This is a genomic window from Marinomonas sp. UCMA 3892 (genome assembly GCF_012726345.1).
Classification (GTDB): Bacteria; Pseudomonadota; Gammaproteobacteria; order Pseudomonadales; family Marinomonadaceae; genus Marinomonas.
On the sequence record NZ_PTXN01000001.1, the window covers coordinates 339,671 to 397,341 of the forward strand.

Below are 57,671 nucleotides of genomic sequence, written 5' to 3' on the forward strand. Positions count from 1 at the left end.
TGTGACTCATTTGCTCTATTGTGGCAAAGGGGTCATGAGTCGCATGCATGCCTCTTATCTACTTGGTAAAGGGCATGAAAACGTAGGTATTTATTTACCTTAATTAAGTACTAATGAACGGTAGCATTTTTGTAGTATATGAATGTTATCGTTTTATATGAATGTGCATTGTTACTTTATTGAAATATTTTTGTGGACTTTTTTTGTCACTTTAATGGGATATTTATCAATATAAGAGTACAATTGCGCCAATTTTACCCCGCACCAAGATCCGAGACGCTTGAAGAGCATACCTGCCCGTATCAAGCGGCGGTATATCTTTTTGCTCACGCTAAATGCAGAGAACTATAAATGTCTAATGATATCAATAAGTTACGTAACGTAGCTATTATTGCCCACGTTGACCATGGCAAAACTACCTTGGTTGACCAGCTATTAAGCCAATCTGGCACACTAGATCGTAAAGATCAAGGTTCTGAACGAATCATGGACTCAAACGATCAAGAAAAAGAGCGTGGCATCACGATTTTGGCGAAAAATACGTCAATTATGTGGCACGACTACCGTATTAATATCGTAGATACACCTGGACATGCCGATTTCGGTGGTGAGGTTGAACGTGTATTGTCTATGGTTGACTCTGTACTTTTGTTGGTTGATGCAGTAGATGGCCCAATGCCACAAACGCGTTTCGTAACATCAAAAGCATTTGAACGTGGCCTACGTCCTATTGTTGTTATCAACAAAATTGACCGTCCAGGCGCTCGTCCTGATTGGGTTATGGATCAAGTTTTTGATTTGTTTGATAGCCTTGGTGCAACTGAAGACCAATTGGATTTCCCTGTTATCTATGCTTCTGCAATCAATGGTATTTCTGGTGATGATCCAGAAAACATGGCAGAAGACATGACACCGCTTTATCAAATGATTGTTGATAGCGTACCTGTGCCAGATGTTGATCCTGAAGGGACTTTCCAAATGCAGGTTTCTGCATTGGATTACGACAGCTATGTTGGTGTTATCGGTGTAGGCCGTATCACACGTGGTAGCTTGTCTCCAAACCAGCAAGTAGTTGTAAAATCTGCAGACGGTAAAGAACGTAAAGGCAAAGTCTTGAATGTTAAGGGTTACCACGGTCTAGCGCGTGTTGACACTGATAAAGCTTCTGCGGGTGATATCGTTTGTATTACTGGTATCGATGGCCTAAGTATCTCTGATACTTTGTGTGATCCTACTTGTGTTGAAGCTTTGCCTGCATTGTCTGTAGATGAGCCAACAGTAAGCATGACCTTCATGGTTAACGACTCTCCGTTTGCTGGTAAAGAAGGTAAATACATTACCACTCGTAATATCTCAGATCGTCTTGATCGTGAGCTTATCCACAACGTAGCGTTGCGTGTTCGCCAAGGCGAAACACCTGATAAATTCATCGTATCTGGTCGTGGTGAGCTTCACCTTTCTGTATTGATCGAAACTATGCGTCGTGAAGGCTTTGAGATGGGTGTTTCTCGTCCTGAAGTGGTTCAGAAAGAAGTTGATGGAAAAATTCAAGAGCCATTCGAATTAGTAGTTATCGACGTTGAAGAGCAGCATCAAGGTTCTATCATGGAAGAGCTTGGCTTGCGTAAAGCTGAGTTAACTAACATGGAGCCAGATGGTAAAGGTCGTGTTCGTCTTGAATTCATGACGCCTTCTCGTGGTTTGATCGGTTTCCGTGGTTTGTTCCTAACACTAACTTCTGGTTCTGGTATCATGACCAGTGTATTTGACCATTATGGTCCAGTAAAAGAAGGTGATGTTGGTAGCCGCCAGAACGGTGTATTGATTAGCATGGTTACTGGTAAAACAGCTGCGTTCGCTTTGTTTAACCTACAAAGCCGTGGTCGTTTGTTCTTGGGTCACGCTGTTGAAGTCTACGAAGGTCAAGTTATCGGTCTTCATTCACGTGATAATGACCTAACTGTTAACCCAGTTAAAGGTAAGCAGTTAACCAACATGCGTGCTTCGGGTACAGATGAGGCTTTGACGTTGACCCCACCTATTCGTCATACACTTGAGCAAGCGCTTGAGTTTATCGAAGACGATGAATTGGTAGAAGTAACACCAGAAAGCATCCGTATTCGTAAAAAATTATTAACTGAAAACGAGCGTAAGCGCGCTGGTCGTAAGTAATAGTAGCTATTCTATAAAGAGCAGCAGCAAATGAGTTCATGCAAATGAATTCGTGAGCGACAGAAGCGCCTTCGGGCGCTTTTGTTTTTTCTGGACTTTGTTAAAGTCATTTGTCTTATTTATCTGAGCAAGCATTGGCAAATATAGGGAGAAAGCGATGAAAGTCTTGATACAGCGAGCCTTAAACGCATGCGTTGTTGTTGATGGTGAAACCATTGGTGCGATTGACCACGGGCAGTTAGTCTTGGTCGGCATAGAAAAAGGCGACACAGAAGTGGATACACAGCGCTTGGCCGATAAGCTGTTGAAATACCGTATGTTTGGTGATGAAGATGGCAAGATGAACTTAAATGTTCAGCAGGTTGCTGGTGGTATTTTGCTTGTCTCTCAATTTACCTTAGCGGCTGAAACCAAGAAAGGTCTGCGTCCAGGGTTTTCAACAGCAGCCATTCCCGAAGAAGGAGAGCGTTTATTTAATGACTTTGTGAATAAAGTGCGTGCTCAATACAGTAAGGTTGAAACAGGGCGTTTTGGTGCTGATATGAAAGTTTCTTTTACCAATGATGGCCCTGTTACCTTTATGCTAGATTAAGTTTTTATGCTGGATTTAATGATTTAGTGCACCTGATAGCTCCTTCAGCTCGGGTGTATTATGGACTTCTTCGGCGATCAATTGAGCAACCGCTTTCGCTCCTTTTTCTTGAAAATGAGTGACATCTGGTTTGTCTAATCGACCTGAACGGTCTTTGTAATAAGGGTATTTTTGTGGATCGACGGCCAGCCAATAATCTTTCCACTTATCTTTCTCTAGTGTATTAGCAAGTTCTATGGTGCGTGCTTCTATATCTAATAAAACCGTATTGTTGGCTTGGGCTGTGTCTTTAATTGTTTGGCTATAGTTGCCAGTAAAGGTAAATGCCTTTGTGCTGTTCTGCTTGGTGAAATGAGTAGAAACAACACGAAATTCATTTTTTCCTTTTAGTGTTTTCATTCGAGTCACAGGCGTTAATAAAACCGGTGTGATTTGATGTGACTTGGCATAGTCAATAAAAAACTCCAGTGAGCGCTGGAATGAAAGACTTTCCTGCCCAGTTGGGGCTTGTATTTGACCATCCGCATTATTTGGGTAGGTACAGGTGTTAGCGACATCGTGAGGGCCTCGTCCAGCGCTGCTGGCGTCACATTTCTCGTCATTGTGACCAAATTGAATGAGTAAATAATCTCCAGAACGCATCATACTGCTAAGGTAGCGAAACCAGCCTTGATTATAATATGAGCGAGAGCTACGACCGGATTGTGCACCATTAATAACCTGTACTTTTTGAGGGTCGAAATTCTCTTGGATGGTTTGCCCCCAGCCCATTCGAGGGGCAACGACTTGTGGGTAATTTGACGCTGTCGAGTCGCCAATAATAAATATTCTATGTGGGGCTGTATCGACTTGTTGCTGTTTTTTCTCTATAGCACTAAGGTCAAACGCTGCTACTTTGCCTTGTAAATCAGGGACAAGTAGAGGCTGAAAAAAACGATCCATTAGAGTGCTATCAGCAACTTCACCAACCTTGGTTTGATAATTTCTATTGCTCCATAACCACTGTGCTAGCTGAGCAAATGCGGGTTGCCATTGTGGTTGATATTGCACGGGGTCGAAATGTTTTGGTAATCCTAAATCATTTAAGCTGTTATCAAATCCTTGATGAAAACGTGCCACAGATAAAGCATATTCTATTGCCGAAAAGGCGAGTGGTAGTTTTGGTGAGGACACAACTTGTTGAGGACCTAAGTAACCCGATGCCGTTGCGGTATCCGATAAAATTAGGTCACTAAACGGATTAATATTGATATTAATGTTTTGCTCGAGTTGTGGCTTGGTCGGAGCATAGAGGGCAGCCATGCATATTCCGCGTAATGTGTTATTGCTTAAACAATCAGTGTTCTGTTCAGCTGCGGAGACGACGAAAGGTGGGATGAAGCCTTTTATTTTAAGTTGATAAGCTCCATGTCTATCTGTAGTGGTTGATGCTTTTCTACCGTATTGGTCGCTCAAAGTTATTTGGGCGGGAAATTTCATTAGATGGGCGCTTACAATGCCTTTGATAGTCGTGTTTTGGGCGGCCAGAAAAATCGGCTGCCAGCCATCAAGCATGTTTTCGATAGTAAATTTAGTGACTTCGTTATCGCTTAATTGAGGGCGATAACCCTCTTTTGAGGCGCCAGATCCGTAGCTCTTGTATTCACTGAAACGTGCACCATTTTCTGGTGTAAACCAAATAGATTCTCCATTTATATCTTTACCGTGCATTTTATCCCAGCCATAGATGTGATCATCCATTTGCGTATTGATAAAAGTGGTTGAACCTATGGCAAAGGGATCGGCATAACGGCCATCTTGAAAAGTAGTAGTTGGGTGCCAAGGGCGGCCAAGAGCATAACTAGCTGCTGGAATGCGGTTGTCTTCTTTTATTAAGCGGCTATTGATGAATACTAAACCAAAGGCTTGTTTATCATTGGTGCTTGGGGCTGTTAAATAGCCTAAAGGGAGTTCTTGGTTTGGACGGTAACGAGCGACAATGTCGCTGTTATCAAAAATAACTAAGCCGTTTCCGAAAATAAAATCAACAGTGCCGCTGATACGGGAGTTATTGAAGTAGCTTCGACCGCCTTTGCTGTAAAAGGTATCTTGGAAACCTTCTAGAGATACGTCATAGAATGCTGAACGGTCGCTTTTTTTACCAAGTAATAAAGCGACGGCTTGAGTTTGCTTGATTTTATTCGGATCGTCTTTTGCTTTGCTGTCATTAGTCAGATAGTCAAAGTCGTTACGAATGGTAAGAGACTGAGCACTGAAGTCTTTACCGTTGATTTCAACCACTCGACTGCCTGAAGTGCCAATGTTCTTGCCATTATCACCTTTCATGCCTGCAGCAATAGCTTTGGCAATGATAGTTTTATCTCGTCCCGCACCAATAAGGTGCACATTATCGCGGTCAATTGTGATTTGTTCGTTATAGAGGCCTGGTTTGATATATACGCTGTAAGTACTTTTATCTTCTGGTGCATTTTGGAGGGCATCTTTAATGCTGCTGTACTCTCCAGCTTTGGGGTTGGATGATACGACAGCTTGGTACAAACCGACTGCATGAGATTGAAATGACAGTAGCGCGCCAACAGCGGTAACTAAGCCTATCGCAACAGAGTGTTTCATTGTTTTCCCTCACATTTTTATTCTTGTCTTGATTGAGTGGTGTAATGTTTTAATAACTTTTTATAAAAGCTCAATTTTTGTTCAAGGTAAGAATATAACTGAGTAAATATAAATGAAACAGTGTTTTATAAAATTATTTTTGTTTTACAAAAAACTTTCTTTATATCAACAAAAAGACGCTTAAGAAATCAATCTTAAGCGTCTTTTATATAGTGCGTGAACGAGGGGAGGTTGTTATTGGCTTGCTTTGGACCTTTCACTCTCTTCTTTTTCTTCACTCCCATCAACCACAACTTTTACTGTGCGGCCAGCAATAAGTCCAAGCTCGAATAGCATCCACATTGGGATGGCAAGTAGGGTCTGCGAGAAGATATCGGGTGGCGTGATGAGCATGCCAACAACAAAACAACCTAGAAAAATATAAGGGCGTTTTTTGGATAGCGTCGCAACTGTGGTGACACCCGCTTTAATAAGTAAGTAGGTGGCAACAGGGATTTCAAAGGTTACGCCGAAAGCAAAGAATAGTTTTAAGACGAAGTTTAGGTAGTTATTAATGTCTGTCATAACGGTCACTTCGCCAGGTCCTACTGTCGTGAAAAAGCCAAAGATAAGTGGCAAGACAACGTAGTAAGCAAACAGAACGCCAGCATAAAAAAGAAAAATACTGGAAACCAATAGTGGAATCGCAATTTGTTTCTCGTTTTTATACAGAGCCGGCGCAATAAATGACCAAGCTTGAAAAAGAGTATAGGGAACCGATATGAGTACCGCGACAGCAAAGGTTAGCTTGAGTGGTGCTAGGAAGGGTGATGCTACTTCTGTTGCAATTAACGAGCTGCCAGGCGGGAGTAATAGTCGTAGTGGTTCAGAGACAATCAGATATAAATCGTTGGCAAAAGAATACAAGCCAATAAAGAGGATAAGTATCGCCAGAACACACTTTAATAAACGATTTCTTAGCTCGATAAGATGAGCGACAAGAGGTGCTTGATTGGAAGAATCTGTACTCATAATGCGTCACATGTCCGCGCGTAGTTTAATAATGATTAGGTTCGAGAAGCAGTCGTTTCGGGCGTTTTTTCGACTTTGTCTGCTAGTTGTGCCTGGGTTGAGTCTAGTTTATCCGTGGTTGCAGATTCAGCGGCCACAATAGGTAGCGCTTCTTTTTCAACTGCTACGGCATCTACTTCTGCAACTTTAGGCTGCTCAGAAGACTCTATCGTCTCAGGCGCATCCTTTTTAGTGTCGTATCCTTCAGGGTAGGGCGTAATGGTATTTTGAATCGCCTGACCTTCTTTTAGAAGGCGCTGATTGGTTTCGTTAATTTTCTGTTGCAGCTCTTCATGATCCAGTTGAGCATTAATTTCTCTTTGCACTGAATTAATGCTGCGGCGAATTTTACGAATCCATAGCCCTGCCGTTTTTGCAGCATGAGGCAAACGTTCAGGGCCAAGAATTAAAAGACCAACTACGAAAACAACAAGGAGTTCAGAAAAGCCAATGTCGAACACAGATTAGGCGCTCTTGTCATCTTTTTTAACGTCAGCATCAATTACTTTATGCTGGGCGGTTTTTCCGTCTTCGGCTTCCGTGTCTTTGTCGACGGCTTCTTTAAAGCCTTTAACAGCCCCGCCTAGGTCAGAGCCAAGGTTTTTAAGCTTTTTGGTGCCAAAAATAAGTACTAAAATGGCTAAAACAATTAGTAATTGCCAAATACTGATTCCACCTAACATAAATTACTCCTACTGCTTATTTGGTACGACTGGCTTTTTCGTCTAAGCCAGACAAGTTAAATCTGCGTGCTAGTTCATCAAGTATAGCATCTGGGCCAATATCTAAATGAGATAACATGACAAGTGTGTGAAACCATAGGTCTGCAGTTTCATAAATCAAATCGGATTTATCACCTGAGATTACCGCGTCTTTCGCTGCAATAATAGTTTCAATGCTTTCTTCGCCTACTTTCTCAAGGATCTTATTTAATCCCTTTGCGTGTAGACTAGCAACATAAGAAGAGTCTGCTGCTGCGGTTTTACGTTGTTCTAGTGTGGCCGCTAATTCAGCCAATACATCGGATTTCATTATAGTCTCTCAAATGTTACGGTTTTAAGACAAGTAGGTAGATTCCTACTAAAACCAGTCCAAAACTGGTTAAATCGGCGTCTTTTATATGTGTTAAAGATACAGGATCAGTAATAATCCAAGCCGCCCCTAAGCTTAGTAGGCCAAGTAATCGAAAAGGCGTATTTTGTCGGCCTTTTTTTAATTCTTTACCTAATTGATCAATCGCTTCGGTCTGCGCCTGCATGCGTTCTTCCTGGTGCGACATTTGTGATAATGCAGTAAAAATCAAATTAGGAATTTGTGGTAATTGACCAGCCCACTGCGGAGCTTGTTTGCGGACTTCTTCCATCACGCGTTTTGGCCCCATTTGTTCTCGCATCCAGCGTTCAAGGAATGGCTTAGCCGTCACCCATAAGTCCAAGTCCGGATAAAGCTGGCGGCCCAAACCTTCAATATTGAGTAGAGTTTTTTCCAATAAAACTAGCTGTGGCTGCACTTCCATATTAAAGCGACGTGCGGTTTGGAATAAACCAATCAGTACTTGTCCAAAAGAAATGTCTTTCAGCGGTTTCGCAAACATAGGTTCACACACACTGCGAATAGCAGACTCAAAGGCATGTACCGGTGTGCCTTTAGGAACCCAGCCACTTTCCACATGAAGTTCTGCCACTAAGCGATAATCACGCTGGAAAAAAGCCAATAGATTGCGTGCTAAGTAGCTTTTATCCGCGTCATCTAGGCTGCCCATAATAGCGCAGTCAATAGCGATATATTTGGGTTTCTGTGGATTAGTGACATCTACAAAGATATTGCCTGGATGCATGTCGGCATGGAAAAAACTGTGCGAGAAAACTTGGGTGAAAAAGATTTCCACACCGCGTTCTGCTAAGCACTTCATGTCGACATTAGCTTTATTGAGTGCTGCAATGTCGGCTACAGGAATGCCAGAGATACGTTCCATGACCATGACATTACGATGGCTATAATCCCAGTAGACCTGTGGCACATACAGTAATTCGGAATGGGTAAAATTGCGCTGTAATAAGCCTGTGTTGGCTGCTTCTTTGGCAAGATCCAGTTCATCAAGAATAGTGTATTCATAATCTGTTACCACTTCGACAGGTCTTAATCGACGACCGTCGGCGCTTAAATTGGCAACAAGATGCGCTAAGGTATAAAGCAGGTTTATGTCTTTGCTTATGGTCTTTTCAATATGTGGGCGAATGACCTTAACAACCACGTCTTCGCCAGAATGCAATTTAGCAGTATGAACTTGCGCAATAGAAGCAGAGGCCAAAGGCGTTGCCGAAAACTCAGCGAACAGTTCAGAAACCGGTGCTTTTAAATCTCTTTCAATAATAGCTTGAGCAATATGACCGGGAAAAGCTGGCACTTTGTCTTGCAGCTTTGCTAGTTCGTCGGCGATATCATCGTCTAGTAAATCTCGGCGTGTTGATAATATTTGTCCGAATTTAACAAAAATAGGACCAAGAGATTCTAATGCTAAGCGAAGACGTTCGCCTTTATTTTGGCTGGCACGTTGACGACCAATGGCGCAAATAGGGCCAAGCGTGTAGCGTATATACCAAGGCAAAAGAGCGAAAGGAATAAACACATCAAGACGAAAGCGCATTACTGTATAGAGTATGCGCAGTAAACGAAAAGTACTGATCAACATGGCTAGAATTTAAATCCTTTATGAAGCGCAACGATGCCGCCTGTTAAATTTTGGTAGCTAGTACGTTCAAATCCTACTTCGTCCATCATACCTTTTAGCGTTTCTTGGTCTGGGTGCATGCGAATGGATTCCGCAAGATAGCGGTAGCTGTCAGCATCATTCGCAATTAATTTGCCCATGGCTGGCAGTAGACGGAAAGAATATTGGTCATAGACTTGTGATAAAAGCTCGGATTCTGGTTTAGAAAATTCCAGCACTAATAAACGGCCGCCTGGCTTCAGAACACGGTACATAGAAGCAAGCGCTTTGGATTTATCTGTTACGTTGCGCAAGCCAAAGGCAATAGTGATACAGTCGAAAGTATCGTCAGGAAAGGGAAGAGCTTCGGCATTGGCTTGAACAAACTTCACGTTACCAACAATACCTTGATTGGCCAGTTTGTCACGACCAACTTTCAGCATGGAGTCATTAATGTCCGCTAGAATAACTTGACCTTCGCTACCAACAAGGCGGGAAAATTTAACCGTCAAATCGCCAGTACCACCTGCAATATCTAATACGCAGTTGCCAGCACGAACGCCTGATTGGCTAATAGTGTGTCGCTTCCATAGACGATGAATACCACCGGACATCAAATCATTCATAATGTCGTATTTGGCGGCTACGGAATGAAAAACTTGTGCGACGGCTTTTACTTTTTCATCAGTTGGGATTTCTTTGAAGCCAAAGTCGGTGGTTTTTTTCTGATCGTCTTGCATAAACTACTTCATCCTAGTGGCGGCATCGCTCGCCCTTTTCTTAATTTGATAGCCTTATTGAAAAGCTTTATTTAATCGCTTTATCGATGTTTGAAAGTGTTGCGTTCAATGTAAGTGGTTATTGTAACCGCGACAGCAAAGCTCTGGTACTGCTTTACCTAAACTATTTATTTGCCATAACTCTATTTCGCCCTGCTTCTTTAGCCATATAGAGTTGTTTGTCTGCTCTAGCGAATAAAGATTCTGGGTTTTCTTGTGCTTGAAGTTCTGCGATACCAATAGATATGGAAATCGATACTGGCTCACCTTGCATATTGAATGGCGTTTTGGCCACGGCAAGTCGAATAGCTTCAGCACGTTCGACAGCTTGTTCCAGAGTCGTTTCTGGAAACGCGATAACAAATTCTTCGCCACCGTAACGAAACATAAGGTCTTCTTTTAATAGAGCACTACGTATTTGCTTTGGTACGAGGCGTAATACTTTATCACCAGCAAGGTGCCCCCAAGTATCATTTACTTTTTTAAAGTGGTCGATATCGCAGACCGATAAGCAAATCGATTTTTGAGTTTTTTGCATGATTTTGCACAAGGGCAAAATTGCGTCTTGGTAAGCGGTTCGGTTTGGTAGATCTGTCAATGAATCTGTCATTGCTTGAGCGAGTTTTTCTTGTAGCAGCGAGCGTAGCGATACGGTATCTTTTTCCATTCGTGTTACTTTATTTTTAAGCAAGGTGATGGATTGGTTAGCGTATTTTTCCTGCTCTACCATTTGCGTCTTGTATTCGGTCATGGTGCTTGAAATAGTCAACAGCCTATCGTTAATGAGTGCTTTTAGGCTATCTAAATCGTTGGCGCTCTGAACTGCTTGAGATGTGTCTGTGACTTGTTTTTGTAGCTTGTTGTTAAAACCTTCGCGACTCACAGATAGTGACTTCTGTGAGTGATAGCTGCTGGAGATGGATTCGTTGATACTGGCAAGTTGCTTATTTAACTGATTAAGATAGTTAGTCAGACTTTCTTGTGTTCTGCCGATGGCAATCATGATTAAGTTGATAACTTCATCAAGCAGTCCAGGAAGTTGTTGGAGATTGTCGTTGCCTAAAAGTGCTTTTTTTAAGTCGACAATGTCTTCGTCGTAATGGCTCGGTAATGATAAGTTATTCATGAGCCCAGCAAGTGTGTGGCTAATTTGAATCATGATTTCTTGATCATTTTTTTGTGACTTCGTTTCTAGATCTCGATTGAAAAAACGTCTAAAAAGTGAGCTTTTAGGTTGACCAGACTCTATTTGAGTCAATGTTTTCTCAGCCAACGCCAAAAAGCCTTTTAAGAGGTGAGGCCATTTAGATGGAGTTTGCCAGTGTAGGCGTATTTGGGCTTCAAGTTCTTTTTTCTCGTTCTGAGGAACTCTTTTACTGTCCTGTTTTTCAAGCAGATCGATAAGTTCTTGTAACGTACTTCTAACCTGTTTAGCTCGGCTGCTTTGAGCTTCATCACTTTTGATTAGCAGTGGTTCTGCATTATTAAGTACATCTTGTATTTCTTGGGCATTTGCCCCTTTGGTTATAACTTGGCGAATTTGGCGAACGACGGAATCAAGTTCTGGGTCATTCCCTTCAGCTAGCATACTGGTTCTGGAAACTGCTTTACGTAACGCTTCTATCAGTTTGTCACTCGATGATTCCGTCATATCGCCTCATTATTATTTTTGACGTTCTTTTTCGATAAGAAAATCAACAACCTTGTAGATATTTTCATTGCCATTTGCAGTTTCAGCGCTTACCAAGTATTTACCGTTTACGATTATTCCTGGTACACCGCGAGCGCCGTAGGCACGTATTTTTGCATCGGCTTGGCTAAGGCGGCTATTCACAGCAAAAGAATTAAATTGCTTATGAAATTCATCTTCACTAACACCATAGTTTGAAAAGAAAGCGGCAAGTGCGTCTTCAGAGTTTAGATTACGGTGTTCAACATGAATAGCATTAAAAAGATCTGCACGAATTTTATCTTCTATACCAAGTAGATCGGCGACATAGAAGGCTTTTGCATGCGCTAACCAACCACGACCGAATACTGCTGGTAAGAATTTGAAATCAACATCGCTAGGTAGGTTTTTTTTCCAAGCTTGAGTGATAGGTTCTAGTTTGTAGCAATGTGGACAGCCGTACCAAAAAATCTCAGTAACTTCGATTTTACTGGGGTCACTAGTACGAACTGGCGTTTTTATAGTTGTATAACCATTACCGTCACTGTATTCAGCGGCAGCAGCAGTTAGTGGGATAAGTAGGGAAAGTATCAGCGCTGAAAACAGCTTTATCATGGATTACTCCTAATCGTATTTTATAGTCATGTTAATTTACAAAAGCATTCTTACATCATGCACAGAATTACAACAGAATACGATTCCATCAAAGGCTTAAGGTTCTAATTTTCCAGTAAGTTTACATAAAACTTACACCTATGACGCCTATTGTCTGGCTGTTATTTGTCGTGTTTTGTAAATCCTTGTCTCAATTGTGTTCATTTACCTAGATTAAGGTGGCTTATCGAGTTTAACATGGCATATTTTTGCGTTTGCTGGCATTATATACAGCAATTGAAACAAACCTGAATGCAAATCTGAATCTATTGACGAATATCAACTTATGACCCCTTTTGACTCCACTTTTCAATCCGCGCACTTTATTAAGAGTGCTGAGAAACTTTCTCAATGTCCTTTAGACCAAGGTGTTGAGGTTGCATTTGCAGGTCGCTCAAATGCTGGTAAATCTACAGCGCTAAATACTCTTACGAATCAAAAGAAATTGGCGCGTACCTCAAAAACGCCAGGTCGAACTCAGTTGATTAACTGTTTTGGATTGAATGTTGATGATCGTCGTCTAATTGACCTTCCAGGTTACGGATTCGCTAAAGTGCCTATTGCCATGAAAAAAGTCTGGCAAGCACACATGCAAGATTACCTGATGAATCGTCGCTCTTTAGCTGGTGTTGTTTTGGTAATGGACATCCGCCATCCATTAAAAGAGTTTGATGAAATGATGTTGGATTGGGCAAAATCTAACCGCATGAAAGTTCATGTGTTGTTAACCAAGTCTGACAAGCTAAAACGTGGACCTGCAAAATCCACCATGTTGGCTGTGCAGAAGGTTATCAAAACACTTGGCGTTGATGGGTCAGTACAGACTTTTTCTTCTTTGAGCGGTGACGGTGTTGATGATTTACGCACTAAACTGGCTGAATGGTTGGTGCTTGATAACCTTGAAGTTATACCAGTTTCGCCAAACGCATAATAGTTTTTATGATTGGCATTTTTGTAGCCCATCTTTTTTGCGAAGGAAGTTGTCGTTAAACGACTTCCAACCATCTTGTAGGCCGGCCTTTAGGCTGTCAAAAAGCATCTGGCCTTTACCAAAGCCCCTTGACGCGCTAAAGCACGACCTACACAAGCCCTGATCACGACCTACAAAAAACAATCACCTGTAGGTCGGCCTTCAGGCTGTCAAAAAGCATTCGACCTTTACAAAAGCCCCTTGACGCGCTAAAGCACGACCTACAAAAAATCACGACCTACACAAGCCCTGAATCACGACCTACAAAAAACCAAATTACCTGTAGGTCGGCCTTCAGGCCGTCAAAAAGCATCCTACCTTTACAAAAGTTTCTTGACGCGCTAAAGCACGACCTACAAAAAATCACGACCTACACAAACCATGAATCACGACTACAAAAAACCAATCACCTGTAGGTCGGGTATTTATACCAGCGCTAAACTCATTGCGGTGTCAAATAAGCCGCGAGGAAGGTATCAAAGTCCACTTCATCAGCTGCTTCAATGGCTTCTTGATCACGTAACGAGCGTTCTGCTTTTTCCATAAACTCGCGGGTCAGTTCTTCGGATAACGGACGAGACATCCATTCTGTTTGCTGTTCTTTCGATAGCGCCAACATGGCATTTTGATAACCTTGTTGTGCTTTACTGCGTTCAAGTAGCTGTGCAGAAGGCAATAGGGCCTCGTTGCTAAGTTTTTCTCTTTGAATCTCTACCGCTTGTTGATAGGCAGGATTGCCTGTTTTAGAGGATAAAAATTCAGCGACTTCTGTCAGTGCATTCAGCATGTCTTCGGCCTTGGTGCGCAGTTTAGTTGGGCCTTGTCCAAAATCAAAGTCCATATCAAGATCGCGACCATGGGAGGCAATTTCTTGCTGCATCTTACGTAGTTGGCTGCATTCTGCACTGCCCAAATGCTCATCACCGCGTAACATGCAGTAAAGCAGGAAGACATCAATGAAATACAAGGTCGAAGACTGCATGCCAATAGAAGAACTTGGATCGAGATCCATAATACGCACTTCAATGTATTCAACGCCTCTTGCATGCAGTGCTGCACTTGGGTGTTCGCCAGGTTGGGTAACGCGTTTAGGGCGAATATCACTGTAATATTCGTTTTCAATCTGCAATAAATTGCTGTTAAGCTGGCGATATTGGCCGTCTACTTTTACACCAATATCCTGATAGCGCTGATAGGGTGTTTGGAGCGCTTTTTTGATCGTACTAATGTAGGTTTCAACTTCGTTATAACAAACATACAAATCCGCTTGGGCCTTGTTTTGATAACCCAAATCGCTCATGCGAAGGGAGGTCGCTTTAGGGCCAAACCAAGTGTTTTTCTCAAGCGCAGTCAGACTATCAGGTTTTTTAGGTAAAAAGCTTTCATCGATAGCGGGTGATGCACCAAACAATAAAGACAACATCCAAGAGCCGCGACGGAAGTTACGGATCAAAGCAAAATAGCTATCGGATTGAAATGCTTGTTTTTCAGCTACAGAAAGATTGGATTTGCCTTTATAGTTTTCTAAAAAAGCCCAAAAGTCTTTATCAAAAGAGAAGTTGTAATGCATGCCAGCAATACATTGCATGATACGACCATAGCGATTCGACAAGCCTTCCCGGTAAACACGTTTAAGCTTGCCAGTGTTTGATTCACCGTAATACGCAATTGGAACATCTTCGTTGCCCGCTAAATAGCAAGGCATACTGGCCGGCCATAAGCATTCATCTTGTTTGTACAGTTCGTGGTTGACCAAATTATGAATGTCTTCTAGCTCTTGGATAACACCCTCAACACTTGGGTGAACACCTGTAATAAACTCCATCAAAGATTCAGAATAATCCGTCGTAATAGAGCTGTGAGTCAGTGCCGAGCCCAATGCTTTAGGGTGAGGCTTATGCGAAATATGGCCTTGTGTACGATCAACTCGTAGAGCTTCTCGTTCCACGCCACGATGAAAGGTTAATGCAGAAGTCGTCTCAGCTTGTTGGCAATGGGCTGCCAACGCTTGCAAAGCATCGGTTAAGGTGGTCAAGAAGTCTTCCTTCTATTGAATAAGGCAAAATTGAATTTCAGGGATTGTACTCGGCAGAGCTTATTCGCAGCAAGCAACAGATACCCTATGCACAAAAAATGCTGACTTCTAGAACATATATATAAGAAATTTGTCGCGCAAGGGCACGACAAAAAACACGGCCTACAAAAATCCAATCACCTGTAAGTCGGCCTTCAGGACGTCAATAGTCTAATGACACCAAACCAAAACCCTTGACGCGCTAAAGCACGACCTAAACAAACCCTGAATCACGGCCTACAAAAATCCAATCACCTGTAGATCGGCCTTCAGGCCGTCAAAAGTCTAATGACACCAAACCAAAAAACTTGACGCGCTAAAGCACGACCTACAAAAATCAAATCACTTGTAGATCGGCCTTTAGGCCGTCAATTTTTCCTAGAGGAATGGATTAAAGGCGCATCTCGATGCCAGCATCAGTCATGCGTTGCTTGGCTTCTTGGATGCTGTATTCGCCAAAGTGGAAAATGCTGGCTGCCAATACGGCATCCGCCTTGCCTTCAATGACACCATCGACCAGATGATCCAAATTACCAACACCACCAGAAGCAATAACAGGGACATGAACCGCTTCACTGATTGCTCGGGTGACGCCAAGATCAAAACCGTTTTTAGTACCATCACGGTCCATACTGGTTAGCAGGATTTCTCCTGCGCCGTATTCCACCATTTTCTTGGCCCATTCAACGGCGTCTAGTCCGGTTGGTTTGCGACCGCCATGGGTGAAAATTTCCCATTTGTCTGGTTCACCTTCCGCACTGACTTTTTTGGCATCAATGGCAACAACGATACATTGGGAACCAAAGCGTTGAGCGGCTTCACGAACAAATTCAGGGTTAAACACAGCTGCGGTGTTAATGCCGACTTTGTCTGCGCCCGCGTTCAACATGCGACGAATGTCTTCGCAGGTGCGAATGCCTCCGCCAACGGTTAGAGGAATAAACACTTGGCTGGCAATGGCTTCAACCATATGAACGGTAGTTTCGCGATCATCTGAGCTGGCGGTGATGTCTAGAAAAGTAATCTCATCAGCGCCTTGCTCGTTGTAACGTTTTGCCACTTCAACTGGATCCCCAGCGTCACGAATATCGACAAACTGAACGCCTTTTACAACGCGGCCGTTGTCCACATCAAGGCAAGGAATAATACGTTTTGCTAAGCCCATAAATGGCGCTCCTAAAATCTAAAGTACTGCTATCTATACAAACTTAAGGTTGCTGTTATGGCTTGCCATCCCAGTTAAGGAAGTTTTTATAAAGCTGAAGGCCATCTTTATGACTTTTTTCTGGGTGGAACTGCACGGCAAAAACATTATCGCGGGCAAGAGCAACACAGAACTCCAAACCATAGTCACAAGTACCAGCCACTTCGCTTTTGTTTTCTGGCACAACATAAAAACTGTGTACGAAATAAAAGCGCGCGTTGTCGGGAATATTCGCCCAAAGCGGATGGTTAATAGTATGTTTAACCTGATTCCAGCCCATGTGCGGCACTTTAAGTTTACTGCCATCATGATCTGTGTGCTTCTCACCAAAGAATAGGGCATTGCCTTGAAAGTGATTTAAGCAGTCTACGCCACCGTTCTCTTCACTGTGAGACATTAAAGATTGAATGCCGACACAAATCGCAAGAAAGGGTTTTTCAGCCATAGCTTTACGGATGCTAGGCACCAATCCCGCATTGTGCATTTCGCCGATACAGTCGCGAATAGCACCAACGCCAGGTAGCAATACGCGATCAGCTGCATCAATTACCGCAGGGTCGCTGGTAACAAGGATGGAAGTATTTTCATCAGCAACGTGTTCAAGGGCTTTGGCAACCGAGTGAAGGTTGCCCATGCCGTAATCGATCACCGCGACGGTGGATTTTTTCATGTCACTCATACAAAGAGAATCCTACAAAGAACCTTTGGTAGAAGGCATTTGTCCTGCCATGCGTTCGTCTGCTTCTAACGCCATGCGCAAGGCACGACCAAAAGCTTTAAAAATAGTTTCGGCTTGGTGGTGAGTATTCTTGCCACGTAGGTTATCCAAATGCAGAGTAACTTTGGCGTGGTTGATAAAGCCGTGGAAGAACTCAGAAAATAAATCCACATCAAAGCCGCCAACCGATGCGCGAGCAAACGGAACGTGCATTTCCAAACCAGGACGACCAGAAAAGTCGATCACTACACGAGACAAAGCCTCATCTAGTGGAACATAGGCGTGGCCGTAACGTTTGATGCCTTTTTTATCGCCAACGGCAATATCAAAGGCTTGCCCTAAGGTGATGCCCAAATCTTCAACTGTGTGGTGAGCGTCAATGTGAAGGTCGCCAACTGCGTGAATGTCCAAGTCAATCAGACCATGACGTGCTACTTGCTCAAGCATATGGTCAAGGAAAGGAACACCTGTGACGCAATTGAATTTACCGGTACCGTCTAAGTTAATCGACACCTTGATCTGAGTTTCAAGCGTATTACGCTCGACACTGGCAATGCGATCGGCCATTGATTGTTTTCTCCACAGTGGTGGTGACGAAGAGTCGTCACGTTTTTATATAAGAGCAGACATAAGTTCCCCATTATAGAACGTGGGCTCTTTAGCTTCTATGCTTTGTCTAGGTGTTTTTTGATGAGTTGTCTCTATTGCGTCGATAAACTCCTAATTCGAATGCTATGATATGACGATATTTTAGAATAGTAACCCCACCCTAGCTCTCCTCTTAAAAAAGGGGAAGTGAACTTTTGCTCCTTTCCTTGTTTAAGGGGGAGGTTCGGAGGGGGCAATTTATTAAGGAGTTTGTCATGGTTTGGATAAAGCGACTTTCACTATTTCTGGCTGGACTAGTAGCCATTCTTGCCATCTTATTGGCCTACATTATGCTGTTTGTAAATCCAAATGATTTCAAAGACGAGCTAAAAAGCGTTGCTTTGGAAAAAGCTAACGTTAACTTGCGCCTCGATGGGGACATCAGTTGGTCGTTTTTTCCTTGGTTGGGATTGGGCTTAGAAGATATTGGTGTTTCTATAGGCTCGGATCCTGAAATTTTACAATTTGATCGTGCCGAATTTGGCTTGGCGATTTTGCCTTTGCTAAAGCAAAAAATTCAGGTTGATAAAGTCAATTTGGTGAACCTAAAAGCCAGTTTGAATAAAAATGCTCAAGGCCAAGGTAATTGGCAACTAGACTTACCGGACAGTACGCCTGCAGCAAGCTCTTCTATTCCAGCTACCACAGCGAGTACTGCTTCCAGTACTTCTGCGAATGACACTGTCGAAAAACTCAAGCTGCCTGATATTCAGCTAGATGAGCTGCGTATTGAAAACGCGCAGGTTCAATACCGTGATGAACAAACTAAACAACTGATAAACGCGACTTTAAACGTGCAACTAAATGATGTGCAATGGGACAAGGCGTGGCCAATGGTGATGGACATCGCGGTGACTCAAAGTGATTTGCAAGGTAAATCGCCTGTCAAAGCGAAAGCGACATTGAATGCCAACCTTGCGGTATTTCCTGAGCGCGAAGCTTTATCGTTAGATTCTTTGGTGCTATCTGCCGATATAGAAAGTGAGTTGTTACCCACCAGTCCAATCAGTGCCAAGCTTAGTGCGGCAAATGTGGATGTGGATTTGCCTCAAGAAAATGTTTTGGCAGAAGGTTTAGCGTTAAGTGTGTTAGGTGTAAATGTTGATGCGAAAATTCAAGCGTATCAAGTATTGAGCGAACCTCAGTTTTCAGCTGTGTTAACAGTAGGGGAGTTTAATCCGCGCTATTTAATGACGCGTTTAAATTTACCTCTGCCTGAAATGTCTGATGACACCGCTATGACCAAAGCGCGAGCTAATGTCACATTAGAAGGCAGTTTAGATTCTATTACCGCGCAGCCAATTTCTATTACGATGGATGACACCAATATTGAAGCTAACGCCGTGGTGGATTTATCGCCTTTGCGTTGGGATGTCAGTGTTGCCGGGAAAAATCTAGATTTAGATCGCTATTTGCCAACGCCAGTAGAAAAAGGCAAAGACGGAAAAGTTGAAGCAATAACCGATGTAGATATTGCAGCTAAAACAGAATCAGGTGACCTGATACCAATAGATTTGATTCGTTCTTTAAATGGCCATGTTGGCGTGGTATTCGAAAACCTTACTGCCAAAAAACTAAAAATTGATAAAATTGAACTGGATTCCACTCAGTCTAATGGTCTGGTAAAAATCTCTCCACTACGAGCTTATCTATATAAAGGTAGTGTGTCTTCAAAAGCCAGTTTGGATGTAAGGGGTATCACCCCAGTGTTTAATATTTCACCGGCTATTGATGGTGTGCAAATTCAGCCTTTGCTTGTCGATTTTATGGACATGAATAAAATTGCCGGAGCCACTTACCTAAATGGTGAACTAAAAGCGAAAGGTAACAGTGTGGATGATCTTATGTCGTCGCTACAGGGTGACTTGTTAATAGACATTAAAAAGGGCGCACTGGTTGGCACAAACTTAACAAAAACAGTATGCGAAGGCATTGCAGCTGTCCGTAAAGAAAAAATTGACGAGCAACAGTTTGGCCCTGATACCCCATTTGAAACCATGCGATTTCCTGCTCATATTGTTAATGGCAGAGTATCGACTCCAGGTTTAAAAATAAGCTCTGCGGGTATTCAAGTGACGGGTGATGGTGTGGTGTCATTGCCAAATTCGTCTTTAGATTATCAAGCCAATGTGGGAATTGCGGGTAGCGAATTAGATAAAGCCTGTCACGTCAATGAGAAAGTGACTAAGTTAGCATTCCCTATAGTCTGTAAGGGGCAATTTAGTGATGATCCTGCTGGTTTATGTCGTCCTGATATAAAAGGCTTCGGGAAGTTATTTGCTGATTTAGCAGAAGATGAACTGAAACTTAAAGTGGATGCTGAAAAAGCGCGTCTAAAGGTTAAAGCTGAAGCTGAAAAAGCACGTTTGAAAGCTGAGCTGGAAGAAAAACGCAAAGCAGAAGAAGAAAGGCTTAAAGATAAACTGAAAGATAAATTAAAGAGTTTGTTCTAATAACTGACGGACTTAAGCACTGTTTAAAAATGTAACGTGAGAAATAAATGCAACCAGTTGAAAATTTTGCGCCTCGTGTTCTAGCGTGGTTTGATGAGCACGGGCGTAAAAGCTTGCCTTGGCAAGAGAATAAAACACCTTATCGTGTATGGATTTCTGAAATCATGTTGCAGCAAACGCAAGTGACAACCGTCATTCCCTATTACCTCAAATTTATGACATCTTTCCCAACTGTTGAGGCGTTAGCTGAGGCCGAGCAAGACGACGTATTAGCGCATTGGAGTGGGTTAGGTTATTACGCTCGGGCGCGCAATATGCACAAAGCGGCAAAAATGCTGGTGGATGAGTTCGACAGTGAGTTCCCACAGACAGTTGAAGGTGTTTGTGAATTACCGGGCATTGGTCGTTCTACTGCAGCGGCGATTTTATCTATTTCTCGCGGTGTTCAGGCGGCGATTTTAGATGGCAATGTAAAGCGCGTTTTGGCGCGCTTCCATGCAGTGCCAACTTGGCCCGGCGATAAAAAAACCGAAAATGCTATGTGGGAGTTAGCTGAGTGTTATATGCCGAACGAGCGTTGTGGCGATTACACGCAAGCTATGATGGATTTAGGCGCGACACTTTGTACTCGCTCTAAACCGCAATGTTTGCTTTGTCCGCTGCAGGATGACTGCCAAGCTCGTCTTACTCAAGATCCGACGCAATTCCCCATTCGTAAGCCGAAAAAATCGGCTAAGCCTGAGAAGAGTATTCAGTTGCTGGTGTTGATGAATCAACAAGGGCAATGGTTATTAGAGAAGCGTCCTTCTACTGGGATTTGGGGTGGACTATGGAGTTTGCCAGAACTTGCTTTCGATGAATCTGTGGTACTGCATATTGAGCAGCGATTTGCTACGCAAGTCGAAGCTGTAACACCTCTGTCACCTTTTAGACATACTTTTAGTCATTATCATTTGGATATTTCGCCAAGCCAAATTCAAATTGCCGACACAAAGTTGGTAATGGAAGGTGAGAAATACCAATGGTTCAGTCAACAAGATGCTATGGCGCAAGGGTTGCCTGCGCCAGTGAGAAGTATTTTGGAACAATTGAATAATTAGCTCGAGATCATTCATATGATGGTAGATAAAAACCTCTCATATTTTAAACGCGTAGTAGAGGTATTTGTCTCTTTCTTGTTGTTAGGTTTTACTAGTTTTGGCGGGCCTGCTGCTCACCTTGGTTACTTCAACCAAACCTTTATTAAACACAAACAATGGGCGAGTGAAACCCAGTATGCTCAATGGGTAGCGCTTAGTCAGATCGTACCGGGACCAGGCTCTAGTCAAGTTGGTTTTGCTCTGGGTTACCATCGAGCAGGTTTACTCGGTGCGGTCGCAGCCTTTGTAGCGTTCACCTTGCCGTCTTTTGTTGTCATGGTATTGCTCGCACAATTTGGTAATCACTGGCAAGGTAATATCTTTTTTGATGCTTCAGTTCATGCTTTAAAGCTTTTAGCGGTTGTCGTGGTCGCAGATGCTTGTATCAGCATGTGGCGGTCTTTTTGCCAGAGTAAAATGATGGCTGGGCTGGCGTTATTCAGTGCGGCGTTTATTATCTTGTCGCCTTCTGGATTTGCTAGTTTGACGGTTCTGCTTATTGCTGTGTTTTTTGGTATGTTAGCAAGGCCTTCTATTGTTCCAACTACTTCTGAGCCTTTGCCTAAAGTGCATTTTGCATGGTGTTTTTTTGTCATTGCTGTTGTGGGCTTTATTGTTAGTTTTTTTCTAGATGGCGGATTGAGCGGTTTGTTCGCAAACTTTTATCGAGCGGGAGCTTTGGTGTTTGGTGGCGGGCATGTGGTACTGCCAATGTTGTCGGCGTTTGTACTTACTCCAGAATCTTTTGTAGACCCTACGCTAGCTGTGATTGGAGAATCGAATTTGCTTTTAGGTTACGCCGCAGCCCAAGCGGTTCCGGGTCCTATGTTTACCATGGCGAGTTATTTAGGTGCCTCGGTGACTCCAAAAGGTGACAATATTTGGTTGTGGGCTGGTGTAACTACCTTAGCTGTATTTCTGTCTGGTCTATTGTTGATGCTAAGTGCGCAGGCTGCGTGGCAACGTTTGTCTCATTACGTTCTGTTTCGTTCAGCTGTGGCGAGCTTGAACGCAGCAGTGGTTGGGATTTTGTTAGCTGCCTTATATTATCCGATTGGTACATCGAGTTTGCTTAGCTGGATGGATTGCGTCATTGTGGTGTTGGGCTTTGTATGGTTAATCTATAAACGACCTTCCATTTTTATGTTGATTTTGGCGTTTATTGCGATTGGGTTAGCTCGGAGTTTTTGACCTCCTTCCAACCCTCATAGTCTCATCTTTGGCTGGGGGAGGAGCTAAGGCATTTTGTTCCGTCCCCTTATCTTTAAGGAGGATGGGGTTGAATTTTGTGGTACGAGCGCCATTATTCCCCCTATACATTGATAATGGCGAGAGATCCTTATGGCGAATACGGTTTTTTGTAAAAAGTTTCAGAAAGAGATGGAGGCGTTAGATCGCGCACCATTGCCCGGAGCGAAAGGCCAAGAGATTCTACAAAACGTTTCTAAGCAAGCTTGGCAAGAATGGCAACATCTACAGACGATGTTAATTAATGAAAAACAATTGAATTTGATGCAGTCTGAATCACGTAAATATGTGATGGAACAGATGGACAAGTTTTTTAATAATGAAGCAACGGATAAGCTGGCAGGATATGTGGATCCGGATGATATTAAAGAGCTCTAAATTCTAAGTAAGAGAAGAGTATTTAAAAATGCCCCTTGGTTAAGTATTTAACAAGGGGCATTTTTGTTGGCTCGATTCATTCCGCAATAAACGAGTATGAATTCGCTTATTGGGTGACAAAACTAGCGAATAAAATATCTTTTACCGGTTCTAATCCAGTCTCTTCTTTTAAAGCGCCATTTACTGCAATGGCGGCTTCTTCGCGTGTTTTTTCACGGGCGATTGCCCCAGTAACTTGCTCTGTGGTGCGAGAGCTAAGAAACATCACTAATGCGTCTCTGACTAAAGGCATGTTAGCTTCAATCAAGTCTTTTTTTGACTCGTCAGTACGAATACTAATACTGGTTTTTATATATTTGAGTCGGGCATCGTCGCCAAGATGATTGACGACAAAAGTGGGTTTCAGCTCTATATAAGCGGCAGCTGGAGCTGCATCGTCTGCGGCATAACTTGTGATACCTGTAAGGCCACATAGTAAGATTAGAGTAAATAGACGTAATTTACGGCATAAGGATATCATCAATGACATGTTAGGTTCTCGTATTCATTCCAATAGACAGTATACTAACTGCCATTAAAGCTTGCTGTCAGTAGTAATTTCGCACTTTACTGTTTTACTGTTGTCGTAAGTGACATTATTCAATTAAAAATGTCCGTTTAGGAATCTTTATCTATGTTCACGTTCTTAACTGCTCGTCGTTTTCATGGTTTAGTTGCATTCGCAGCTTTTGCGCTTTTAGCTGTAGCTTTTTATATGGAATATCAAATGGGGTTAGAGCCCTGTCCTTTATGTATGTTGCAGCGTATTGTGTTTTTCTGTGTCGGTGTGGTGTCCTTGATCTCTGCTTTAACTGCGAATGAAAAAGCGCGGAAAATATTTTCTTGGTTGGTGGTTGTTTTATCTTTTGCCGGCGCTGCTTTAGCAATCCGTCATTTATATTTGCAAAGCTTACCAATGGACGAATTGCCTGCTTGTTTGCCGGGATTAAGTTATATGTTCGAGGTCTTTCCATGGCAAGAAATTATGCAAGCTATGGTGATGGGAACTGGTGAATGTGGTGATGTGGTTTGGACATTTTTAGGCATTAGTATTCCTGGTTGGACATTGGTTGCTTTTATTGGCATGGCGATCATTAATATCGTTATCGCATTGCGAGCTAACAAAAAAATATCTGTATAAACGAGACATTTGTGCCTGTTTAAACAAAATTTTACAGGCACAGTAATTATATAAAGTTCTCTAAAAAGGTTACAAATCCCTCAAGTTATCGTCTTGCAGGGGGTAACATATCGGAATATGCTTGAGACAAAGATTAATAATAATTAACGCCTAATGGAGTCTGCATATGTTAGAAGGTTGTAAAACAGCCCAAGAGCGATGGGGCGGAGTGCACGTCATTATCGATCGTTGGTTAGAGCAGCGTCGACAACTGCTTGAAATGGGGATTTATTTGCGTGAGCGCGGTGAACTTACGCCGATGGATACACCTAAGATTCAATTGTTTTGTGAGCAGCTGGTGGATTATGTTTCTGCGGGCCACTTTACAGTCTATGAACAGTTAGCCTTAGAGGCGAAAGAGTTTCATGATGATGGTGCGGTTATTTTATTGCGCGAATTATTGCCTCTTATTGATAGCACAACGGAAGTAGCTATTGAATTTAACGACAAATATGACACTAAAGAGCATTGTAACGCTCAGCTTGAGGCCTTGCCTTTTTCCTTGCAGGCTTTGGCTATTGTAATGGCAGAACGATTCCAGTATGAAGATCAGTTGATTAAGGAATTACATGAAGCGCACAGTGAAAAAAGCGTTTGAGCTTGGTTTAATTGCTTTCTGTTCTGCAGCTTTATTATCTTGCTCAGCAGAAGCACCAGTTCGAACTGCTCAATATGCTGTGCAGGGTTTGTTTTCTGCCGTTCTGAGTGATGACGGCACCACTGCTTTAGTTGGTTCTATTCAGCATGGTGGTAGTTTTTGGGTGAATGCCGTCAATGAACGTCGTTTTAACTGGAATCATGCTAAAGGTGAGTATTCATCATTGCTTGGTGTCGATATTGACCCAAGCGGACAGTTTGCAGCAACTGGCGGCGCTCGCTCGTTAGTTCTATGGAATACCACAACAGGTAAATCTGATGCCTTCTGGGCGACTCCAGGTGACATTCAATCTCTAAAGCTTACCCAGAACGGTGATTATGCTCTAGTTGGTCTAAATGACCAGACTGCTCGTTTTTTTGATATTAAGCGTGGCGGTATTAAGCAAACGTTACGAACAGGTTCAACCGTTCGTGCTGTCGATGTGACGCCAGATGGAATGCTGGGTGTTACAGGTGATGATTCTTCTAATGTCATCTTGTGGGATATGCAAACGGGTGAAAAGAAATATCAATGGCCCCTAAGTAATGACATTGCTAGTGTAGCTTTATCCGCTGATGGTAAATATGCGTTTGGTGCAGCTCAACTAGGAAATGCAAAAATTTGGTCTACTAGAACAGGCAAAGAGCTTACCAATATCGACACCGGAGCTCTTAAGTACCGCAACGTCACCATTAGTCAGGCGGTTTTTTCAAAAGATGACAGATCCATTCTTATTGGTGAAGTGAATAGTCGAGTATCTTTGGTTCAAGTCAGTACTGGTGTCGTTCAAAAGGAGTGGGAGATTTTTACTCCCAAGAGTAGACCGAGTGGCGCTAGTGTTTTAGCTCTGGCGTTTGGTTCAGGTAATCGTTATTACGCTATTGGTAGTAATGGTTATTTAAACGTATTGGAATAATCAATTTATGTCTTATCACGACGTTGAGTCGCATTCATCTCTTTCAAAGCAAGAGCATGTACTGAAAGGGCCGGCCAAACAAGGCTATGTAAAAGAAGCATCAGCAAGGTTGCCTTTGAAATGGGGCGCAGTTTTTGCAGCTCAAGCTTTTATATCCGTTGCTGCAGGTGCATTTGGTGCACATGCTTTGACCAGTATACTTGAGCTGAAAGCACTAGGCTGGTGGCACACTGCAAGCCAATACCTTATGTATCATGCTTTAGCTGGATTGGTCGTAGTTACCTTATCTACTTATTTATCTTCTACTAAAAACATACTACTGCTTCTTTGTATTGGTAATATTTTATTTGCCGGTAGTCTATATGTCATGGCTTTAACAGGTTACACATTGTTAGGAGTCGTGACGCCTCTCGGTGGTTTATGCTACCTCATTGCTTGGGGGCTTTTAGTGCTGAATTTTTGGCGTTCAAGTCATCAAAAAACCTAGGCAATACGACTTTAGGTTTTAATAAACGAACCGACAAAAGCAGGACATCAAAGGTTTTTTCCGGTAGGATAGCGCCCCGCTAGTCTTACCTAAAAGACATGATTGATTAATGATTGACCTAAATCGAACGAATTAGGTTGGTGTAGGCTCATCAAAATAGAACACACTTAAGCGATATTTAACCATGCAAGAGCAAGAAACAAATACTCAAGAACCTATCAAGAAACGTACCATTCGTAGCTTTGTTGTACGTGGTGGTCGCATGACTGAAGGTCAACAAAAGAACTACGATGCGAACTGGGCCGTGTACGGTTTAGATCTTGCTGATGGGCGAATTGATTACGCAACCGTATTTGGTCGTGAATCAGATGTGGTGCTTGAAGTAGGTTTTGGTATGGGAGCCTCGCTTGTCGAGATGGCAAAAAATGCCCCAGAGAAAGATTTTATCGGTATTGAAGTTCATCCACCGGGTGTTGCTAAACTGATGATGTTGGCAAAAGAGGAAGACATTACCAATTTACGTGTTTATTGTGATGATGCGATTGAAGTTATGGCGAACTGTTTACCACAGAAAACAGCCAGTGCATTCCAGTTGTTTTTTCCAGACCCTTGGCACAAAAAGAAACACAATAAGCGTCGTATCGTTCAGCCTTTGTTTGCTCAGCAAGTGGCGAATGTATTAAAAGAAGGTGGACACTTTCACATGGCAACAGATTGGCAGCCTTATGCCGAGCATATGATGGAAGTAATGGAAGTCCAAGAGGGCTATCAGAATGCGGCTGGTAAAGGCTTGTATCACCCTCGCCCTGAATGGCGTCCATTGACTAAATTTGAGCAGCGTGGCGAGCGTTTAGGTCACGGTGTTTGGGATTTGATTTATACCAAACAAACTAGCTAAGCGCTCTTATTTTTAGACCAAAAATAGATTTAGCCAATAAAAAAGCGACTCAATGAGTCGCTTTTTTATTGTTCAAATAAAGCTAGAATCAAAAATTATTTGATTTCTACACTTTCACGGCTGTTGCCAGCATCAAAGTATTCTTGGAATACTTTTGGTGTGCGGCCACGGCCAGTCCATTCGTGAGTCTCACCAGCTACTGTTAAGCGGTATTTAGGTTCAACAGTTTTGCCTTTTGTCGCGCCAGCTTTTGGAGTAGTTAGTAATGCTACTTCTTCCATTGTTAAGCCGCTTTTAGCGATTAGGTTTGCAATTTCTTCAGCGCGAGCAGATTTTAGTGCTTGCTCTGCGTCACGAGCTGCTTCTTCTTCTTTTGCTTTTTCAAGCGCATTGTTGAAGCCTGCGATTAGGTTTTCAAGTTGAGCAACGCTTAGCTCTTTTGCTGCTGCACGTGCTTTTGCTTTATTGCCTGCTAATTCTAGTAATAAACTCATTGGTGTCCCCTATTTATCTGTTAAGAACTGGTTGTCTCTGAATAACTAGTTGGTCCTGCACTGAAAAAATAGATCCGTCTTTTATGCTCAGTGGTATGTGTTAAAATTAATAAATTTGAAAATTCCATAAGATTGGAAAAAATAAAACGCTTTCTTAGGTTGATAGTGAATCTAAACCAGATGAAAAAAGTGTTTTATCTTATGCTACAAATTCAATAATAATTCATACCGTAAAAAAACATTGAATTGATATCAGTACATTGTGATGTAATTTTATACTATTTCAAGTTTGTGTGTGGATTTTAATAAAAAACAACCTAACATGCTAATAAAATAACGTGTTTAATCTGTTAGAAAAGTGTAAACAATAGGGTAATAAATGAATTCCATATCAGATAACCTAAGCCTAGAGTTTTCTATATTAAAAAAATACAGCGATAATATTATTCAATTATTTGAAGAAGGTGCAACCGTTCCATTCATTGCTCGTTATAGGAAAGAAAATACCGGCGGCATGAGTGATCAGGATTTGCGCTCTTTTTACGATAGATGGCAGTATTTAGTTGAATTAAAAAAGCGTAAAGAAAGCATTCTTGCGTTATTAGCTGACGATTCAAATGTTTCCGATGCCATAAGAAAAAAAATACAAAATGCCATCTCTAAAAATGAATTGGAGGATTTGTATTCGCCATTTAAGAAAACCCGTAAGACAAAAGCAGATGAGGCAAGGGAGCAAGGGCTTCAGTCTTTAGCGGAATTAGTATGGTCAGGCGAGCGTTCTGACACCTTGTCTGCAATTGATGCCTGGTGTAAGCAAAATAATATTGTAATGTCGGCAGAGTCTGCTTTAGAGGGTGTAACTGAAATATTGAATGAAGCTATTGCCAATGACAGTGATGTTCTAAAAAAAGGTCGTGCAGTATTGCTCAAAGATGGCCTTTTAACCAGTAGGGTGCTGCGAGGTAAAAAGGAGCAAGGCGAGAAGTTCCGTGATTACTTTGATTACCAAGAAGCGATAAATAAAGTGCCTCCTCATCGTTTACTTGCTCTCTTTCGAGGAAAAAAAGAGTCGATATTAAAACTGAGTGTTTCTTTGAAGAATGAAGAAAATTATCCTGACGTATTAATCTTTCCTCATCTTAATCAACTGCTTGATACAAATTTGCCTGAATCTTATCGAGTAACGTCTTTGCAGCGTAAGTATTTAAATCTTGCTTGGGAAAATAAACTTCTGCCTAAATTAGAAACCGATGTTCTTTCTCAATTGAAAGATCGAGCTGAAGAAGGTGCTATTCAGGTTTTTGCAGATAATTTACAAGATTTATTAATGGCTGCACCTGCAGGAGCGCATCGAGTATTAGGTGTTGATCCTGGTTTTCGCAATGGTGTTAAATTGGCGGTTATCGACGAGCAAGGTTCTTTACTTGATCATGGTGTTATTTACCCTCATGGACCTCAGAATCGTACGCAAGAAGCCAGCACAATGCTTTCTCAGTTGATCCGCAAACATAATATTGGTTGGGTGGCGATTGGTAACGGCACTGCTTCACGAGAGACTGAAGTACTAGTTAAAGCGCTTATTAGCGAATCGAATCTAGATTGTCGCGCTGTGGTGGTTAGTGAGGCTGGAGCTTCTGTCTATTCTGCTTCACCAATAGCAATACAAGAATTTCCTGATTTAGATGTCACAATACGAGGAGCGGTATCTATTGCTCGTCGTTTTCAAGATCCGCTAGCTGAATTGGTGAAAATTGATCCTCAGGCTATTGGGGTTGGTCAATATCAGCATGACGTCAAAGTCGCCCTATTGTCCAAGTCGCTTGCAAATGTAGTAGAGGATTGCGTTAACCGCGTTGGTGTAGATATTAACCTCGCTTCGGTTTCTTTGCTGTCCTACGTTTCAGGTTTAACCAATCGCTTAGCGCAAAATATCGTAGACTATCGTCAGCAGAAAGGCCGCATCGAATCGAGAAGCGAGCTGTTAAAGATAAAAGGCATCGGAGATAAATGCTTCGAGCAATGTGCTGGCTTTTTAAGAATACTAAATGGCAAAGAAGCATTAGATCAGTCTGGTGTGCATCCTGAGTCCTACCCATTAGTTCAAAAAATGGCCGCGCAATTAAAGCTAAAAGCAAATGACTTGCTTAATAATAGTAGTGCTTTACAGCAGCTAAAGCAGTTCGCCCCAAGCTTTGCCCAAGCAGGCGATTTTACTTATACGGATATTCTTAACGAGCTTGCTAAGCCAGGTCGAGATCCACGTCCAGAGTTTCGTTATGCGTCTTTTGATCATAGTGTTCAAAAGCTTGAAGATGTGCAAGAAGGCATGACGTTAGAAGGCGTTGTGACTAATGTGGCGGCATTTGGTGCTTTTGTAGATTTGGGTGTGCATCAAGACGGATTGATCCATATCTCGCAATTGGCAGATCGATTTGTTAAAGACCCAAGGGATTTAGTGCGAGTGGGGCAAGTGGTCAATGTTACAGTGTTAGAAGTTGACGTACAGCGTAAGCGCATTGCCCTGAAAGCTAATGGGCTTTGATGCAATTCAATTGTTTGTTAGGGGATCCCGACAAGGCTGTTGATATTTATGTTAGTCAGATAATTTCCACAAAAAAACCGATTAGAAGACTCTAATCGGTTTTTTTTGGAGTAACCAATAACATTAACTTAAAAGGGATTAAAAATTAATGTTAAACAGCTACTGCAATTTGTGATTTGGCTTGGTTGAAAGCTTCTTCACCTGGTGCGCCCATCGCTTGACCGCCAGCGATGAAAGTCTCTTTTATATTTAGACCAATGAAACCTAGGAATGTTTGGATATGTGGCACTTGGTGATCAACTGGAGCGCCAGCTAGGAAGCTACCACTTGCAGCAAAGATGTAAGCATCTTTGTTTACAAGGCCAACAGGTCCAGTTTCAGTGTATTTAAACGTACGGCCAGCACGAGCAATATAGTCAAAGTAAGACTTCAGCGTAGAAGGAATGCCGAAGTTGTACATAGGAGCTGAAACGATCACTACGTCAGCAGCTTCTAGTTCAGTAATCAGTTCATCACCAATCGCAACAATAGCTTGTTGTTCAGCAGAACGGTTTTCTTCTGGAGTAAACAGTGCGCCTAATGTTTCGCCTGTGAAGTGAGGTAGTGGGTTCGCAGTTACATCGCGAGCAACGACTTTACCTTCTGGGTTTTTTGCCAACCATTTTTCAACAAACTCGTTTGCTAGTTGACGTGATTTAGAGTTTTCGCCAGAAGCGCTAGAGTCGATACGTAGTAAAGTAGCCATTGTAATAATTTCTCCTCGGTAATCTTAAGTGAGCCAAGATGGCTCGTCACTTGATAATGACGGATATTTTATAACCTAGTTATTCGATTAAAAAGCGACATTTTTTGGAGATATTGATCGAAAAATACGATACATTAATTATCCATGTATTTTATATAAGAGAATTATCTTGAAAGCCCCGAGAGTAACGTTAGAGCAATGGCGCGTTTTGCAATCTGTTGTGGACAAAGGTGGTTTTGCCCAAGCCGCAGAAGCACTCCATAAAAGCCAATCTTCAGTTAGCTACACAGTCGCAAAGCTTCAAGAGCAGCTAGGCTATCCGTTGCTGATTATCGAAGGGCGAAAAGCCAAACTTACTGAGCGCGGTGAAGTCTTGTTACGTCGTTCACGGCATTTATTAAAAGAGGCAGTAGATCTAGAAGAGTTAGCTCACACACTTGGCCAAGGCTGGGAGCCTGAATTAGAATTAGTGGTCGATCAGGCCTTTCCAACGCCCGCTTTACTGCGTGCCTTGCAAGCTTTTGAGCCACAAAGCCAAGGAACGCAAGTGCAATTAAAAGAAGCCGTATTAAGCGGAGGAGAAGAAGCACTACGAAAAGGCAGTCCAGACTTAGTGCTTAGCGCTATTGTTCCAAAAGGTTATTTGGCCGATCCCATTGTCGAAGTGGAAATGATCGCGGTAGCGGCTACGAGTCACCCTTTGCATCAAGAAGCAGACCCTATTAATAACGAGCGCTTGAGTCGAGAATTACAAATTGTTATTCGTGATTCAGCATCCGAGACCTCTATCGATGCGGGTTGGTTGGGCACAGACAGACGATGGACGGTATCGAGTGTGCAATCCGCTTTAGAAATTGTGACTAGCGGTATAGGCTTCGCGTGGCTACCAAAGGCAGATTTAGAATACGCCTTGCAAAGCGGAAAACTTAAAAAATTGAAATTGATTTCTGGTAGTGAACGAAGTTTCCACATGTTTGCCATCTTTGGAAAAGGTGAACGAACAGGCCCAGCTACGAGGCTTCTAGTAGAACTCCTTCAAGCGGAGTGCAATGCTTGTCCAAGACGCTCCGCCATTCCGCCATTACCTTAGACCAAGCATCAACTTGATGCTTGGGTTTGATCTTGAATGATGTTCAAAAGTGAAGGCAGAAATGAACGTTCCACTTTATTCGTTTCGCTCCAAAGCTTTGCAACGGCAATGGCTTTGGGGCAATGAAAAAGTAATTTATGTACGCTTATTTTAACCACCAGTTTTGGTGGCTTATTATTTTCAACAAATAAATCTAGTGTTTCGTTGTCTGTGTGTAGGCTAGCAGTGCCTTTTATACGCACAACTTCTCCGATACCAGGAATCATAAAAAGTAGACCAACTTTTGGTCTTTCTACGATGTTTCTCAAACTATCTAAGCGATTGTTACCAGCCGTGTCTGCGAATGCTACGGTCTTTGAATTCAGCACTTTAACAAACCCCACATCACCGCCACGAGGTGAAACATCTGCGAATCCATTCTTATCCGATGTTGACATGATAATAAAAGGACAGTTCTCTATGAAGGTGATTGAGTGTTGTTCTAGTTCATCAATCTCTTTTTTTAATGCTAAAGGATGCGCCTCGTTATAAAGCTCATCAAGTTGCTTCGGTTCGCTGATTTGACTCATGCTAATCCTTTACTTTGGTGATGTGTAAACCATTTGATAATGGTTTTTATTAATATTAAGGCGATATTTTATACTGGTAATGCCGTAATGTAACGCATCAACATCATATTGATTATTTCCTGACAATCTTTGTTTTTGCTTTGCCTAGAAGCGTTTAAAATCATCGATTTATGATTTTTTATAAAAATTGTCATTTTTTTTGTGACAATTTGGGTTGTGACGGTTTAGGCAAAAAGGTCTAATAGCTTTTATCAGTAATATTCATTATTTATTTAAAGACGCCAATTCAAGGATGCTCATGACTCAGGACATCGTAATTCTTGCTGCCGGAAAGGGCAGCCGAATGAAATCAGCCTTTTCCAAGGTATTGCACAAAGTTGGCGGTATCGCCATGGTAAAACGAGTACTAACCACAGCAAGTACATTACCTGAATCAAAATTACATCTCGTTGTTGGCCACCAAGGTGAACAAGTCGAAGCAAATTGTCAGGACTTTTCAGCCAATATTGTTTGGCAAAATGATCCGCAAGGAACTGGTGATGCATTGCGTCGCGTTGCGCCTTTTCTTCAGGCTGATGGTGCGACATTAACTCTTTATGGTGATGTTCCGCTGATTCGTGCCAGTACATTAGAAAAAATGACTGCTCTGTCTAATTCCAATACCTTAGTTTTATTGACGATTTCTCTTGATAATCCAACTGGATACGGTCGGATTGTTCGCAACGAACAAGGCAAAGTGACAGCGATTGTTGAGCAAAAAGACGCTGCTGAAGACCAGCTTGCTATTAAAGAAGTGAACACCGGCATTTTGCTAGCGCCGAATAATCATCTACAAGGCTGGCTTGCAGCCTTAACGAATAATAACGCCCAAGGCGAATATTATTTGACCGATGTGATTGCTATGGCGGCACGTGATGGTGTGGATATTGTCACAGTGAACCCAGAAAACGAGGCCGAAGTGGCAGGCGTCAATGATCGAGTTCAGCTTGCCGCATTAGAGCGTGAGTTACAAAACCAGCAAGCCGTTAGCCTTATGCAAAATGGCGCGACCTTGCTTGACCCATCTCGCATTGATATTCGTGGAGAATTGACTACCGGTCATGATGTCATTATCGACGTGAACTGTATTTTTGAAGGTAAAGTAGTGTTGGGTACTGGTGTTGAAGTTGGGCCAAATTGCCATCTTAAAAACTGCACCATTGGTGACAATACTATTATTAAAAGCAACACGCTAATTGAAGAAAGCCAAGTTGGCGAAAATTGCGACATCGGTCCTTTTGCTCGATTACGTCCGGGCACACAGCTTGCTAATAAAGCCAAGATTGGCAACTTTGTTGAAACCAAGAAAGCCATTATTGGTGAAGGCAGCAAGGTTAATCATTTAAGCTACATTGGCGATACAGAAATGGGTGCAAACGTGAACGTTGGCGCAGGCACCATTACCTGCAACTACGATGGTGTAAATAAACATCTGACACAAGTGGCCGATAACGTCTTTATCGGTTCAAACACATCGTTAGTCGCACCAGTGCAAGTGGCAGAAGGTGCAATGATCGCTGCGGGTTCGACCATCACTAAACAAGTGGGCGTGAATCAATTGGCTTTCGCCAGAGCGCGACAAACCAACAAAGACAATTGGCCTCGTCCAATCAAAAAGTAACGCTTTAGCTTTTAATCTATTAAACAGAATTTTACATATTAAGCAGGAGAAGCGGCGAGTCATTAACTCGCTGTTTATCTCATCATATTTATTATTGTGCTGAGCTGAGCCTCGGCACAAACACGAAAAGGATTCTCTCATGTGTGGAATAGTTGGCGCCATTGCGCGTCGTAACGTATCAAAAATTTTAATTGAAGGTCTTAGCCGTCTTGAATACCGTGGTTATGATTCTTCCGGTATTGCGATTAACAACGAAGAAGGTGTGTTTTCACACCGTGCCGTTGGCAAAGTTCAGGCATTAAAAGACAAATTCGAAGCAGAGCCACTAGATGGCAAAATGGGCATTGCTCACACACGTTGGGCCACTCATGGCAAGCCAACGGAAGCTAATGCACATCCACACTTTTCAGGTAATGATCTTGCTCTGGTTCATAATGGCATCATTGAAAATCACGAACCATTACGTCGCGAATTAAAAGCCAAAGGTTATGAATTCAAATCCGAAACAGATACCGAAGTTATCGTTCACCTTATTCATGATGCGTTAAAAACACAGCCAGATTTGCTGAAAGCTGTGCAAACGACGTTAACGAAATTACATGGCGCTTTTGCTATCGGAGTGGTGCAAAAAGACGATAACGATCGCTTTATTGCCGCACGTAAAGGCAGCCCGCTTGTAGTTGGGGTTGGTATTGAAGAAAACTTTGTCGCGTCAGATCAACTTGCATTATTGCATGTTACTGACCAGTTCATCTTTTTAGAAGAAGGCGACGTGGTTGAAGTAAGTCGTGATAACGTGTCTATCTATGATGCAAAAGGCGAGTTGCAAGACCGTCCAATTAGCGTGTTTAACCACAACATCGACGCGACAGACAAAGGTGAATTTCGTCATTACATGATGAAAGAAATCTACGAGCAACCTAAAGTGATCAGTGCTTGTCTAGAAGGTCGTATTAGTGAAACCAAGGTTCTTACTAGCTGCTTTGGTGCAGATTCTGCTTTCTTAAAAGAAGTGGAAAATGTACATATCGTTGCTTGTGGTACCAGTTATCATGCAGGCATGGTGGCAAAATACTGGATTGAAGATTTAGCTGGTTTGCCATGCAGTGTTGAAGTGGCAAGCGAATATCGATATCGCAAAGTGGCTGTGCCGAAGAAAACCTTGTTTTTGACCTTGTCACAGTCTGGCGAAACAGCGGATACACTAGCTGCGTTGCGTATGGCAAAAGAGCTGGGTTATTTAACGACTCTAGCTATCTGTAACGTCCCATCTAGTACGCTGGTACGTGAGTCAGCGCTTACTCTTCTTACCAATGCTGGCCCAGAAATCGGCGTAGCATCCACTAAAGCTTTTACCACTCAGCTGACTGCACTATTGATTACCAGTGTTGCTATTGCTGTAGAAAATGGTCTGTCAGCAGAAAGAGAAAAAGAGCTTGTTCAAGCTATGCGTTCATTACCTGCTTACGTGAATGCTGCTCTTTTAGAAGATGCTCACATTAAGACTGTTGCGGATCGTTTTGCTAATAAAACCAATGCGCTATTTTTGGGACGTGGCACCATGTTCCCAATCGCGCTAGAAGGCTCATTGAAACTAAAAGAAATTTCTTACATTCATGCGGAAGCCTACCCAGCAGGTGAGCTAAAACACGGTCCATTGGCTTTGGTTGATGAGAATATGCCAATCATTGCACTGGTTCCACATAACGACATGTTGGATAAGCTTAAGTCTAATCTACAAGAAGTGGCGGCTCGCGGTGGCGAATTGTATGTTTTTGCCGACAAGGACACAGACCTGCATAACGAAGAAAATATCATCTTCACCGAAGTACCAAAAGTAGACAGCATTCTAGAGCCAATTGTTCATACAATTCCGCTGCAGTTATTGTCTTACCACGTTGCAGTCGTAAAAGGCACCGACGTAGATCAGCCTCGTAACCTAGCTAAATCGGTTACTGTGGAATAATTGATGATCTGAAATAAAAAAAACCTGTTGTTATTCAATAGTTAAGTATTCACAATCAATGTTAAGTATACTAAAACAAAATTAAGTACCTTAATACAGAGTATTGTATCCTATCTATTCCCCTTGTATAGTTGTTTATAAACTATACAAGGGGGCTCTAATGGTTGCTGCGTACAATCGCTTTTCAGCGGAGAAAATATCTCAAAAAATTAAAAAAGGCTGTGGTAATGGTGAGCTTCAATACTATAAGCCTTGGTTGAATATCCATGAATTTACGTCTACCGGTCGATCCCACAGAACACTATGCAATACATCTGGGAGATTATTGCATTTATTCTCAGATTTAGAGTTTGCGTATTCGTGTTTGTTCGATTGGAGTGAAAATGTTTCAGATATTCGGGAGCGTTTTCCTTTAGTCGTTGAAGATGTCTGTAAAATATCTGAAGAAGCCAAAATTCCCATATTAAGTCATAAGTCTGTTCCTCAAATTCGCTTTTCTGATTTCTTAGTTGCTGATTGTTCCCATCCAAACCGACAATATGCGGTCGATATCCGCTATTCTAATAGCTTAAATACGCCTTCTGTATTGGAATTTATAGAGTTGCAACGTCGATATTGGAGTGCAAAAAATATTGGTTTTTTTGTTGCAACTGAGCGAAACCTTTCAAAAATAGTTCTAGATAATCTTAAGTGGCTTTTACCAGCAGAGGGTGTGTTAGAGCAGAACAGCACCAATTTACTTAGTCAATATGAATTCTACAGCATACAAATGAGTCTCTTTGCTGATAGGTCGATTATTGATTTTACAAAGCATATTGATACTACATACTCTATGGATATGGGTGAAAGCTTACTGATTTTTAGGAAGCTTTTAGCTAATCGATTTATATATTTTGACCTAAATAAACCATTAAAAAACCTATTTTGCAGAGACTTTGTATTTACAAGGGGAATTGATGAAGTGAGAGGGTTTTTAGATGCTGCAAATTAATAAGGTTTTTGAATTTGATGGACGACTATATAGAGCACTATCAATCACTAGTTCTAATGTTAGGTGGATAGAGATATACAATGATAAAGCCCTACCAGAAGAAATCACCCGACTTGAGTTTGAAGAGCTTCATTCAAATAATGAGATAATAGCCGCCAATGATCCTTTTACAAAAGGTGCCGTGAGTGCTAGTGAGGCAGCGTTAAATAGGCGAGATAAGAGTTTTGCTCTGATAGAGTCAATTATTAATTCAGAAGACATTTTTCATCCCCCCTTACGTTCTAAACTCGTGAACGAAATTGTCAACCAAAAATTGGCGACAAAAAAAACAGTATATCGTTTACTTAGGGCGTATTGGCAAAAAGGGCAGTCTATAGATGCACTTACCCCGCGCTTTGGAGAGCGTGGAGGGCGAGGAGAACTCCGTTCCAATATTAATAAGCCTGGTAGGACTCCACTTTATAGTGATGCAAAAGGAACAATTGTTAATGAAGATATTAAGAAACTTTTTCATAAAACAATCAGTCAAGATCTATTAATCAAAAAGCCTAAGTCTCAACTAGATGCTTACCTAGAGTTTAAAGAGTCTTTTGCTAAGTCATACCCTGATGTTTCAGATGAGGATTACCCTACTTTACGCCAGTTCACTTACTATTATCAACGTAACTATCGAGCTGAGACTCGTTTAAAATCACAAACATCCTTGGTTAACTATCAAAAAGATCATCGGCCCTTAAAGAGTACTTCAACAGCTAATGCACTTGGTCCAGGGAGTCGTTATGAGATAGATGCAACAATTGCTGATATCTATTTGGTTTCAGAAGATAACCGACAAAATATCGTAGGTCGACCGACAGTTTATTTTGTCATAGACGTATTTAGTCGGATGGTTGTAGGTATGTATATCGGTTATGACAATCCTTCTTATGTGGTCGCTATGCAGGCTATCGTTACGGCCTGCACTGATAAAAATAAACTCTGTAGGCAAGCAGGTATAGACATAGATGAGTCTGATTGGCCTGTTTGTGGTTTACCCGATGCTATTTTAGCGGATAGGGGAGAGTTGTTGGGCCATCAAATTGAAGCTCTCACATTAGGTTTTGGGGTAAGAATTGAAAATGCTCCACCAAGAAGAGGGGATGCTAAAGGTATTGTTGAACGCGCTTTCAGGACGGTTCAGGATAAATTTAAACCGTATTTACCAGGCATTGTAAAAGGTGCCCGTATAAAAAAACATGGTGAATCGGATTACCGTGCAGAAGCCAAAATGACGGTTAAGGAATTCACCCAAATTATTCTTAGAATTGTGATCCATCACAATAATTATAAGCAGATACCTACCTACGATCCTGATGAAGCTATGCCTGCTTACATTCCTCGGATTCCAAGAGATATATGGAACTGGGGCGTCCAAAATAAAACCGGTATGTTAAGAGCGGCTGACTTAGAAAGCTTAAGAATAGGGATGCTGCCAAGGAAATCGGCGACACTATCGGAGCGAGGTTTAAAAGTTTGGGGGGTCGACTACACAAGCTCTGAAATTTTTCAATCTGGTTGGTTAGTTCGATACTCTGGACATGCTCGCCCTAAAGGCCTTGAGGTTGCATATGACCCTGATAATGCGGATTTTGTTTATCTTTTTACCGACAACTCGAAGAGGGAATATTGGCGATGCCAAATAACGGATCGATGTCGACGTTTTCGTGGGATGACATTTTGGAAGGTTTGGGAACTCCAGTATTTAGAGAAAACAACACAAAAAGATTACCAGTCCCGTGAATACCAAAAACAAGCAGAGCTAAATAAATTCATCGAAGAAACAAAGAAAAGAGCTGAGAAAGAGTTTGGGAGCTTAGATATAGATAAGAGTAACCAGCAACGCATCAAAGATATCAAAGTTAATAATATGCTCGCAATTGAACAAGAAAGATTAAGCAGAGGAAAAGTGGATAAACCGAACAAAACTAAAGCGACTGTTATTTCGCTACACAGTGAAGAGGATGATTATGATTACCCTTCTTTTGTCCCGAGCCTATTTGATGATGAGCCAGATCAGTAGAGGATGAATATGAAAGTTATTGCACAGTACAGCAAAACAGGGATTAGCTCATATGATGGGAATCCTTTGATTGAAGCATTGCCTCCAATTATTGATTCGTATCTTGGAGTTAAAAGTTTACGTTCAAATATTGTTTTTAATGATAGCGACTTTGCAGCAGAGCGCCCGATTAGGGCTCACAATATTTGTCGTATTATGGATGAATACTTCCAGCCGCTTGGAGCTCATGCGAGATTAAGTGAGCGAATTGATGCAATGATTCGATTGGGGTATGTGGCAAGAAATCCGGCCACTGGCGATCTTCAAAAGCATTTGCAAAATGGATATGAGCGACTTCAATCTGGTGATCTTGGTGCCTTCCGATTTGAGGATGCAAAGTCGTCTGCTCAAAGTACTACTCTGATCGGTTGTTCCGGTGGTGGTAAAACTACTGCTTTAAGACGTATTTTGAGTGCCTACCCTCAAGTTATTTACCATCCTAATAGAAATCTTGACCAGGTTGTGTACCTCAAAATTGATTGTTCTCATGATGGCTCTTTAAAAGAGATATGTCTCAATTTTTTTCGAGCATTAGATAAATTGCTTGGTACTCAATATGAAGATAAGTATGGGTTAAAGAAACGTAATGGTACGGAGACTTTACTGGCGATAATGGCTCAAATTGCGAATGCCCATACCATAGGGTTGCTCGTTATTGACGAAATCCAACATTTAAGTAAAAGCCGTTCTGGTGGTTCTGAAAAAATGTTGAATTTCTTTGTGACTTTGGTCAATACAATAGGACTACCCGTGTTGCTGATCGGCACACCCAAAGCAAGGGAGATATTTGAGCTAGATCTTCGCTCCGCAAGAAGAAGTGCAGGCTTTGGTGCTTTTTATTGGGAAACTATCCCACAATTTGATAGGAAAGGGTCTCCAAACCTAGAGTGGCGTGCGTTTACTGATTCATTGTGGAAGTTACAGCTGTTGCAGGATAGAGAGTTGACGTTAAGTGATGATGTACGAAATACGTGGTATGAGCTTAGTCAGGGCGTGATGGATATTGTGGTAAAACTTTTTGTTTTGTCTCAATTAAGAGCTCTAGCAATTGGAAGAGAGAGGATTACGTCTGGTTTACTGAAAAGCGTGTATGAGACTGAATTGAAACCAGTTCACCCAATGTTAGCTGCTTTACGGTCAGGTAAAGCAGAGAGAATTGCTCAGTTTTCGGATCTTGTTGTTCCAGAGCTAGATAAAAAACTTATTCATTTAAGAACTGAAATTGTTAACAATGATGCTGAAACCGATCAAGATAAGGCGTTTAAAGTTTTAGTTATAGAGGATGAGCGCCGAGTGTTTATGGCTCTCAAATCTGAATTTTCATTGGATTTATTGGTTTCAACTATTCATCAAATATTTTCAGAAAACTCCAAAATGACTTTTGTCCAGGCGCTACCAATAATTATGCCTTTACTACAAAGTGCTAGCGAACAAAAAAATAAGCATGAAGAAGTCAAAAAAGAAAAGAATAAAGCGATAAGTATTACTAGAAAACAATGGGGTGATTTGCCAAAAGAAGATGTTAGGTCTTTATTTTCTAATAAAAAACTTGGAGTTGCTGATGAAGTGTATGATGGTTTAATTAAACGATCTTTGATTCTAGATACCCAGCGGCTAGTTGTTTAAAAGGAGAAGGACGTGCTCAATTTTCCTGTGCCTTATGATGCAGAAACAATTTATAGTGTCATTGCAAGAGCTGGCGTCAATCTGGCCGTATTGAGTCCAAAACAGCTTTTAGATGATGTGTTTCAAGATCGAAAGGTTGTCGCTACCATGGACTTGCCTTGTAACCTTAATAAAATTGCTTTTCATTTGCAGGCTACAGGAAAGTTTAGTGCCTTAGAGCTTATATATCAGCATACACTTTTTCCCTTGTATGCTGTTTTTGTGCCTGAATATACAAGGTTAAAAGCAATTGAACTGATGTGTGAAAGTAGCGGCGGTACCGTTCATATGATGCTCGGTATAGCTGCTTCAAATGTTAAGACTGACGGCTACTTTAGGTATTGTAAGTCTTGTCTCCAAAGTCAATATGAGCACTATGGAGTAGCTTATTGGAAGAGAGAATGGTTCCTTCCTGCTTTAAAGTTTTGTAGCGAACATGGCGAACTATCTGTTATGACAAGTTCCTTTAAAGAACACCGTCATTCGTATTTTTCCGCTTCAGATCTTATTGGCCTATCTGTCACTAAGGATTCAAAACGCGGTGAAATCGGTCAGAAAATTTCAAGTAAAGCGATTGAGCTTTTGCAAATACCACCTATCACTTCGCCATCAACTAACCAGTGGACAGCATTTTATAAGAAACTGGCTAGTGATTTGTCATATACGAAGGGGAAAAATGTATGTCACAGCTCTATTTATGAACGTTTTATTGCCTCTTTGCCTGAAGCATCTTTAAAAGAATGGGGGTTATATGAAGGCCTGGATTCAGAAACTGGTTGGTTGAAAACGATGTTTCGTAAACATAGGAAATCATTTAGTTACCTTCAGCACCTTTTGATCTGGCATGTGTTTTTGCCTGAGCTGGAGGTTAAAGAAATTATTAGGCAAGTTTGCAACATGCCCTTGAATAAAACTAAGCATAGACCGGTTGTTGAAAAAAATTTGGAACCGTCTGGTGAGTGTTTAGAAAAACGTTGTGAGTGGGAGATGATTGTCAAAAAGTTAGGGGTGAAAGGTGCTAGAAGCTCAAATGGCGGCGGAGCTTTATATGCCTGGCTCTATAGGAATGATCGAATATATTTTCTTGCTTTCAATGCAAAATATAAGAAAAAAGAAAACGGAGCTAGAGTTCAAAAAGTGAACTGGAAAGAGCGGGATATTAAGCAAACTAAGCGATTATTTCGACTATTGAATGATTCTGAGGCTAACTTCCCTAAGCAGCGTATGTCAGCTAATTGGTTTTTAAAACAATTAGGTAGAGACTCTATGATTTATGCTTATAGAGATAAAATGCCATTGACTTGGCAGTTTCTAAATACTTTTTCTGAAAATGTTGTCGAGTATCAACTAAGAAGAGTGGCTAAGTATTGTGCAGAGCAAGAGCGGAAAGGCAATGATATTAAGCCGTGGAAGTTATATCGTGAAGCTGGTTTGAGCGATCAACGTATTAGAACTGAAACAAGAGCTGTTCTTAGCGGGTTAGGGTATATAGACGCGTAAAATATAGATCAAAATATCTGAAAAGGAGCCTGTACATTGAAGAGTTTAAACTATCCACATAACGCGAAAATTGTACATGTAGGAAACTTAATTAAGAATGAGGAGCACAGTCATTGGTTGATCAATGTTAGATCGTTTCCGCTTATGAAAGAGCGGAAAACGGATGTTTTTTCTTCATTACCCGAACTGGCTCGAGGAAGAATAATTAATCAAACTAAGCATGTAGTTGATGATCGAGTGTCAATAAAATTTGCGGTGCCTGACGTGTCAAATGTTGCTGAAACTAAGCTTGGTGCTTTCTCTGAACTTTATCCAAACTCGAGTTATATAGAGAGCTTGGAATCCGACCAATATGCGTTTTCCATACCGGCTAACTTAAATGGTTCAGTTGTAAATATATTGATTCCCGAACTTGAGTTGGCTCGAATAACTATATTGCAGTTTTCTTATCTCTGCCGAGCGTGTATGAATTCAACAAGTTTACTGGTTGATTTTGATGTGTCGTATGATGATGAGGAAGATCTTCTAATTATTGATGTTATCAATAATCAAGTATTTCCTAAGTCAGCTCTACAGAACGCAGGTTTGAGAAATTTACTGGCGTGGTTGTTGTTTGATAACAGTGCGATGCTGTCATTTAAAAGTGTTTATCAAAATCTACAAAAAGAAATGAGTAAGCAAGGTGAATGGGATACTTGGCTTTTTCGTTTTGATTTGCCTGACATCTCGGATTGGGATTTGGATTGTGTAGGTCGGTACAGTAGTGATCAATCTATGTTTATAGTAGATGAGATTGTAGGTGTAAAAATTGCGAATGAGATGCCAGGTACAATACGGTATCAAGGGAAGGGCTTTACTGAAAACATAAATCGAAATGAGCCTTCTCCTTCAGAAAAAATGACTGATTCTTCAAATACTAGAGCGCATGAATTAGATGCAGATGCTGTACCGAATGATGAGTATGTGGAGCATTTCTCAAACACATCCCTAATGGTCAAGTTCAAGTCAATATTCACTTCTGAAGTGATTCGAAAACCACATGCCATAACAAACAATAATAGGTTAGGTGAAACTAAAGATAGAGATAAAGACATCAGGCGTGGCTCAACTAGTGAGCCAACAGTTATGGGGGACGATAAACCAATATCTGTAGGAGGAGCTAGAGACCCTGAAGAGCAACAAAGACAACTCAAAAACCGTTTCAAACTATTTTCTAAAGTAATTGATGCTCTTGCTGCTAAGAAGAATATCACTGTTAATGAGCGAGATGTTTTTGAAAAATTGAAACAGGTTGGTAAAAGTAGGCTACATAAATTATCTGATGGCCTAAATATTCGTAGTATACAATCTGTATCTTTGACTTATAAAGTCGGAAGTAGCGAAAAAGATTTTATTATTCTAGAGGTGGATGTATCTGATGGCATCTCTCCATTATCAACACTCATACTTCCTGCATTTGATGAAAAAGAGTGGCCAGATATATACGAATCAATAAGGTATGAATTGGTGAGAAATAGTTTGAAATGGCCTAAGAGGCATTTAATTTCGATATGTCAAAGAACCGAAAGAAGCTACAGAACTGCTATTCACCCGAAATCTGATTTGTTATTAGTAGAAGAGAATGATCAAGCAGCCGTGAATAGTTGGACTAGAAATATTTTTTCTAAGTTGTATTAGGCATTGATTGATTCTTGACAGAAGGGGGGATGATTGTAGAGATAGGGTTTGGTATAAAAGTGCGAGCATCAAAACTATTGCAAACTAAGTATACTTAACTATGTGGTTTTTTTGGTCTTGATTATTTTTGAAACATTTTTGCAGTATACATAACTGTGTGTTTTATTTGCCCTTTTAACGTCGTTCTAGGATACTTAACTATTGAATATCCACAAAACCTAGCTATGGAACATGAACGAAACATAGCTAGGTAAAGTTATACAGAGAGTAACGCGTTTAACAAGTCAGTGCTTTACAGGGTTGCGAGGTAAATAGCGGGTGTGCCATTTACGTCTGAGCTGTAGAGCACTGATTTATCATCTGGTGTGAAAGAAGGATGAGGGTGGTTGATCTGACGATCACCGTTTAAGACTTTCCAGCTGGTATTGTGTTCTGTAATAGGGTGAATGCTTGCGTCAGATAGATTAATCAAATACAGGTTAGGGTCATTTTCGATGTCGTGGCCAGTATTATCGGCAACATCTACTGGTGTGCCTGAACCATCACCAACCACTAAAGTGCCGTCGTAGTTGCTCATTAGATGACTGCAAGCTGGCATTTCAGCTTCTACTTTAAATGCTAGGCTTGTTGCATCCACAGAGTAAAGCTGGCGCTTGTCTGTATTGGGTCGATAAGACACAAACATCATTTTTGAACCATCAGGAACGAAAAATTCGTGAGTGCACGACTCTTCTTCGCTTTGCTCGTAGACCTTGCGTATGTTGTCGCCGTTTTCATCTATCATCCACATCCGAGTTTCAACTAAGTCGTGCGGGCCTTCATGGCAGAAAGCGATGGTATTATCATCATTAGGACGATAAAGCGGATGGCCAAGCCAAATATTTTCTTCGAAGATGGTTGTACGTTGACCTGTTTTTAGATCGATTGAGATTAAGCGACAGCGCGGTTTTTGGTGATAAAACTGAGCAAATTTTTGCCAGCTATCTAGCTCCATATAATCCGTATCTTTTATTTCTATCGCCACGACTTTCGTGCAAGCTGAATTAGGTACCCAAGTGCCGTAGCCTACCCAGCCTTTAGCCACTTCGTATAAAACACTGTGTTCTTGGTTCTTAAGATCGACACGAATGAGTTGCTTGTTATTTTTTACAAAGATCAGTGCGTCATCTTGCGTGGTAAGAAAGCCGCCAAATACATTGTCGCCTTTACCTTCGGTGAGCTGTATAGCAGTTTCATCTTGTAAATCTAAAAGATGGTAGTTTCTTTCGGTATCAAAATTGGCTGAGATAAGAAGCTTATTGCCATCTTCTGTGAAGCATTTTTGATAAAAATAGTTTCGATTACACACATTGCTATCAGGTGTTAGCTGAGTAACGATTGACCCTGTCTTTTCGTCAGTTATGCGTTTAAATGCCAAGGATGTGGTGGTGCCTAGTGACATGATTTCCTCTCTTATTTTTGTTTGCAGCTTCGTCTTTACTGATGGATTTGTGCTCTTCTTTCTATTGTTGCTATTCCTACGCTAGTTGAGCTTTTTCTATCTGAACACCGAGTGAAAAACAGATTAACAGCTATTTTAAATTTATTCACCAATAAAAATGAAAAAGTGTTTTGAAAAAATTAATTAATTATTGTTATTTTTTTATTGTTCTTCTAGTATGTTTTCACAACGTCAAATAAAAACAACATTCAGAGTTAAAAACTATGTATGAAAATAAGCGTTTAGGGTTGCTGTACATCAGTCCTTACATAATAGGGCTTCTAGTATTTACAGCGTTTCCCTTCCTCTCATCCTTGATCATCAGTTTTACTGACTACGATCTAATTAATCCGCCAGAGTACATTGGCTTAGATAACTATCGTTACATGATGGATGACGATACCTTCTACCAATCTATGGGGGTAACGTTCGCGTATGTGTTTCTGACCATTCCGCTGAAATTAGCTTTCGCACTCTTTATTGCCTTTGTGCTGAACTTTAAGCTTCGCGGCATTAAGTTCTTCCGTACTGCTTATTACATCCCTTCTATCTTGGGTAGTAGTGTGGCAATAGCGGTATTGTGGCGCGCTATATTCTCACTCGATGGCTTGCTGAATAGCTTTTTGGGTATCTTTGGTGTCGAGGCGATCTCTTGGTTGGGCGAGCCCGTGTTTGCCATGTTCTCCGTAACCTTGTTGCGTGTTTGGCAATTTGGTTCGGCTATGGTGATCTTTTTGGCTGCTCTGCAGAGTGTTCCACAATCTCAGTATGAAGCTGCCATGATTGACGGTGCATCTAAATGGCAAATGTTCACCAAGATCACCGTGCCTCTTATTACTCCTGTTATTTTCTTTAACTTCATTATGCAAACCACTCAGGCGTTTCAAGAATTTACGGCGCCGTATGTTATTACCGGCGGTGGTCCTGCTAAATCGACGTATTTGTTCTCGCTTTATATCTATGAGACGGCGTTTAAGTATTTCGATCTTGGTTATGGTAGTGCGCTTGCTTGGGTGTTGTTTGTTGCTGTGGCGATATTTACGGCGATTTCATTCAAATCATCGAAGTACTGGGTGTTCTACTCAGGTGATAAGGGTGGTAAATAATTATGAATAAAGTATTCCCTAATAAAGCAGCGTTATCCGCTGACCTTAAGAATAACCCAACACTAAGAGCTGAAATTCGTAAGCAACGAGTAGGCGCATCTATTCGTTACATTATCTTGCTGTTTTTTGGATTGGTGATGTTGTATCCGCTGTTTTGGATGTTCTCAGCAGCTTTTAAACCAAACCATGAAATCTTTAGTTCTTTGAGCCTTTGGCCGAAAGAATTTTCGCTAGATGGTTTTATTAATGGTTGGAATACCGGCACGGAATATACCTTTGGACGATTCTTTCTAAACACCTTGTATTACGTGGTGCCGAAAGTGATTTTGACGGTGATTTCATCGGTCATTGTAGCTTATGGATTTGCTCGCTTTGATATCCCATTTAAGAAATTCTGGTTCGTCACCTTGGTGGCTACCATTTTGTTGCCAACGTCTGTGTTGTTGATTCCCCAATACTTGATGTTCCGCGAAATGGGCATGCTAGACAGCTATTTGCCTTTGTATTTACCGATGGCATTTGCGACGCAAGGTTTCTTTGTCTTTATGTTGATTCAGTTCTTGCGTGGCTTGCCAACGGATATGGAAGAAGCAGCACAAATCGATGGTTGTAACTCTTATCAGCTGCTTTGGTACATCGTAGTGCCTATGTTGAAGCCTGCGATTATCTCTGTCGCGCTGTTCCAATTTATGTGGTCAGTAAACGATTTTTTGGGGCCGCTTATTTATATTTCCAGCGTAGAAAAATACCCAATCGCATTGGCTCTTAAACTGTCCATTGATGTGACTGAAGGTACTCAGTGGAATGAAATTCTGGCTATGGCATCCATTGCCATTGTTCCGTCAATTGTTGTTTTCCTAATCGCACAGAATTACTTCGTAGAAGGAATTTCGTCCGGTGGCGTTAAGGGATAGGTGAATAGTATGTCTAAAGTTGTATTTGAAAATTTGACCAAAGTGTATTCGAACGGCTTCAAAGCAGTTCATGGTATTAACCTAGAAATTGAAGACGGCGAGTTCTTGGTTGTCATCGGGCCTTCTGGTTGTGCGAAATCGACGACATTACGTATGTTGGCGGGTTTGGAATCGGTTACTGGCGGTTCTATTAGTATTGGTGGCAAGGTCGTAAACAGCTTACCACCTAAAGATCGCGGTATTGCCATGGTGTTCCAAAACTATGCGCTTTATCCCCACATGAGTGTGCGTGAAAACTTAGGCTTTGGTTTGAAATTAGCAAAAGTTAGCAAGGCGGATATTGAGAAACAAGTCAACGAAGCCGCAGAACTTCTTGAACTTACGCCTTTGCTAGATCGCTTACCGCGTCAGCTTTCTGGTGGTCAGGCGCAACGTGTTGCAGTAGGCCGTGCCATTGTTAAGCGCCCGCAGGTGTTCTTGTTTGACGAGCCTTTGTCTAACTTGGATGCCAAGTTACGAGCGTCTATGCGTGTGCGTATTTCGGATTTGCATAAAACGCTGAAAAAGACCAATCGTTCGGCAACCAGTGTTTATGTTACCCACGATCAAACAGAAGCCATGACTATGGGCGACCGTATTTGCGTGATGAAAGACGGTCATATCATGCAAGTGGATACGCCTGCCAACCTCTATAAATACCCGAAAAACCTGTTTGTTGCGGGATTCATCGGCGCGCCAGAAATGAACATGGTTGAGACGCGTTTAGATCGCACTGGTGAAGGCAAGTGTCACTTGGCTTTGTCGTCTCAGATGTTAGGTTTGCCAGATGAAAAACTCCAGAGAGTTCTAACCAATTTTACCGAAGACGTGGTGTTTGGTATTCGTCCTGAATTCATCAAGTTAGCAGATGAAAATTCGCCGCAGGATGAAATCATCAAGGGCACGATTGTGCGCATGGAAAACATGGGCGCAGAGTTTTACGTCCACTTTACCGTAGAAGATAGAGAGCTTTGTACACGAGTTCCTTCTGATGTCGTAGAAGCTAAATTGTTGGATTCAATCGGGAAAGAACAGCGGTTCCATTTTGAAATGAGCAACGCTCATATTTTTGATAAGAAAACTGAGATAAATATCTCTTTGTAAGACTTTTGCACGACAGCTAAACCGCATAAAGCAAGGGTGATAGTCGTGCAAAAATTGAGTAATCACTAACGAGGAAAAAGGACATGAAAATAAAAACAATAGCTCTGTTAGTCGGATTGGCTTCTGCTGGTTCAATGGTGAGTGTGAATGCAAACGCGGAAGATTTGCGTATGTCATGGTGGGGAGGCAACTCCCGACACACAGCAACCAATGACGCTGTTAAAGAGTTCGAAAAAGTACATCCAGATATTTCTGTTAAAACAGAATACACCGGCTGGGGCGGTCATCTAGAAAGATTAACGACTCAGATTGCGGGTAATACTGAACCAGATGTCATGCAAACAAACTGGAATTGGATGCCGATCTTTTCTGCACGAGGAGATGGCTTTAAAGATCTACGTGAATACAGCGACGTATTGGACCTTACTCAGTTCGATAAATCCGCTCTTGATGCCGGAACAAATAACGGAAAGCTCAATGGCATCCCTGTTTCCATGGCAGCACGTATTTTCTATTACAACAAAGATACATGGGCAAAAGCTGGCCTTCCATACCCAGTAACTTGGGAAGATTTAATGGCTGCTGGGCCTGTTTTTAAAGAAAAACTTGGCGATGAGTTCTTTCCTATCATTCTTGAAGGTCGTGACATCATCGCAATGAACCGTTCGTTTATGGTTCAAAAATATGGCATTCCAATGATCGATGAGGCGAATAAAAAATTCGCTTACTCCGATGCACAGATGCTTGAGTTTTTCAAAATGTATGAAGACATGGTGAAAAATCATGTCGCGCCAAGCAGTAAATATGTGGCGGGCTTTGGTAAGGCTAATTTGTACGAACATAAGCCATGGATCAATGGTGAATGGGCTGGTGTTTACATGTGGAACTCAGCAATCAACAAATATAACGACAACTTAAAGCCACCTATGTCATTGGATATTGGCTTTTATCCAATGAGAAAAGGCGCGGCTGATGCTGGCTTATTCTACAAGCCAGCACTAATGCTTTCTATTGGCAAAAATAGTAAGCATCCAAAAGACGCAGCTAAGCTGATTAACTTCCTTTTGAATGAACCTGCCGGTTACAACGCAATGGGTCTAGCTCGTGGCGTGCCTTTGAGCTTGGCGGCTCGTCGAGCTTTATCTTTGGATGGCACTATCAAAGACTCTGACTTATCTGTCGCTGGGTTAGCGCAAATAGACGACTTACCTAAAAATATTCTTACATCAGCTCATTTTGAAAATCCTAAGTTATTGGGGCTTTTCGAAGAGATGATCGAAAAAATGGACCAAGGCGATATCAAGGTTGAAGAGGCAGCTAAAGAGTTTATGTCTCAGGGCAATCGCATTTTACGTAGAGCCATTAAATAAGTAGGAAAGCACTTTTTCAGATGTTGAAAGAGGATAGAGAGTATTGGATGAGGCGCGTTCGCGCGCCTCTACTTCTGCCAAAGTACATATGTGAAGTGTAAGTACGTTAGGTGGGAGCCTTCAGGATAGGAGGATACATACAACGCAAATGATTTTAAAACTTTCAATGCCCCGCGCATCGAGAGCGGACAGCAAGGCGGGAAATTGCTTGTCCAACTATTATAAACACGAGGAATAAAATATGTTCGATCTGACGGGTAAAGTAGCCATTGTGACGGGATGTAATACAGGTCTTGGTCAGGGAATGGCTTTGGCTCTAGCAGGCGCTGGTGCAGATGTTGTTGGCGTAAATAGAGATGACCCAACAGAAACAATTGAATTGATGGCAAAAACAGGTCGTCAATTTCATAGTGTCATTGCTGATATGAGTAAAATAGACAGTGTTGACTATGTTGTTAAAGAAGCCGTATCTGCTTTTGGTAAAGTCGATATTCTTGTTAACAATGCGGGCATTATTCGCCGCAATGATGCGATAGATTTTACGGAAAAAGATTGGGATGATGTAATGGACCTGAATATTAAAGCGGTCTTTTTTATGTCTCAGGGCTTTGCTAGACAGGTTATCGCTCAAGGAACATCCGGCAACATTATTAATATTGCTTCTATGTTGTCTTACCAAGGCGGTATTCGAGTACCTTCTTACACTGCGTCGAAAAGTGGCGTGATGGGGGTAACTCGCTTACTGGCAAACGAATGGGCAAAGCATGGTATTAACGTCAATGCGATTGCGCCGGGTTATATGGCCACAGACAACACAGCGGCATTGCGTGCGGATGAAGATCGTTCTAGTGAAATATTAAGCCGTATACCTGCGGGTCGTTGGGGAACACCTGGCGACATGGCTGGACCGATTGTCTTTTTGGCGTCTGAAGCATCGCGTTATGTGAATGGTTATACCATTGCGGTAGATGGCGGCTGGTTAGCTCGTTAGCTCGTTAGCTAGTTAGCTAGTTAGCTTTTAAGTCTTTTAGTTTTTAGGAAAAAATAAAGGAAAAGATGAGCTTTACAGGTGCATGCGGAACATTTTTTATCAAAACGATGCTTCCGCATCTTGCCGCAGTGATATTTTTTGCAACTTGTATAATATCTTAATTGTGAATTAAGTTTCATTTTGTAATGCTGGGATGTATCTATATGCAGAATTACTCTACAATTACAAAAACACATTTCAAAAAAAATGAAACTTATATGATAAATGAAGAAAATACTCAGCAAATAGAACCCGTATCTTCTGTGATGAAGGTATTTGCTATTCTAAACGCTTTAGCAGAACACAAGTCCTTGGGTGTTACAGAACTGTCTCAAATCGTCATGACGTCAAAAAGCACTGTGTATCGCTTTTTGCAAACTATGAAGATGTTAGGTTTTGTGTCACAAGAAGGTGACGATGATCGTTACTCACTTACACTGAAGCTGTTTGAAGTCAGTGCGCGAGCTTTAGAGCATGTTGATTTAGTCGAACTTACCGAGCCTTATATGTCTCGTATTGGTGAGCTGACAAAAGAAGCATTGCACCTTGGTATTCGTGATGGTGACGGTATTATTTATATATACAAAGTCGATGCTCAATACAACTTGCGTATGCAATCTCGTATTGGCCGCCGCAATCCGCTTTACTCTACTGCAATAGGTAAAGTACTGCTTGCCGAGCGCCCAGAAAGCTACATTCGTGATGTTTTAAAAGACACTGAATTCCTGCCTTCTACGGCTAAAACACACCGTTCTATAGACTCTCTTTTGGTCGAACTAAAAGAAGTGAAAGATTTAGGTTACGGTGTGGATAACGAAGAGCAAGAAGAAGGCCTGCGATGTATTGCCGCGCCTATTTATGACCGATTAGGTAATGTTATTGCTGGATTGAGTTTATCTTTTCCAACATTACGTTATACACCTGAAAAATTTGAAAAATACGTTAGTTTGCTACAAGAAGCAGCAGCGAAAGTATCTGAAAAATTAGGTTACACTAAGTAGTATCCATCCGTAATAGTTATCTAGAATATCAAAAGCTGGAGTGATTTCGCTCCGGCTTTCTTTTCTTTGTTCATCTGCTTTTCTTTCTTATCTATTAGTCAGTTTATTCATTCGAATAGCCAACTTTGTAAAATTCGTTTTTTTATCGTGCAATAAAATAAATGAAACAGCTTTTCATAAAAGATTGAATAATGTTTTATCGCTGCTATAGTAGTCTTGTCTAAAACAAGAATACAAAGAGTTGTCCTATGTTTGTTTACAATAACGAAGTCCCTCTGGAAGATCTTGGTGCGGGTGTTTCACGCAAAATCATGGCCTATTCAGATAACATCATGACAGTCGAAGTGCATTTTGAAAAAGATGCCATCGGCCCACTTCATAATCATCCACATGAACAATTAACTTACGTATTGTCTGGTAAGTTTGAGTTCACAATAGGAGATGAAACCAAAATTGTTGGTCCTGGTGACACTCTTTATAAAGAGCCAAATGTCATGCATGGTTGCCGCTGTTTAGAGCCAGGCGTCTTGCTAGACAATTTCACACCAGTACGAAAAGACTTCTTATAAACAACGTCTTGCGACATCGAATGACTTAAATGAATTCAGGAGAAAGTTATGAAAATTGCACTGATGATGGAAAACAGCCAAGCAGGTAAAAACGCCGTAATTCTAGAACAACTAAACGCGGTTGCTGGTCCATTGAATCACGATGTGTTTAACGTCGGCATGAGTGATGAAAACGATCACCACCTGACTTACATCCACCTAGGCATCATGGCGAGCCTTTTATTGAACTCGAACGCTGTAGACTTTGTTGTCTCTGGTTGTGGGACTGGTCAAGGCGCAATGATGTCTCTGAACGCTCACCCAGGTGTTGTGTGTGGTTACTGCCTAGAACCTTCAGACGCTTTCTTGTTTAACCAAATCAACAACGGTAATGCCATTGCTATGGCATTTGCGAAAGGTTTTGGTTGGGCGGCAGAACTAAATGCACGTTACATCTTTGAAAAAGCCTTCACTGGCCCACGTGGCGAAGGCTACCCAGTTGAACGCAGAGAACCACAAGTTAAAAACGCTGGCATCTTGAACTTAGTGAAAGCAGCAACTATGAAAGACAACTACTTGGATGGTTTAAAAGCCATGGACCAAGAACTGGTTAAAACAGCCGTAACTGGTGAACGCTTCCAGCAATGTTTCTTTGATAATTGCCAGAACCCTGAGATCGAAGCGTACGTGCGTTCGTTATTGTAAACCCCTCGACACACAAACACGACCTACAGAAAACCAAATCACATGTAGGTCGGCCTTCAGGCCGTCAAGAGGCGATCATCCAAAACCAAATCACATGTAGGTCGGCCTTCAGGCCGTCAAAAAGCATAAAAAATAATTTTATCTTGTTAAATTTAAAGCGCTTGTCAATATATGACGCACAAGTTCAGTTTGTGAGTTTACATTCATTTTGTTAAAAACGGATTTCAATTGGCTGCGCACGGTTTGTACGCTTATATTTTTATCTTCGGCGATATTTTGCAAGGTTAGGCCATTGGTTAACGATAGTGCGAGATGTGCCTCTGCAGCAGTGAGTTTGTATACAGCTTGTAATGAGTCTGCATTCGAGAATGAGCAAAGTTCAGGATAGGATATATATAAAATAATTTGATCTTGATGGAAGTTGATAGATTTTCCAGATGACTCCACATTTTTAGCCATTAAGGTGAGAGGGCTGATTTGAAAGTCGCTTTTTATCTGTAAGGTTTTATGTGTGATTTCATTATTTAATAGCTTTATTAGGCTGCTCTTTAGCAAACGCTGATCTGCTAGCTTATCTAATTTCAAATGGTTGTTTTCTATTTTTAAGCCAAGGTCTTTTTTGCACAATGCCGCGGCTAGTTCATTATTGTAGGTCACTTCTAGCTTTGAGTTGATGATGATTACGCCAATTGGGATTCTTGATAAGGCAGACATGAACACATCTTCTTTTTCTTTTAATTGCTCTAAAATATCAGAGAAATCAAAAACTCTTCTAAAGTGTGGGTAAAGCCGCTTTAAGTAGCTTAATTCATCCTCATTGAATTGAGTTTGATCCATTCCTCTATGTATACCGATACCTACAAAATAGCGTTCGTTATTACAAATATTTAGTGCACCTATATAGCCTACGTTGTTCGGCAATAATATTTTCTCATAAAAAAAAGGGTGCTCTCGTTCTGATACCTTGTGATCAATGGCCCCATGAGCCGTACCTTCTGGAAGTGCCATCATGACCGTCGCGGTTTTGTCTTCTGCTCCTAACCCAAGTTGATAAGACGAAATAAAACTTTCGGGAAAGCCATGTTCTCCAAGGACTCTGAATGTTTGTTGACGGAAATTAATGAAGAAAAGTCCAGCGCTATTAGCATGCAAAAGATGACAGAGCTTCTCTAAAACATTATTCCAGTCTTGATGATCAAACCCGCTATCATAAATAGAATCTATTAGTTCCAGTAATTTTGATGAGCTCATTTATCGTTCTTCCGGAAGCGTTAATATTTTCACTTTTTCTAGGAATATACCTCATATGCGGTATGACGCAATCTCAATTGCTCTCTATATTGCAAATATATTGGATAGAACTGCTCAATCTTTATTGTTTCTTTACAGGTGAATCATTATGTCAAGCTTAATTTATATCGTTGAAAAGGCTACAGATAGCCAGTCACATTATTTGTAATTAGGTGATGCAAAAAGCGTTACTGCTAAGTTTGGTAGTGTTTATTCACTGATCGATTCTCAGACGGGAAAATACCCTGAAAATGTGGTGTTGCAACAAGACGAAGATCATTTATTGATAGTGCGGGACGGTGAAGTTTTACTGGTAATTGAAGAGTATTTTGATGAAGCAAGAGAAGCATCATTTGATGATAGCGGTATTATTTTATCGGATATTGCCTTGGCTGGAATGGAATCAGATGTGTTGGTGGAAGAGCCTATTTGGAGCGCCGAGACAGCAACAACAATCACATTGAATGCTGATAATAGTAACCAAACGACTGATTTAGCCAATAGCACTCAGCCCAAAATTGACATGTCGGTTCCTTCCAGCATGCGTCCTCAGGAAGGTGCTCCTTTACAAAATGGTTCGACGGGGTCTGAAGCACAAGAGCACAATGAAGATCCATCATCAGGCAGCCAAGGTGCCGCGGGTGAAATGGGATGGGGTTGGTATGCAGCCGCTCTGGGATTGGGAGCTGTTGGAATGGCTAGCGGTTCTAGTTCTGGTGGTTCTAGTTCTAGCTCTGGCGGAGGTTCTGCATCGACGTCATCGACAACAATCTCCAGTGCTGCTGGTATTTTCTTTTCTACCGTACAAATCGATTTGTATGACGCATCGGGTAATTTAATTAGTTCGGCAGAGCATGATTATTCAACAGGTGATTATGTATATACCGGCAGCTACTCAGGACCGATGTTGGTTGAGATTATCGATATCAATGGTACTTCTACAGATTACACCGACGAAACAACAGGTGAAGCAAAAAGCTTAGGTACGTCTTTACGTGCTATGACGACAACTGATGGCGCCAGTGACAAAGCCATCAGCGTCACGCCTCTGACAGAACTGGCAACACAGCTAGCGGGTGTAACATCAGATAATCGAGCCGTGACCACAGACAATGTGGCAATGAATGGAAAAGTTGCAACGCTTTTTGGCCTAGATAATATTTTAGATAAACCAGCTGTAGTGACTGAAGATACTAGTTCTGCCGATGCAGCAGCTCTTAAATATGGTCAAGCCTTGGCAATTTTGTCCGGTGCCGATTCGGACGCAGGCAATGCCAGTGCTGCAGAAACAATTGCCACCATCGCCAGCTCATTAAAAGAAGCGAATAGCGATGCCAGTGCTGACTTAAAACTCACTTCTGAAGTGGCCGATATTTTAACCAAAGGTCTAGAAACCTTTAACGATGGTCCAACGGGTCGGGACAATGCCATAACATCAAGCTTTACTTTTAGTAGTGTGCCGGTATTGGTAAATGCCGATGGCGATGTCATTAAGGCAATCAACGCAGAGGTTATAGTTTCCACCATTGAGGTCAAAATTAAAGGTTTGTCTGCTGATACAGTCGTTACTTTAACCGTAGGGGAAAACACGACAACCTATACTGTTACGTCTGACGATATTGAAAGTGGTTATGCTTATGTACCTATTACCGCGAGCTGGTTCCAAGCAGACGGAGATGGTAATTATGATGTTGTTGTCACTGTAAATAGTGTCGAATCTTCCACTACGATTAAAGTAGATACGATCGCACCAGATGCACCCACTTTTGCATTGCATCAAGATACTGGTGATTCTGATAATGATGGCATTACTAGTGACACCACGGTCGATGTGACTCTGGCCGATGGCGTTACCAATTGGCAATATTCTTTGGATGGCGGTTCGACTTGGATCACTCGTACATCTGGTTCGAGCTTCGAGCTTAAAGGCAGTACTACTTACAATGTTGGTGATATTCAGGTTAAGCAGATTGATAAAGCAGGTAATGAAAGCGACGTTACCAGTAATACTTCGGCCATTGAAACACTTGAAACCTTAGCGCCTGATTTGAGTATTGAGGATACAGGAACAAGTAACAGTGATGGTATTACCAATAGTTCAACTGTGTCCGTTACCTTTGATGATGGCGTGGATCTGGCTTCATGGCAATACAGCCTAGATGGCGGTTCGACGTGGAAGGATGGAACTGGCACAACATTCGAACTGGCCGCTAACAAAACCTACCAAGCCGATACTATTCAAGTAAAGCAGATTGATACGCAAGGCAATGAAGAAATCGCCACGCTCTCTTCTAAAGTCGTAACGGACAACACGGTTTCAGCTCCAGTAACTTTCCTTGCAGAAGATAGTGGTCAAAACAAAACAGATGGCATTACCAGTGACACTACCTATCGCGTTAAATTAGCCAACGATGTGGCGAGCTGGGAATACAGTGTAGATAGCGGTGCGAATTGGGTGGCAGGCTCAGGTACAAGCTTCGAACTTAACGAAAATCAAACTTATGCCGTTGGTAGTATTCAGGTTCGTCAAACCGATGTGGCAGGTAATGTCAGTGAGATAAAATCGAATACCACTACGATTACGACAGACTTAATTGCACCAGATGCACCCAGTGCGTTATTGAGAAACGACACGGGCGCAAGTAACGAAGATGGCATTACTAACAACACTACAGTTGATGTTGCCTTAGCCGACGATGCGGTGAGCTGGCAATACAGTCTGAATGGTGGCGAAACGTGGTCTGCATCACAAGCTGCTTCGGTTTCCAGCTTTGCATTAGCAGACAATACCGCTTATCAAGCTGGTGATCTGCAAATTAGACAATATGATGCCGCTGGCAATGTCAGTGTCGTCGATTC

The 57,671-nt window shown here is 41.7% G+C and carries 50 protein-coding genes (2 of these 50 running past the window's edge); 31 read left to right on the top strand and 19 right to left on the bottom strand.

Going from position 1 to position 57,671, the window contains the following annotated elements; translation table 11 throughout:
• The 3 genes from thiI to dtd form a co-directional block, all read left to right on the top strand.
• Nucleotides 1-103: the 3' end of a tRNA uracil 4-sulfurtransferase ThiI gene (thiI, locus tag B6N13_RS01740; RefSeq protein ID WP_169458261.1), read on the top strand. It extends 1,349 nt beyond the left edge of the window; 103 of the gene's 1,452 nt are visible here — the last part of the coding sequence; its start codon lies beyond the left edge, outside the window; it ends in the stop codon at nucleotides 101-103.
• Between the two features lie 248 nt (nucleotides 104-351).
• Nucleotides 352-2,172, top strand: a complete 1,821-nt coding sequence (gene typA / locus B6N13_RS01745) for a translational GTPase TypA (protein ID WP_011978567.1) — start codon at nucleotides 352-354, stop codon at nucleotides 2,170-2,172.
• A 157-nt stretch (nucleotides 2,173-2,329) separates the two neighbouring features.
• Nucleotides 2,330-2,764, top strand: coding sequence for a D-aminoacyl-tRNA deacylase (dtd, locus tag B6N13_RS01750; RefSeq protein WP_011978568.1), 435 nt, complete (start codon nucleotides 2,330-2,332; stop codon nucleotides 2,762-2,764).
• A 15-nt stretch (nucleotides 2,765-2,779) separates the two neighbouring features.
• On the opposite strand, the gene B6N13_RS01755 is transcribed toward dtd, so the two are convergent.
• From B6N13_RS01755 to B6N13_RS01795, 9 genes are all read right to left on the bottom strand, one after another.
• On the bottom strand, nucleotides 2,780-5,377 hold the full coding sequence (locus tag B6N13_RS01755; RefSeq protein ID WP_169458262.1) for a pectinesterase family protein: 2,598 nt from the start codon (nucleotides 5,375-5,377) through the stop codon (nucleotides 2,780-2,782).
• A 234-nt stretch (nucleotides 5,378-5,611) separates the two neighbouring features.
• Nucleotides 5,612-6,388, bottom strand: a complete 777-nt coding sequence (gene tatC / locus B6N13_RS01760; RefSeq protein ID WP_011978570.1) for a twin-arginine translocase subunit TatC — start codon at nucleotides 6,386-6,388, stop codon at nucleotides 5,612-5,614.
• 35 nt (nucleotides 6,389-6,423) lie between these two features.
• On the bottom strand, nucleotides 6,424-6,888 hold the full coding sequence (gene tatB, locus B6N13_RS23265; RefSeq protein WP_348981513.1) for a Sec-independent protein translocase protein TatB: 465 nt from the start codon (nucleotides 6,886-6,888) through the stop codon (nucleotides 6,424-6,426).
• Nucleotides 6,889-6,891: 3 nt separating this feature from the next.
• A complete protein-coding gene (gene tatA, locus B6N13_RS01770; protein WP_011978572.1) occupies nucleotides 6,892-7,110 on the bottom strand; it encodes a Sec-independent protein translocase subunit TatA in 219 nt (72 codons plus the stop codon).
• A gap of 16 nt (nucleotides 7,111-7,126) precedes the next feature.
• Nucleotides 7,127-7,459 carry a phosphoribosyl-ATP diphosphatase gene (locus tag B6N13_RS01775; protein ID WP_011978573.1) on the bottom strand — a complete coding sequence of 111 codons (333 nt, stop codon included), beginning with the start codon at nucleotides 7,457-7,459 and terminating at the stop codon, nucleotides 7,127-7,129.
• A gap of 16 nt (nucleotides 7,460-7,475) precedes the next feature.
• On the bottom strand, nucleotides 7,476-9,119 hold the full coding sequence (gene ubiB, locus B6N13_RS01780; protein WP_169458263.1) for a ubiquinone biosynthesis regulatory protein kinase UbiB: 1,644 nt from the start codon (nucleotides 9,117-9,119) through the stop codon (nucleotides 7,476-7,478).
• Between the two features lie 2 nt (nucleotides 9,120-9,121).
• Nucleotides 9,122-9,877 (bottom strand): bifunctional demethylmenaquinone methyltransferase/2-methoxy-6-polyprenyl-1,4-benzoquinol methylase UbiE, encoded by a 756-nt coding sequence (ubiE, locus tag B6N13_RS01785; RefSeq protein ID WP_011978575.1) that lies wholly within the window; start codon nucleotides 9,875-9,877, stop codon nucleotides 9,122-9,124.
• Between the two features lie 163 nt (nucleotides 9,878-10,040).
• Nucleotides 10,041-11,567, bottom strand: coding sequence for a GGDEF domain-containing protein (locus B6N13_RS01790; RefSeq protein ID WP_169458264.1), 1,527 nt, complete (start codon nucleotides 11,565-11,567; stop codon nucleotides 10,041-10,043).
• A 12-nt stretch (nucleotides 11,568-11,579) separates the two neighbouring features.
• On the bottom strand, nucleotides 11,580-12,200 hold the full coding sequence (locus tag B6N13_RS01795) for a thiol:disulfide interchange protein DsbA/DsbL (protein WP_011978577.1): 621 nt from the start codon (nucleotides 12,198-12,200) through the stop codon (nucleotides 11,580-11,582).
• A 325-nt stretch (nucleotides 12,201-12,525) separates the two neighbouring features.
• Here B6N13_RS01795 and yihA point away from each other — a divergent pair, with 325 nt between their 5' ends.
• Nucleotides 12,526-13,170 (top strand): ribosome biogenesis GTP-binding protein YihA/YsxC, encoded by a 645-nt coding sequence (gene yihA, locus B6N13_RS01800; RefSeq protein WP_169458265.1) that lies wholly within the window; start codon nucleotides 12,526-12,528, stop codon nucleotides 13,168-13,170.
• A gap of 481 nt (nucleotides 13,171-13,651) precedes the next feature.
• Here yihA and gshA read toward each other — a convergent pair whose 3' ends face one another.
• The 4 genes from gshA to hisB all read right to left on the bottom strand — a co-directional run bounded on the left by gshA (nucleotide 13,652) and on the right by hisB (nucleotide 17,772).
• Nucleotides 13,652-15,244, bottom strand: a complete 1,593-nt coding sequence (gene gshA, locus B6N13_RS01805; protein WP_169458266.1) for a glutamate--cysteine ligase — start codon at nucleotides 15,242-15,244, stop codon at nucleotides 13,652-13,654.
• A 430-nt stretch (nucleotides 15,245-15,674) separates the two neighbouring features.
• Complete coding sequence (hisF, locus tag B6N13_RS01810) at nucleotides 15,675-16,448, bottom strand: imidazole glycerol phosphate synthase subunit HisF (RefSeq protein WP_011978580.1); 774 nt, start codon at nucleotides 16,446-16,448, stop codon at nucleotides 15,675-15,677.
• A gap of 55 nt (nucleotides 16,449-16,503) precedes the next feature.
• Complete coding sequence (gene hisH, locus B6N13_RS01815) at nucleotides 16,504-17,166, bottom strand: imidazole glycerol phosphate synthase subunit HisH (RefSeq protein ID WP_169458267.1); 663 nt, start codon at nucleotides 17,164-17,166, stop codon at nucleotides 16,504-16,506.
• A gap of 12 nt (nucleotides 17,167-17,178) precedes the next feature.
• Nucleotides 17,179-17,772 (bottom strand): imidazoleglycerol-phosphate dehydratase HisB, encoded by a 594-nt coding sequence (gene hisB, locus B6N13_RS01820; protein WP_011978582.1) that lies wholly within the window; start codon nucleotides 17,770-17,772, stop codon nucleotides 17,179-17,181.
• A 296-nt stretch (nucleotides 17,773-18,068) separates the two neighbouring features.
• On the opposite strand from hisB, the gene B6N13_RS01825 reads away from it, so the two are divergent.
• The 4 genes from B6N13_RS01825 (at nucleotide 18,069) to B6N13_RS01840 (ending at nucleotide 23,071) form a co-directional block, all read left to right on the top strand.
• Nucleotides 18,069-20,306: an AsmA family protein gene (locus tag B6N13_RS01825; RefSeq protein ID WP_169458268.1), complete on the top strand. Its 2,238-nt coding sequence runs from the start codon at nucleotides 18,069-18,071 to the stop codon at nucleotides 20,304-20,306.
• A 47-nt stretch (nucleotides 20,307-20,353) separates the two neighbouring features.
• Nucleotides 20,354-21,406, top strand: a complete 1,053-nt coding sequence (mutY, locus tag B6N13_RS01830) for an A/G-specific adenine glycosylase (protein ID WP_169458269.1) — start codon at nucleotides 20,354-20,356, stop codon at nucleotides 21,404-21,406.
• Nucleotides 21,407-21,421: 15 nt separating this feature from the next.
• Nucleotides 21,422-22,636, top strand: coding sequence for a chromate efflux transporter (chrA, locus tag B6N13_RS01835; RefSeq protein WP_169458270.1), 1,215 nt, complete (start codon nucleotides 21,422-21,424; stop codon nucleotides 22,634-22,636).
• Nucleotides 22,637-22,786: 150 nt separating this feature from the next.
• A complete protein-coding gene (locus B6N13_RS01840) occupies nucleotides 22,787-23,071 on the top strand; it encodes an oxidative damage protection protein (RefSeq protein WP_011978586.1) in 285 nt (94 codons plus the stop codon).
• A 106-nt stretch (nucleotides 23,072-23,177) separates the two neighbouring features.
• Here the strand turns inward: B6N13_RS01840 and B6N13_RS01845 are convergent, their stop codons facing one another.
• Nucleotides 23,178-23,600 (bottom strand): flagellar basal body-associated FliL family protein, encoded by a 423-nt coding sequence (locus B6N13_RS01845; protein ID WP_011978587.1) that lies wholly within the window; start codon nucleotides 23,598-23,600, stop codon nucleotides 23,178-23,180.
• A gap of 144 nt (nucleotides 23,601-23,744) precedes the next feature.
• Between B6N13_RS01845 and B6N13_RS01850 the strand changes: the two genes are divergently transcribed.
• The 5 genes from B6N13_RS01850 (at nucleotide 23,745) to trmB (ending at nucleotide 27,228) form a co-directional block, all read left to right on the top strand.
• On the top strand, nucleotides 23,745-24,251 hold the full coding sequence (locus B6N13_RS01850) for a disulfide bond formation protein B (protein ID WP_169458271.1): 507 nt from the start codon (nucleotides 23,745-23,747) through the stop codon (nucleotides 24,249-24,251).
• Between the two features lie 166 nt (nucleotides 24,252-24,417).
• The gene (locus tag B6N13_RS01855) at nucleotides 24,418-24,888 is read left to right on the top strand and encodes an Rsd/AlgQ family anti-sigma factor (RefSeq protein ID WP_011978589.1); all 471 of its coding nucleotides are present in this window, start codon (nucleotides 24,418-24,420) and stop codon (nucleotides 24,886-24,888) included.
• Nucleotides 24,860-25,843, top strand: a complete 984-nt coding sequence (locus tag B6N13_RS01860) for a hypothetical protein (protein WP_169458272.1) — start codon at nucleotides 24,860-24,862, stop codon at nucleotides 25,841-25,843. Before B6N13_RS01855 ends, B6N13_RS01860 begins: the two co-directional genes overlap by 29 nt.
• Before the next feature lie 7 nt (nucleotides 25,844-25,850).
• The gene (locus tag B6N13_RS01865) at nucleotides 25,851-26,330 is read left to right on the top strand and encodes a DUF423 domain-containing protein (RefSeq protein ID WP_169458273.1); all 480 of its coding nucleotides are present in this window, start codon (nucleotides 25,851-25,853) and stop codon (nucleotides 26,328-26,330) included.
• A 184-nt stretch (nucleotides 26,331-26,514) separates the two neighbouring features.
• Nucleotides 26,515-27,228 (top strand): tRNA (guanosine(46)-N7)-methyltransferase TrmB, encoded by a 714-nt coding sequence (trmB, locus tag B6N13_RS01870; protein ID WP_169458274.1) that lies wholly within the window; start codon nucleotides 26,515-26,517, stop codon nucleotides 27,226-27,228.
• Between the two features lie 95 nt (nucleotides 27,229-27,323).
• Here trmB and B6N13_RS01875 read toward each other — a convergent pair whose 3' ends face one another.
• Entirely contained in the window at nucleotides 27,324-27,722 is a 399-nt protein-coding gene (locus B6N13_RS01875; RefSeq protein ID WP_011978593.1) for an H-NS histone family protein, read from the bottom strand.
• Between the two features lie 379 nt (nucleotides 27,723-28,101).
• On the opposite strand from B6N13_RS01875, the gene B6N13_RS01880 reads away from it, so the two are divergent.
• Nucleotides 28,102-30,264 carry a Tex family protein gene (locus B6N13_RS01880; protein ID WP_169458275.1) on the top strand — a complete coding sequence of 721 codons (2,163 nt, stop codon included), beginning with the start codon at nucleotides 28,102-28,104 and terminating at the stop codon, nucleotides 30,262-30,264.
• Between the two features lie 151 nt (nucleotides 30,265-30,415).
• On the opposite strand, the gene B6N13_RS01885 is transcribed toward B6N13_RS01880, so the two are convergent.
• Nucleotides 30,416-31,009 (bottom strand): NAD(P)H-dependent oxidoreductase, encoded by a 594-nt coding sequence (locus tag B6N13_RS01885; protein ID WP_169458276.1) that lies wholly within the window; start codon nucleotides 31,007-31,009, stop codon nucleotides 30,416-30,418.
• Between the two features lie 169 nt (nucleotides 31,010-31,178).
• On the opposite strand from B6N13_RS01885, the gene B6N13_RS01890 reads away from it, so the two are divergent.
• Nucleotides 31,179-32,099 carry a LysR family transcriptional regulator gene (locus B6N13_RS01890; protein WP_072838974.1) on the top strand — a complete coding sequence of 307 codons (921 nt, stop codon included), beginning with the start codon at nucleotides 31,179-31,181 and terminating at the stop codon, nucleotides 32,097-32,099.
• 8 nt (nucleotides 32,100-32,107) lie between these two features.
• On the opposite strand, the gene B6N13_RS01895 is transcribed toward B6N13_RS01890, so the two are convergent.
• A complete protein-coding gene (locus tag B6N13_RS01895) occupies nucleotides 32,108-32,668 on the bottom strand; it encodes an MSMEG_1061 family FMN-dependent PPOX-type flavoprotein (protein WP_169458277.1) in 561 nt (186 codons plus the stop codon).
• 298 nt (nucleotides 32,669-32,966) lie between these two features.
• On the opposite strand from B6N13_RS01895, the gene glmU reads away from it, so the two are divergent.
• The 7 genes from glmU (at nucleotide 32,967) to B6N13_RS01930 (ending at nucleotide 44,225) form a co-directional block, all read left to right on the top strand.
• On the top strand, nucleotides 32,967-34,328 hold the full coding sequence (gene glmU / locus B6N13_RS01900) for a bifunctional UDP-N-acetylglucosamine diphosphorylase/glucosamine-1-phosphate N-acetyltransferase GlmU (protein ID WP_072838976.1): 1,362 nt from the start codon (nucleotides 32,967-32,969) through the stop codon (nucleotides 34,326-34,328).
• A gap of 139 nt (nucleotides 34,329-34,467) precedes the next feature.
• Complete coding sequence (glmS, locus tag B6N13_RS01905; RefSeq protein ID WP_100186643.1) at nucleotides 34,468-36,294, top strand: glutamine--fructose-6-phosphate transaminase (isomerizing); 1,827 nt, start codon at nucleotides 34,468-34,470, stop codon at nucleotides 36,292-36,294.
• 160 nt (nucleotides 36,295-36,454) lie between these two features.
• Entirely contained in the window at nucleotides 36,455-37,285 is an 831-nt protein-coding gene (locus tag B6N13_RS01910) for a TnsA endonuclease C-terminal domain-containing protein (protein WP_169458278.1), read from the top strand.
• Nucleotides 37,272-39,344 carry a DDE-type integrase/transposase/recombinase gene (locus B6N13_RS01915; RefSeq protein WP_169458279.1) on the top strand — a complete coding sequence of 691 codons (2,073 nt, stop codon included), beginning with the start codon at nucleotides 37,272-37,274 and terminating at the stop codon, nucleotides 39,342-39,344. The genes B6N13_RS01910 and B6N13_RS01915 overlap by 14 nt, the downstream gene beginning before the upstream one ends.
• Before the next feature lie 9 nt (nucleotides 39,345-39,353).
• Nucleotides 39,354-41,009: an ATP-binding protein gene (locus B6N13_RS01920; RefSeq protein WP_248280192.1), complete on the top strand. Its 1,656-nt coding sequence runs from the start codon at nucleotides 39,354-39,356 to the stop codon at nucleotides 41,007-41,009.
• Nucleotides 41,010-41,021: 12 nt separating this feature from the next.
• Nucleotides 41,022-42,548, top strand: coding sequence for a TnsD family Tn7-like transposition protein (locus B6N13_RS23640; protein WP_169458281.1), 1,527 nt, complete (start codon nucleotides 41,022-41,024; stop codon nucleotides 42,546-42,548).
• A gap of 36 nt (nucleotides 42,549-42,584) precedes the next feature.
• Complete coding sequence (locus tag B6N13_RS01930; protein ID WP_169458282.1) at nucleotides 42,585-44,225, top strand: Tn7-like element transposition protein TnsE; 1,641 nt, start codon at nucleotides 42,585-42,587, stop codon at nucleotides 44,223-44,225.
• Between the two features lie 292 nt (nucleotides 44,226-44,517).
• On the opposite strand, the gene B6N13_RS01935 is transcribed toward B6N13_RS01930, so the two are convergent.
• Nucleotides 44,518-45,666 (bottom strand): oligogalacturonate lyase family protein, encoded by a 1,149-nt coding sequence (locus B6N13_RS01935; protein ID WP_169458283.1) that lies wholly within the window; start codon nucleotides 45,664-45,666, stop codon nucleotides 44,518-44,520.
• Nucleotides 45,667-45,929: 263 nt separating this feature from the next.
• On the opposite strand from B6N13_RS01935, the gene B6N13_RS01940 reads away from it, so the two are divergent.
• The 8 genes from B6N13_RS01940 to B6N13_RS01975 all read left to right on the top strand — a co-directional run bounded on the left by B6N13_RS01940 (nucleotide 45,930) and on the right by B6N13_RS01975 (nucleotide 53,522).
• Nucleotides 45,930-46,811, top strand: a complete 882-nt coding sequence (locus tag B6N13_RS01940; RefSeq protein WP_011978601.1) for a sugar ABC transporter permease — start codon at nucleotides 45,930-45,932, stop codon at nucleotides 46,809-46,811.
• Nucleotides 46,812-46,813: 2 nt separating this feature from the next.
• On the top strand, nucleotides 46,814-47,725 hold the full coding sequence (locus tag B6N13_RS01945; RefSeq protein ID WP_072838980.1) for a carbohydrate ABC transporter permease: 912 nt from the start codon (nucleotides 46,814-46,816) through the stop codon (nucleotides 47,723-47,725).
• Nucleotides 47,726-47,734: 9 nt separating this feature from the next.
• Entirely contained in the window at nucleotides 47,735-48,868 is a 1,134-nt protein-coding gene (ugpC, locus tag B6N13_RS01950; protein ID WP_169458284.1) for a sn-glycerol-3-phosphate ABC transporter ATP-binding protein UgpC, read from the top strand.
• An 83-nt stretch (nucleotides 48,869-48,951) separates the two neighbouring features.
• Nucleotides 48,952-50,238, top strand: coding sequence for an ABC transporter substrate-binding protein (locus tag B6N13_RS01955; RefSeq protein WP_169458285.1), 1,287 nt, complete (start codon nucleotides 48,952-48,954; stop codon nucleotides 50,236-50,238).
• A gap of 241 nt (nucleotides 50,239-50,479) precedes the next feature.
• Complete coding sequence (gene kduD, locus B6N13_RS01960) at nucleotides 50,480-51,229, top strand: 2-dehydro-3-deoxy-D-gluconate 5-dehydrogenase KduD (RefSeq protein ID WP_100186646.1); 750 nt, start codon at nucleotides 50,480-50,482, stop codon at nucleotides 51,227-51,229.
• 257 nt (nucleotides 51,230-51,486) lie between these two features.
• Complete coding sequence (gene kdgR, locus B6N13_RS01965; protein WP_100186656.1) at nucleotides 51,487-52,269, top strand: DNA-binding transcriptional regulator KdgR; 783 nt, start codon at nucleotides 51,487-51,489, stop codon at nucleotides 52,267-52,269.
• A gap of 248 nt (nucleotides 52,270-52,517) precedes the next feature.
• A complete protein-coding gene (locus tag B6N13_RS01970) occupies nucleotides 52,518-52,838 on the top strand; it encodes a cupin domain-containing protein (RefSeq protein ID WP_011978607.1) in 321 nt (106 codons plus the stop codon).
• 48 nt (nucleotides 52,839-52,886) lie between these two features.
• Nucleotides 52,887-53,522 (top strand): RpiB/LacA/LacB family sugar-phosphate isomerase, encoded by a 636-nt coding sequence (locus B6N13_RS01975; RefSeq protein ID WP_072838985.1) that lies wholly within the window; start codon nucleotides 52,887-52,889, stop codon nucleotides 53,520-53,522.
• Between the two features lie 138 nt (nucleotides 53,523-53,660).
• Here B6N13_RS01975 and B6N13_RS01980 read toward each other — a convergent pair whose 3' ends face one another.
• A complete protein-coding gene (locus B6N13_RS01980; protein WP_169458286.1) occupies nucleotides 53,661-54,773 on the bottom strand; it encodes a helix-turn-helix transcriptional regulator in 1,113 nt (370 codons plus the stop codon).
• A 295-nt stretch (nucleotides 54,774-55,068) separates the two neighbouring features.
• Between B6N13_RS01980 and B6N13_RS01985 the strand changes: the two genes are divergently transcribed.
• Nucleotides 55,069-57,671: the start of a hypothetical protein gene (locus B6N13_RS01985; RefSeq protein ID WP_169458287.1), read on the top strand. 7,000 nt of this gene lie beyond the right edge of the window; the window shows 2,603 of its 9,603 coding nt (coding positions 1-2,603); the start codon lies at nucleotides 55,069-55,071; the stop codon falls past the right edge of the window.

What these genes read in the sequence shown, in the direction of transcription:
- B6N13_RS01970 (WP_011978607.1), top strand. Translation starts at nt 52,518, where the DNA reads ATGTTTGTTTACAATAACGAAGTCCCTCTGGAAGATCTTGGTGCGGGT.
- B6N13_RS01865 (WP_169458273.1), top strand. Translation starts at nt 25,851, where the DNA reads ATGTCTTATCACGACGTTGAGTCGCATTCATCTCTTTCAAAGCAAGAG.
- tatC (WP_011978570.1), bottom strand. Translation starts at nt 6,388, where the DNA reads ATGAGTACAGATTCTTCCAATCAAGCACCTCTTGTCGCTCATCTTATC.
- trmB (WP_169458274.1), top strand. Translation starts at nt 26,515, where the DNA reads ATGCAAGAGCAAGAAACAAATACTCAAGAACCTATCAAGAAACGTACC.
- B6N13_RS01895 (WP_169458277.1), bottom strand. Translation starts at nt 32,668, where the DNA reads ATGAGTCAAATCAGCGAACCGAAGCAACTTGATGAGCTTTATAACGAG.
- B6N13_RS01875 (WP_011978593.1), bottom strand. Translation starts at nt 27,722, where the DNA reads ATGAGTTTATTACTAGAATTAGCAGGCAATAAAGCAAAAGCACGTGCA.
- glmS (WP_100186643.1), top strand. Translation starts at nt 34,468, where the DNA reads ATGTGTGGAATAGTTGGCGCCATTGCGCGTCGTAACGTATCAAAAATT.
- B6N13_RS01775 (WP_011978573.1), bottom strand. Translation starts at nt 7,459, where the DNA reads ATGAAATCCGATGTATTGGCTGAATTAGCGGCCACACTAGAACAACGT.
- dtd (WP_011978568.1), top strand. Translation starts at nt 2,330, where the DNA reads ATGAAAGTCTTGATACAGCGAGCCTTAAACGCATGCGTTGTTGTTGAT.
- B6N13_RS01935 (WP_169458283.1), bottom strand. Translation starts at nt 45,666, where the DNA reads ATGTCACTAGGCACCACCACATCCTTGGCATTTAAACGCATAACTGAC.
- B6N13_RS01825 (WP_169458268.1), top strand. Translation starts at nt 18,069, where the DNA reads ATGGTTTGGATAAAGCGACTTTCACTATTTCTGGCTGGACTAGTAGCC.
- mutY (WP_169458269.1), top strand. Translation starts at nt 20,354, where the DNA reads ATGCAACCAGTTGAAAATTTTGCGCCTCGTGTTCTAGCGTGGTTTGAT.
- hisF (WP_011978580.1), bottom strand. Translation starts at nt 16,448, where the DNA reads ATGGGCTTAGCAAAACGTATTATTCCTTGCCTTGATGTGGACAACGGC.
- B6N13_RS01945 (WP_072838980.1), top strand. Translation starts at nt 46,814, where the DNA reads ATGAATAAAGTATTCCCTAATAAAGCAGCGTTATCCGCTGACCTTAAG.
- glmU (WP_072838976.1), top strand. Translation starts at nt 32,967, where the DNA reads ATGACTCAGGACATCGTAATTCTTGCTGCCGGAAAGGGCAGCCGAATG.
- B6N13_RS01855 (WP_011978589.1), top strand. Translation starts at nt 24,418, where the DNA reads ATGTTAGAAGGTTGTAAAACAGCCCAAGAGCGATGGGGCGGAGTGCAC.
- B6N13_RS01755 (WP_169458262.1), bottom strand. Translation starts at nt 5,377, where the DNA reads ATGAAACACTCTGTTGCGATAGGCTTAGTTACCGCTGTTGGCGCGCTA.
- B6N13_RS01940 (WP_011978601.1), top strand. Translation starts at nt 45,930, where the DNA reads ATGTATGAAAATAAGCGTTTAGGGTTGCTGTACATCAGTCCTTACATA.
- B6N13_RS01975 (WP_072838985.1), top strand. Translation starts at nt 52,887, where the DNA reads ATGAAAATTGCACTGATGATGGAAAACAGCCAAGCAGGTAAAAACGCC.
- chrA (WP_169458270.1), top strand. Translation starts at nt 21,422, where the DNA reads ATGATGGTAGATAAAAACCTCTCATATTTTAAACGCGTAGTAGAGGTA.
- B6N13_RS01860 (WP_169458272.1), top strand. Translation starts at nt 24,860, where the DNA reads ATGAAGCGCACAGTGAAAAAAGCGTTTGAGCTTGGTTTAATTGCTTTC.
- B6N13_RS01955 (WP_169458285.1), top strand. Translation starts at nt 48,952, where the DNA reads ATGAAAATAAAAACAATAGCTCTGTTAGTCGGATTGGCTTCTGCTGGT.
- B6N13_RS01910 (WP_169458278.1), top strand. Translation starts at nt 36,455, where the DNA reads ATGGTTGCTGCGTACAATCGCTTTTCAGCGGAGAAAATATCTCAAAAA.
- B6N13_RS01920 (WP_248280192.1), top strand. Translation starts at nt 39,354, where the DNA reads ATGAAAGTTATTGCACAGTACAGCAAAACAGGGATTAGCTCATATGAT.
- typA (WP_011978567.1), top strand. Translation starts at nt 352, where the DNA reads ATGTCTAATGATATCAATAAGTTACGTAACGTAGCTATTATTGCCCAC.
- ubiB (WP_169458263.1), bottom strand. Translation starts at nt 9,119, where the DNA reads ATGTTGATCAGTACTTTTCGTTTACTGCGCATACTCTATACAGTAATG.
- hisB (WP_011978582.1), bottom strand. Translation starts at nt 17,772, where the DNA reads ATGGCCGATCGCATTGCCAGTGTCGAGCGTAATACGCTTGAAACTCAG.
- B6N13_RS01845 (WP_011978587.1), bottom strand. Translation starts at nt 23,600, where the DNA reads ATGTCATTGATGATATCCTTATGCCGTAAATTACGTCTATTTACTCTA.
- ugpC (WP_169458284.1), top strand. Translation starts at nt 47,735, where the DNA reads ATGTCTAAAGTTGTATTTGAAAATTTGACCAAAGTGTATTCGAACGGC.
- yihA (WP_169458265.1), top strand. Translation starts at nt 12,526, where the DNA reads ATGACCCCTTTTGACTCCACTTTTCAATCCGCGCACTTTATTAAGAGT.
- B6N13_RS01915 (WP_169458279.1), top strand. Translation starts at nt 37,272, where the DNA reads ATGCTGCAAATTAATAAGGTTTTTGAATTTGATGGACGACTATATAGA.
- tatA (WP_011978572.1), bottom strand. Translation starts at nt 7,110, where the DNA reads ATGTTAGGTGGAATCAGTATTTGGCAATTACTAATTGTTTTAGCCATT.
- B6N13_RS01850 (WP_169458271.1), top strand. Translation starts at nt 23,745, where the DNA reads ATGTTCACGTTCTTAACTGCTCGTCGTTTTCATGGTTTAGTTGCATTC.
- B6N13_RS01880 (WP_169458275.1), top strand. Translation starts at nt 28,102, where the DNA reads ATGAATTCCATATCAGATAACCTAAGCCTAGAGTTTTCTATATTAAAA.
- B6N13_RS01840 (WP_011978586.1), top strand. Translation starts at nt 22,787, where the DNA reads ATGGCGAATACGGTTTTTTGTAAAAAGTTTCAGAAAGAGATGGAGGCG.
- B6N13_RS01795 (WP_011978577.1), bottom strand. Translation starts at nt 12,200, where the DNA reads ATGATAAAGCTGTTTTCAGCGCTGATACTTTCCCTACTTATCCCACTA.
- B6N13_RS01980 (WP_169458286.1), bottom strand. Translation starts at nt 54,773, where the DNA reads ATGAGCTCATCAAAATTACTGGAACTAATAGATTCTATTTATGATAGC.
- kduD (WP_100186646.1), top strand. Translation starts at nt 50,480, where the DNA reads ATGTTCGATCTGACGGGTAAAGTAGCCATTGTGACGGGATGTAATACA.
- kdgR (WP_100186656.1), top strand. Translation starts at nt 51,487, where the DNA reads ATGATAAATGAAGAAAATACTCAGCAAATAGAACCCGTATCTTCTGTG.
- B6N13_RS01885 (WP_169458276.1), bottom strand. Translation starts at nt 31,009, where the DNA reads ATGGCTACTTTACTACGTATCGACTCTAGCGCTTCTGGCGAAAACTCT.
- hisH (WP_169458267.1), bottom strand. Translation starts at nt 17,166, where the DNA reads ATGAGTGACATGAAAAAATCCACCGTCGCGGTGATCGATTACGGCATG.
- B6N13_RS01790 (WP_169458264.1), bottom strand. Translation starts at nt 11,567, where the DNA reads ATGACGGAATCATCGAGTGACAAACTGATAGAAGCGTTACGTAAAGCA.
- ubiE (WP_011978575.1), bottom strand. Translation starts at nt 9,877, where the DNA reads ATGCAAGACGATCAGAAAAAAACCACCGACTTTGGCTTCAAAGAAATC.